Annotated in this window: 50 protein-coding genes (2 of these 50 only partly in view); 30 read left to right on the plus strand and 20 right to left on the minus strand. The window is 73.1% G+C overall.

The annotated features are described in order from the left end of the window. A protein-coding gene (locus ACFY61_RS01725) for a class I SAM-dependent methyltransferase (RefSeq protein ID WP_389465525.1) crosses the window boundary here: on the minus strand, positions 1-639 show its 5' portion. Its footprint begins 201 nt before the window's first position; only the first 639 of its 840 coding nucleotides appear in the window; the start codon lies at positions 637-639; its stop codon lies off the left edge, out of view. A 341-nt stretch (positions 640-980) separates the two neighbouring features. Between ACFY61_RS01725 and rpsA the strand changes: the two genes are divergently transcribed. The 4 genes from rpsA (at position 981) to ACFY61_RS01745 (ending at position 4,730) form a co-directional block, all read left to right on the plus strand. Beyond that, entirely contained in the window at positions 981-2,489 is a 1,509-nt protein-coding gene (rpsA, locus tag ACFY61_RS01730; protein WP_389465528.1) for a 30S ribosomal protein S1, read from the plus strand. 198 nt (positions 2,490-2,687) lie between these two features. Next, complete coding sequence (locus ACFY61_RS01735) at positions 2,688-3,626, plus strand: PAC2 family protein (protein WP_389465925.1); 939 nt, start codon at positions 2,688-2,690, stop codon at positions 3,624-3,626. Positions 3,627-3,647: 21 nt separating this feature from the next. Next, the gene (coaE, locus tag ACFY61_RS01740; RefSeq protein WP_389465529.1) at positions 3,648-4,262 is read left to right on the plus strand and encodes a dephospho-CoA kinase; all 615 of its coding nucleotides are present in this window, start codon (positions 3,648-3,650) and stop codon (positions 4,260-4,262) included. A gap of 48 nt (positions 4,263-4,310) precedes the next feature. Continuing rightward, on the plus strand, positions 4,311-4,730 hold the full coding sequence (locus ACFY61_RS01745; protein WP_389465532.1) for a tetratricopeptide repeat protein: 420 nt from the start codon (positions 4,311-4,313) through the stop codon (positions 4,728-4,730). Here the strand turns inward: ACFY61_RS01745 and ACFY61_RS01750 are convergent. Together ACFY61_RS01750 and ACFY61_RS01755 are read right to left on the minus strand one after the other, a co-directional pair. Next, positions 4,709-4,966 carry a DUF6343 family protein gene (locus tag ACFY61_RS01750; RefSeq protein ID WP_389465535.1) on the minus strand — a complete coding sequence of 86 codons (258 nt, stop codon included), beginning with the start codon at positions 4,964-4,966 and terminating at the stop codon, positions 4,709-4,711. The genes ACFY61_RS01745 and ACFY61_RS01750 overlap by 22 nt on opposite strands. A gap of 99 nt (positions 4,967-5,065) precedes the next feature. Beyond that, positions 5,066-5,695, minus strand: a complete 630-nt coding sequence (locus tag ACFY61_RS01755; protein WP_389465538.1) for a hypothetical protein — start codon at positions 5,693-5,695, stop codon at positions 5,066-5,068. 183 nt (positions 5,696-5,878) lie between these two features. On the opposite strand from ACFY61_RS01755, the gene ACFY61_RS01760 reads away from it, so the two are divergent. From ACFY61_RS01760 to ACFY61_RS01770, 3 genes are all read left to right on the plus strand, one after another. Continuing rightward, positions 5,879-7,249: a helix-turn-helix domain-containing protein gene (locus ACFY61_RS01760; protein ID WP_389465540.1), complete on the plus strand. Its 1,371-nt coding sequence runs from the start codon at positions 5,879-5,881 to the stop codon at positions 7,247-7,249. A 412-nt stretch (positions 7,250-7,661) separates the two neighbouring features. After that, the gene (locus ACFY61_RS01765; protein WP_389465543.1) at positions 7,662-10,520 is read left to right on the plus strand and encodes a DEAD/DEAH box helicase; all 2,859 of its coding nucleotides are present in this window, start codon (positions 7,662-7,664) and stop codon (positions 10,518-10,520) included. After that, positions 10,517-11,761, plus strand: coding sequence for an SWIM zinc finger family protein (locus tag ACFY61_RS01770; RefSeq protein WP_389465546.1), 1,245 nt, complete (start codon positions 10,517-10,519; stop codon positions 11,759-11,761). The genes ACFY61_RS01765 and ACFY61_RS01770 overlap by 4 nt, the downstream gene beginning before the upstream one ends. On the opposite strand, the gene ACFY61_RS01775 is transcribed toward ACFY61_RS01770, so the two are convergent. Further along, complete coding sequence (locus ACFY61_RS01775) at positions 11,736-12,269, minus strand: hypothetical protein (RefSeq protein WP_389465548.1); 534 nt, start codon at positions 12,267-12,269, stop codon at positions 11,736-11,738. The two genes, ACFY61_RS01770 and ACFY61_RS01775, sit on opposite strands and share 26 nt — an antisense overlap. A 153-nt stretch (positions 12,270-12,422) precedes the next feature. On the opposite strand from ACFY61_RS01775, the gene ACFY61_RS01780 reads away from it, so the two are divergent. Next, positions 12,423-13,106, plus strand: coding sequence for a chaplin (locus ACFY61_RS01780; RefSeq protein WP_389465551.1), 684 nt, complete (start codon positions 12,423-12,425; stop codon positions 13,104-13,106). On the opposite strand, the gene ACFY61_RS01785 is transcribed toward ACFY61_RS01780, so the two are convergent. After that, entirely contained in the window at positions 13,103-13,804 is a 702-nt protein-coding gene (locus ACFY61_RS01785; RefSeq protein WP_389465554.1) for a DUF2293 domain-containing protein, read from the minus strand. The genes ACFY61_RS01780 and ACFY61_RS01785 overlap by 4 nt on opposite strands. Before the next feature lie 106 nt (positions 13,805-13,910). Between ACFY61_RS01785 and ACFY61_RS01790 the strand changes: the two genes are divergently transcribed. After that, a complete protein-coding gene (locus ACFY61_RS01790; protein WP_389465556.1) occupies positions 13,911-14,288 on the plus strand; it encodes a cupin domain-containing protein in 378 nt (125 codons plus the stop codon). Here ACFY61_RS01790 and ACFY61_RS01795 read toward each other — a convergent pair. Beyond that, complete coding sequence (locus tag ACFY61_RS01795) at positions 14,252-15,697, minus strand: WGR domain-containing protein (RefSeq protein ID WP_389465559.1); 1,446 nt, start codon at positions 15,695-15,697, stop codon at positions 14,252-14,254. The genes ACFY61_RS01790 and ACFY61_RS01795 overlap by 37 nt on opposite strands. 92 nt (positions 15,698-15,789) lie before the next feature. On the opposite strand from ACFY61_RS01795, the gene ACFY61_RS01800 reads away from it, so the two are divergent. Then, a complete protein-coding gene (locus ACFY61_RS01800; RefSeq protein ID WP_389465561.1) occupies positions 15,790-16,452 on the plus strand; it encodes a uridine kinase in 663 nt (220 codons plus the stop codon). A gap of 130 nt (positions 16,453-16,582) precedes the next feature. On the opposite strand, the gene ACFY61_RS01805 is transcribed toward ACFY61_RS01800, so the two are convergent. Beyond that, positions 16,583-17,485, minus strand: a complete 903-nt coding sequence (locus tag ACFY61_RS01805) for a carbohydrate kinase family protein (protein WP_389465563.1) — start codon at positions 17,483-17,485, stop codon at positions 16,583-16,585. Then, positions 17,482-18,405, minus strand: coding sequence for a pseudouridine-5'-phosphate glycosidase (locus ACFY61_RS01810; RefSeq protein ID WP_389465566.1), 924 nt, complete (start codon positions 18,403-18,405; stop codon positions 17,482-17,484). Before ACFY61_RS01810 ends, ACFY61_RS01805 begins: the two co-directional genes overlap by 4 nt. A gap of 154 nt (positions 18,406-18,559) precedes the next feature. Here ACFY61_RS01810 and ACFY61_RS01815 point away from each other — a divergent pair, with 154 nt between their 5' ends. After that, positions 18,560-18,937, plus strand: a complete 378-nt coding sequence (locus ACFY61_RS01815) for a cupin domain-containing protein (protein ID WP_389465568.1) — start codon at positions 18,560-18,562, stop codon at positions 18,935-18,937. Here the strand turns inward: ACFY61_RS01815 and ACFY61_RS01820 are convergent. From ACFY61_RS01820 to ACFY61_RS01830, 3 genes are all read right to left on the minus strand, one after another. Continuing rightward, positions 18,927-20,222: an MFS transporter gene (locus ACFY61_RS01820; protein WP_389465571.1), complete on the minus strand. Its 1,296-nt coding sequence runs from the start codon at positions 20,220-20,222 to the stop codon at positions 18,927-18,929. The two genes, ACFY61_RS01815 and ACFY61_RS01820, sit on opposite strands and share 11 nt — an antisense overlap. A 113-nt stretch (positions 20,223-20,335) precedes the next feature. After that, the gene (locus tag ACFY61_RS01825; RefSeq protein ID WP_389465927.1) at positions 20,336-20,851 is read right to left on the minus strand and encodes a methylated-DNA--[protein]-cysteine S-methyltransferase; all 516 of its coding nucleotides are present in this window, start codon (positions 20,849-20,851) and stop codon (positions 20,336-20,338) included. A gap of 206 nt (positions 20,852-21,057) precedes the next feature. Then, a complete protein-coding gene (locus ACFY61_RS01830; RefSeq protein ID WP_389465574.1) occupies positions 21,058-21,993 on the minus strand; it encodes a glycerophosphodiester phosphodiesterase in 936 nt (311 codons plus the stop codon). 140 nt (positions 21,994-22,133) lie between these two features. On the opposite strand from ACFY61_RS01830, the gene uvrB reads away from it, so the two are divergent. The 4 genes from uvrB to ACFY61_RS01850 all read left to right on the plus strand — a co-directional run bounded on the left by uvrB (position 22,134) and on the right by ACFY61_RS01850 (position 28,134). After that, the gene (gene uvrB, locus ACFY61_RS01835; protein WP_389465577.1) at positions 22,134-24,284 is read left to right on the plus strand and encodes an excinuclease ABC subunit UvrB; all 2,151 of its coding nucleotides are present in this window, start codon (positions 22,134-22,136) and stop codon (positions 24,282-24,284) included. A 54-nt stretch (positions 24,285-24,338) separates the two neighbouring features. After that, positions 24,339-24,917: a TerD family protein gene (locus ACFY61_RS01840; protein WP_389465579.1), complete on the plus strand. Its 579-nt coding sequence runs from the start codon at positions 24,339-24,341 to the stop codon at positions 24,915-24,917. Between the two features lie 44 nt (positions 24,918-24,961). After that, on the plus strand, positions 24,962-26,878 hold the full coding sequence (locus ACFY61_RS01845; RefSeq protein ID WP_389465582.1) for a TerD family protein: 1,917 nt from the start codon (positions 24,962-24,964) through the stop codon (positions 26,876-26,878). A gap of 266 nt (positions 26,879-27,144) precedes the next feature. Next, positions 27,145-28,134, plus strand: a complete 990-nt coding sequence (locus ACFY61_RS01850; protein ID WP_389465584.1) for a TerC family protein — start codon at positions 27,145-27,147, stop codon at positions 28,132-28,134. Positions 28,135-28,160: 26 nt separating this feature from the next. On the opposite strand, the gene ACFY61_RS01855 is transcribed toward ACFY61_RS01850, so the two are convergent. From ACFY61_RS01855 to ACFY61_RS01865, 3 genes are all read right to left on the minus strand, one after another. Beyond that, positions 28,161-29,456 carry an MFS transporter gene (locus ACFY61_RS01855; RefSeq protein ID WP_389465930.1) on the minus strand — a complete coding sequence of 432 codons (1,296 nt, stop codon included), beginning with the start codon at positions 29,454-29,456 and terminating at the stop codon, positions 28,161-28,163. 217 nt (positions 29,457-29,673) lie between these two features. Next, positions 29,674-30,330, minus strand: a complete 657-nt coding sequence (locus ACFY61_RS01860; RefSeq protein ID WP_389465586.1) for an MBL fold metallo-hydrolase — start codon at positions 30,328-30,330, stop codon at positions 29,674-29,676. 18 nt (positions 30,331-30,348) lie between these two features. Next, positions 30,349-31,038 (minus strand): maleylpyruvate isomerase family mycothiol-dependent enzyme, encoded by a 690-nt coding sequence (locus ACFY61_RS01865; RefSeq protein ID WP_389465589.1) that lies wholly within the window; start codon positions 31,036-31,038, stop codon positions 30,349-30,351. A gap of 158 nt (positions 31,039-31,196) precedes the next feature. Here ACFY61_RS01865 and uvrA point away from each other — a divergent pair, with 158 nt between their 5' ends. After that, positions 31,197-34,172, plus strand: a complete 2,976-nt coding sequence (uvrA, locus tag ACFY61_RS01870; protein WP_389465591.1) for an excinuclease ABC subunit UvrA — start codon at positions 31,197-31,199, stop codon at positions 34,170-34,172. Here the strand turns inward: uvrA and ACFY61_RS01875 are convergent. Then, positions 34,169-35,104 carry a carbohydrate kinase gene (locus ACFY61_RS01875; RefSeq protein ID WP_389465594.1) on the minus strand — a complete coding sequence of 312 codons (936 nt, stop codon included), beginning with the start codon at positions 35,102-35,104 and terminating at the stop codon, positions 34,169-34,171. The two genes, uvrA and ACFY61_RS01875, sit on opposite strands and share 4 nt — an antisense overlap. A 121-nt stretch (positions 35,105-35,225) precedes the next feature. Here ACFY61_RS01875 and ACFY61_RS01880 point away from each other — a divergent pair, with 121 nt between their 5' ends. Beyond that, on the plus strand, positions 35,226-35,654 hold the full coding sequence (locus tag ACFY61_RS01880; RefSeq protein WP_389465595.1) for a Rieske (2Fe-2S) protein: 429 nt from the start codon (positions 35,226-35,228) through the stop codon (positions 35,652-35,654). Positions 35,655-35,700: 46 nt separating this feature from the next. On the opposite strand, the gene ACFY61_RS01885 is transcribed toward ACFY61_RS01880, so the two are convergent. After that, positions 35,701-36,630: a hypothetical protein gene (locus ACFY61_RS01885; RefSeq protein ID WP_389465598.1), complete on the minus strand. Its 930-nt coding sequence runs from the start codon at positions 36,628-36,630 to the stop codon at positions 35,701-35,703. Between the two features lie 251 nt (positions 36,631-36,881). On the opposite strand from ACFY61_RS01885, the gene ACFY61_RS01890 reads away from it, so the two are divergent. The 13 genes from ACFY61_RS01890 (at position 36,882) to pgi (ending at position 52,892) form a co-directional block, all read left to right on the plus strand. Then, entirely contained in the window at positions 36,882-37,472 is a 591-nt protein-coding gene (locus tag ACFY61_RS01890; RefSeq protein ID WP_389465601.1) for a papain-like cysteine protease family protein, read from the plus strand. A gap of 5 nt (positions 37,473-37,477) precedes the next feature. After that, positions 37,478-38,278, plus strand: coding sequence for a hypothetical protein (locus ACFY61_RS01895; protein WP_389465603.1), 801 nt, complete (start codon positions 37,478-37,480; stop codon positions 38,276-38,278). 466 nt (positions 38,279-38,744) lie between these two features. Then, entirely contained in the window at positions 38,745-40,754 is a 2,010-nt protein-coding gene (uvrC, locus tag ACFY61_RS01900; protein WP_389465605.1) for an excinuclease ABC subunit UvrC, read from the plus strand. Then, positions 40,751-41,686, plus strand: a complete 936-nt coding sequence (rapZ, locus tag ACFY61_RS01905; RefSeq protein ID WP_389465608.1) for an RNase adapter RapZ — start codon at positions 40,751-40,753, stop codon at positions 41,684-41,686. Before uvrC ends, rapZ begins: the two co-directional genes overlap by 4 nt. Beyond that, positions 41,683-42,732: a uridine diphosphate-N-acetylglucosamine-binding protein YvcK gene (gene yvcK / locus ACFY61_RS01910; RefSeq protein ID WP_389465611.1), complete on the plus strand. Its 1,050-nt coding sequence runs from the start codon at positions 41,683-41,685 to the stop codon at positions 42,730-42,732. Before rapZ ends, yvcK begins: the two co-directional genes overlap by 4 nt. Continuing rightward, a complete protein-coding gene (whiA, locus tag ACFY61_RS01915; RefSeq protein WP_389465613.1) occupies positions 42,723-43,712 on the plus strand; it encodes a DNA-binding protein WhiA in 990 nt (329 codons plus the stop codon). The genes yvcK and whiA overlap by 10 nt, the downstream gene beginning before the upstream one ends. A gap of 339 nt (positions 43,713-44,051) precedes the next feature. Further along, positions 44,052-47,012, plus strand: coding sequence for a M14 family zinc carboxypeptidase (locus tag ACFY61_RS01920; protein WP_389465615.1), 2,961 nt, complete (start codon positions 44,052-44,054; stop codon positions 47,010-47,012). A 187-nt stretch (positions 47,013-47,199) separates the two neighbouring features. Then, complete coding sequence (gap, locus tag ACFY61_RS01925) at positions 47,200-48,204, plus strand: type I glyceraldehyde-3-phosphate dehydrogenase (RefSeq protein WP_389465618.1); 1,005 nt, start codon at positions 47,200-47,202, stop codon at positions 48,202-48,204. Between the two features lie 121 nt (positions 48,205-48,325). Beyond that, on the plus strand, positions 48,326-49,537 hold the full coding sequence (locus ACFY61_RS01930; RefSeq protein ID WP_389465620.1) for a phosphoglycerate kinase: 1,212 nt from the start codon (positions 48,326-48,328) through the stop codon (positions 49,535-49,537). Between the two features lie 6 nt (positions 49,538-49,543). Continuing rightward, positions 49,544-50,320 (plus strand): triose-phosphate isomerase, encoded by a 777-nt coding sequence (gene tpiA / locus ACFY61_RS01935; protein ID WP_389465623.1) that lies wholly within the window; start codon positions 49,544-49,546, stop codon positions 50,318-50,320. Between the two features lie 115 nt (positions 50,321-50,435). Continuing rightward, positions 50,436-50,672 carry a preprotein translocase subunit SecG gene (secG, locus tag ACFY61_RS01940; protein ID WP_389465626.1) on the plus strand — a complete coding sequence of 79 codons (237 nt, stop codon included), beginning with the start codon at positions 50,436-50,438 and terminating at the stop codon, positions 50,670-50,672. A 65-nt stretch (positions 50,673-50,737) separates the two neighbouring features. Continuing rightward, positions 50,738-51,073, plus strand: a complete 336-nt coding sequence (locus tag ACFY61_RS01945; protein WP_007263454.1) for an RNA polymerase-binding protein RbpA — start codon at positions 50,738-50,740, stop codon at positions 51,071-51,073. A 163-nt stretch (positions 51,074-51,236) separates the two neighbouring features. Next, positions 51,237-52,892 carry a glucose-6-phosphate isomerase gene (gene pgi / locus ACFY61_RS01950; protein ID WP_389465932.1) on the plus strand — a complete coding sequence of 552 codons (1,656 nt, stop codon included), beginning with the start codon at positions 51,237-51,239 and terminating at the stop codon, positions 52,890-52,892. Between the two features lie 76 nt (positions 52,893-52,968). Here pgi and pgl read toward each other — a convergent pair whose 3' ends face one another. From pgl to tal, 4 genes are all read right to left on the minus strand, one after another. Further along, positions 52,969-53,751 (minus strand): 6-phosphogluconolactonase, encoded by a 783-nt coding sequence (gene pgl, locus ACFY61_RS01955; RefSeq protein ID WP_389465630.1) that lies wholly within the window; start codon positions 53,749-53,751, stop codon positions 52,969-52,971. A 277-nt stretch (positions 53,752-54,028) separates the two neighbouring features. Further along, entirely contained in the window at positions 54,029-55,075 is a 1,047-nt protein-coding gene (gene opcA, locus ACFY61_RS01960; protein ID WP_389465632.1) for a glucose-6-phosphate dehydrogenase assembly protein OpcA, read from the minus strand. Further along, complete coding sequence (zwf, locus tag ACFY61_RS01965; RefSeq protein ID WP_389465935.1) at positions 55,072-56,601, minus strand: glucose-6-phosphate dehydrogenase; 1,530 nt, start codon at positions 56,599-56,601, stop codon at positions 55,072-55,074. Before zwf ends, opcA begins: the two co-directional genes overlap by 4 nt. A gap of 2 nt (positions 56,602-56,603) precedes the next feature. Continuing rightward, positions 56,604-57,458: the 3' portion of a transaldolase gene (tal, locus tag ACFY61_RS01970; RefSeq protein ID WP_389465635.1), read on the minus strand. It continues 264 nt past the right edge of the window; 855 of the gene's 1,119 nt are visible here — the last part of the coding sequence; its start codon lies beyond the right edge, outside the window — the gene reads right to left on this strand; its stop codon occupies positions 56,604-56,606.

The raw sequence follows: 57,458 nt of genomic DNA on the forward strand, positions 1-57,458 counted from the left end.
GTCCTGCTCGACGTACGGGGTCCGGTCGAAGTAGGAGGCGGAGACCGACAGGCCCTCGGGCCCGGGCTCGTCGGGGAACGCCCAGCGGACGGGGTGGGTGACGGAGAAGACCCAGCGGCCGCCGGGCCGCAGCACCCGGTGCACCTCGCGCATCACGTTCACCGGGTCGGCGACGAACGGGACCGCCCCGTACGCCGAGCAGGCCAGGTCGAAGGAGCCGTCGCGGAACGGCAGCGCGGCCGCGTCGGCCTCCACCAGCGGGACCGCGCCGCCGTCGATGCGCAGCGCGTGCTGGAGCTGGCGGTGCGAGAGGTCGAGGGCGACCGGCCGGGCTCCCTGGGCCGCCAGCCAGCGGGCGCACTGGGCGGCGCCGGCGCCGATCTCCAGGACGTCCTTGCCGCGCAGCGACTCGCGGGGGCCGAGCAGTGCGGCGTCCGCCTCGTCCAGGCCCTCGGGGCCCCAGACGAAACGGTCGTCGCCGAGGAACGCCCCGTGCTCGCTCTGGTACTCGTCGGCGTTGCGGTCCCACCAGTGGCGGCTGGCCCGGCTGCTCTCCGCTTCCCCCGCGTCACGCCGGGTGGCCAGGGCGTCCTCGGCGTCCTCGTACGGGCTTTCGGGAGCGTAGTCCTCTTGGTTCATGGGGCCCATCGTCGTAGTCTGCGGAAAGGCTTCCGGCAGGGGGCAGGGGCGGTGAACCGCCCACGAGTTGTGCCGGGAATGCGGCGGTCCGCCCGCGGTGTGCGCCTTCGCGCATTGACCCTGTCCGGCTGCCCCCGTATGCTACAAGTTGCGCTGCGAGCCTGTGCTCCTCAGACCTAGCAGGCTGCGCTCGCATCTGTTGCAGTCCCCTCGGTTGTCGAGGCCCGGACCGTCCCCGGACGGAGTGGGTCTCCTTGGCTGTCCGGCGTATCAGAGGCGATAAGGGCTCCCGGCGTAGCAGTACCTACGACCTTCTGTCCGTAACCGGAGCCCTTTCCCACATGACGAGCAGCACCGAGACCACCGCCACCATTCCGCAGGTTGCGGTCAACGACATCGGTAACGAGGAAGCCTTCCTCGCCGCGATCGACGAGACGATCAAGTACTTCAACGACGGCGACATCGTCGACGGCGTCATCGTGAAGGTCGACCGGGACGAGGTCCTGCTCGACATCGGTTACAAGACCGAAGGCGTCATCCCGAGCCGTGAGCTCTCGATCAAGCACGACGTCGACCCGAACGAGGTCGTCAAGGTCGGCGACGAGATCGAGGCCCTCGTCCTCCAGAAGGAGGACAAGGAAGGCCGCCTGATCCTCTCGAAGAAGCGCGCCCAGTACGAGCGTGCCTGGGGCACCATCGAGAAGATCAAGGAAGAGGACGGCATCGTCACCGGTACCGTCATCGAGGTCGTCAAGGGTGGTCTCATCCTCGACATCGGCCTCCGCGGCTTCCTCCCGGCCTCCCTGGTCGAGATGCGCCGTGTCCGCGACCTCCAGCCCTACGTGGGCAAGGAGCTCGAGGCGAAGATCATCGAGCTGGACAAGAACCGCAACAACGTGGTCCTGTCCCGCCGTGCCTGGCTGGAGCAGACCCAGTCCGAGGTCCGCCAGACGTTCCTCACCACCCTGCAGAAGGGTCAGGTCCGCTCCGGCGTCGTGTCCTCGATCGTCAACTTCGGTGCCTTCGTGGACCTGGGTGGCGTCGACGGTCTGGTCCACGTCTCCGAGCTGTCCTGGAAGCACATCGACCACCCGTCCGAGGTCGTCGAGGTCGGTCAGGAAGTCACCGTCGAGGTCCTCGACGTGGACATGGACCGCGAGCGCGTCTCCCTGTCGCTGAAGGCGACCCAGGAGGACCCGTGGCAGCAGTTCGCCCGTACCCACCAGATCGGCCAGGTCGTCCCGGGTAAGGTCACGAAGCTGGTTCCGTTCGGTGCGTTCGTCCGCGTGGACGAGGGCATCGAGGGTCTGGTCCACATCTCCGAGCTGGCCGAGCGCCACGTGGAGATCCCGGAGCAGGTCGTCCAGGTCAACGACGAGATCTTCGTCAAGGTCATCGACATCGACCTCGAGCGTCGCCGGATCTCGCTGTCCCTGAAGCAGGCCAACGAGTCCTTCGGTGCCGACCCGGCGTCGGTCGAGTTCGACCCGACCCTGTACGGCATGGCCGCGTCCTACGACGACCAGGGCAACTACATCTACCCCGAGGGCTTCGACCCGGAGACCAACGACTGGCTGCCCGGCTTCGAGAAGCAGCGCGAGGAGTGGGAGCGCCAGTACGCCGAGGCGCAGGTCCGCTTCGAGCAGCACCAGGCCCAGGTCATCAAGAGCCGCGAGGCCGACGAGGCCGCCGCTGCCGAGGGCGAGGCCGCCCCGGCCGCCGGTGGCAACGCCGGTGCGGGCATCTCCGGTGGTTCGTACTCCTCGGAGTCGGACGACAACGCCGGCGCCCTGGCCTCGGACGAGGCCCTGGCCGCGCTCCGCGAGAAGCTGGCCGGCGGCCAGAGCTGATCACGGCGCAGCCACCTCACGCCTCGGCGTGAACCGAGCTGAAACGGTAAGGCCCGTCCCCTCCGGGGGGCGGGCCTTCCGCGTTCGACCGCCTCCGGCTTTCGTGACGCATTCATGTCCGGTGCGCCAACCGGGGAATGGTGGGCCGCCGTTGCTCGTTCCCCCTCATGGAACACGCGGCGAGGAGGAGCGGTGACAGTGCTTGATCCACAGGGTTTGTACGAATGGGACGCAAAGGGCCTGGCGGTGGTCGACCTGGCGCTCGCCCAGGACTCGGCCGGACTGGTCATGCTGTACCACTTCGAGGGCTACATCGACGCCGGGGACACCGGGGAGCAGATCGTCGAGCGGCTCCTCGACACCCTGCCCCACCAGGTGGTGGCCACCTTCGACGCGGACCGGCTGGTGGACTACCGGGCCCGCCGGCCGCTGCTGACCTTCGTACGGGACCACTGGACCGGGTTCGACGCCCCCAAGCTGGAGGTCCGGCTCGTCCAGGACGCCACGGGAGCGCCCTTCCTGCTCCTGTCCGGCCCCGAACCGGACGTGGAGTGGGAGCGGTTCGCGGCCGCCGTGCGGCAGATCGTGGAGCGGCTCGGCGTCCGGCTGTCCGTGAACTTCCACGGCATCCCGATGGGCGTCCCGCACACCCGCCCCGTCGGCATCACCCCGCACGGCAACCGCACCGACCTCATGCCCGGACACCGCAGCCCCTTCGAGGAGGCCCAGGTCCCCGGCAGCGCCGAGTCGCTGCTCGAGTTCCGGCTCGGCCAGGCCGGGCACGACGTGCTGGGCGTGGCGGCGCACGTCCCGCACTACGTGGCCCGCTCCCCGTACCCGGACGCCGCGCTGACCGCCCTGGAAGCCATCACCGCGGCCACCGGGCTGGTCCTGCCCGCCGTGGCGCACGCCCTGCGCACCGAGGCGCACCGCACCCAGACCGAGATCGACCGCCAGATCCGGGAGGGGGACGAGGAACTGGTCGCCCTGGTGCAGGGGCTCGAGCACCAGTACGACGCGGCCGCCGGGGCCGAGACGCGCGGCAACATGATCGCCGAGCCGGCGGAGATCCCGTCGGCGGACGAGATCGGGCGGGAGTTCGAGCGCTTCCTGGCGGAGCGCGAGGGCGAGGCGTAGCGGACCGTTAAGCTGCGGCCCATGCTGAAAGTGGGCCTGACGGGCGGAATCGGAGCCGGCAAGAGCGAGGTCTCGCGGCTGCTGGCGGGGTACGGGGCGGTCGTCGTCGACGCGGACCGCATCGCGCGCGAGGTGGTCGAACCGGGCACTCCCGGCCTGGCGGCCGTGGTCGAGGCCTTCGGGGAGCGGGTGCTGACCCCCTCCGGCGAACTGGACCGGCCCGGGCTGGGCGCGATCGTCTTCGCCGACCCGGCGAAGCTCGCGGTGCTCAACGCCATCGTGCACCCGCTGGTAGGAGCCCGTTCGGCCGAGCTGGAGGCCGCCGCGGGACCCGACGCGATCGTCGTGCACGACGTACCGCTGCTGACGGAGAACGGCCTCGCGCCCCTGTACGACCTGGTGGTCGTCGTGGACGCCGCACCGGAGACCCAGCTGTCCCGGCTGACCGCGCTGCGCGGGATGGCCGAGGACGAGGCGCGGGCCCGGATGGCGGCCCAGGCGACCCGCGAGCAGCGGCTGGCCGTGGCCACCCTGGTGATCGACAACGACGGGCCGCTGGAGGCACTGGAGCCCCAGGTCCGCAAGGTGTGGGAGCAGCTCACCGAACGGGCGCGCGCCGCCCGGAACACCCCCTAGGCGCGGGGCCGGGGAGTGGAGCACCTCCCCGGAGGGAAGAGGAACACCGTGGCCGGAAGCAGTGGGAACAGCCCCGAGACGCACGTGATCGGCTACCGCGCGGCCGAGCAGCTGCTCGCGGCGCGAGACCCGCGCGGTGCGGTGCGGCTGCTCGACCCGGTGATAGCCGCCCACCCGGAGAACACCGCGGCCCGGCTGCTGCGCGCCCGGGCGTTCTTCGCCGCCGCCCAACTGCGCCCGGCGCAGCTCGAGTTCGAGCTCGTGCTGGAACGCGAGCCGGACAACGCGTTCGCGCACTTCGCGCTGGCCCGCACGCACCAGCGCGCGGGACGCCCCGGCCCCGCCCGCAGGCACTTCCGGCTCGCCGCCGCCCTGGACCCGAACCCGGAGTACCTGCGGGCCGCACGGTTCGACGAGGGGTCGGCCGGGGAGCCCCCTGCCGGACCTCAGGGCCGGGGCGGCTCGTAGGGCGGGACGTCACGGCCCGGCTGGTAGTGCGGCCCCTGCCGCATGTGCCGCACCACCATGACCAGGTCCACCACCACGATCACGGCGAGCACCGCGCAGGCGGCCGCCCAGCCCGAGCGGCCCGCCAGCGAGAACACGACCGCCCCGCCGACGGCCCAGATCAGCCCCCACACACCGAGCCAGAACCGCAGCCGCAGCGGGCTGCGGGCGGTCACCGGCTCGTTACCGGAACGCATGGACCTCGCCTCGCCTCGCTCGCCCCGCCCCGCCTTCCCGACCTCGCTCGGCCCCCCTCTCCTCCCATGCTCCCACCGTGCGGCCGGGAAGCCGCGCCGTTACGGGGCGAGCCGGTTCACGGCGATGGTGGTGGTCCGCTTGAAGGCGGGCACCGGGGCGTCGCCGAGGTGGCCCATCTGGCCCCACCGCACGACGGTCACCGTCCGCCCGTCCCGGCCCACGCCGAACAGGTGCACGCCGGGCTCCGACTCCGGGAGCGAGGTGTGCACCCCGTACACGTGGGCGCCCTCCTCGACCTTGATCCGGCCGTAGTCCTGCCAGGACGCCGTGCCGCCGGGGTGCGCGCGCAGCCAGTCCGCCGCGCAGCCGGCCAGCCTGCGCTCCAGGGCGGCGGCGAGCTTCGCGGCCGCCGCGTCGGAGGAGGCGCGCACCGAGATCTGGTCGGCGCCGGTGTCGTACTCGGTACCGAAGGACCGGTGCCACGCGCCGGCGGCGGGCAGCGCGCCGCCCTCCAGGCACAGCCCCGGGAACTCCGGCAGGCCCTTGGTGACCGGACCCGCGAACCAGGGCGAGGTGGGGTGGGGCGGCAGGTCGCGGGCGTTGAGGAACCCGGGTGCGGCGGCTGCGGTGGCGGCCGGTGCGGCCGGTGCGGCCGCCGAGGCGGTCAGCGTGAGCGCGGCGGTGGCCGCGAGCGCGGCGGCCAGGGTGGCGCCGATGTGCTTGAGCATGTGGATCTCCCCGTTCGTTGCGTGTGACGTCTTCCGTGAAGAGCATGTCCCGGAGCGGGTCGCCGGACGACGGATCCCGGCGGATCCGGGACACTGGAACGGCCGTACCAGCCCCCACCTGGGGGAACGCCTCGTGCCTGGAACGGCGGTACGGGACACCGGAGTCGGGGACGGGGAGGGGCCGTGGGCGAGACGGAGACGTTCGCGCGGCTGATGCGGGAACTGAAGGACCGGTCCGGTCTGAGCTACGGGGCGCTGGCGCGCAAGCTGCACACCAGCACGTCGACGCTGCACCGGTACTGCAACGGGACGGCGGTGCCCGCGGAGTTCGCGGCGGTGGAGCGGTTCGCCCGGGCCTGCGGGGCCTCGCCGGCGGAGGCGGTGGAACTGCATCGGGCCTGGCTCCTCGCGGACGCGCGACGCCGCGGACCGGCAGCCGCGGGGCCCGGGCCCCGGCGGGAGCCGGAGCCTGAGCCCCAGGCCGAGCCGGGGCCTCAGCCGGAGCCGGGGCCGGAGCCTCAGCCGGAGCCGGAGCCGGAGCCGGGGCCCGAGCCCCAGCCGCACGCGGGGCCGGGGCCCGTGCCCCAGCCGGACCCGGAGCCGGGGCTTCAGCCGGGGCCGGGGCCGGAGCCGGACTCGGGGCCGGGGGTTCCGGTGGCCTGGTACCGGGGTCGGCGCGGTCTGGTCGCCGCGGCCGTGGCCGTCGCCGCGACGCTGGCCGCGATCACGGCCACGGCCGCCGTGACCCTGACCGACCCGCCACCCCGCCCCGCCGCCACCGCCACCACCCCGCCCCCGGGCGGCACACCCCCGGGCCACGCGGGCCCCACCACGAGCCCGCCCCCACCGACGCCGACCCCCAACACGTCGCCATCGCCCTCTTCCTCGCCCCCGACGCCGTCGTCCTCGTCCCCGCCCTCCCCCACACCCTCACCGAGGCCGGTGCCGCTCCGTGCCGCCGTACGCACACACGTATGGGCACACGGCTGCGAGCACGCCTACCTGTCCCCGAGGGCTCCGGGCACGGTGCCGCCGCCCCCCGTCGAGGCGGACGCGCCGGGGTGGGCCGCGGCGCAGCAGGCGGTGCACGCGGGGCGGCAGATCGTGGAGGTGACGGTGCACGGGACCGGAGCGGGAGCGGTGGTCCTCCAGGACCTGGAGGTGCGGGTCACGGCCCGGCGGGCGCCGTTGCGGTGGAACGTCTACCAGATGTCGCAGGGCTGCGGCGGCGCGATCACCCCGGCGGCGTTCGCGGTGAACCTCGACGCCCCGCGGCCGGTGGCGCGGCCGGTGCCGGGCCACGACGGGGAGCGGAAGGTACCGGCCGCGGTGTTCCCCCTGCGGGCCTCCGCGGACGACCCGGTGGTCCTGCGGATCGACGCGACCACGACGGGGTGCGCGTGCGACTGGTACGCCGAGCTGCACTGGACCGGCCCGGCGGGGCCGGGCGTGACCCGCATCGACGACCAGGGCCGCGCCCTGCGCACGGCCCCGACCGGCGGCCGCCCCGAGTACGGCTACGCCCCGGAACGCAACCGCTGGTCCACGGACTGACCCGGGCGGTGACGCCGCGCCCCCCCGGAGCTCCGGTCGGGCCCGCTCAATCGCCGCTCGGGCTTGAGATGCCGCCCCGCGCCTTCCCGCCCGGCGGGTGCTCCGCCCGGCAGGCCCGTGTCGGGCGGGAGACCCAGCCCCGCCGGCGCTTGAGGCGTGGGCGTCCCCCCGGACGGAGTCCGGGGGAGGGTGTGGGGCGGAGCCCCGCGTGTTTGGGCGGAGCTCCGGCTGGGCCCGCTCAAGCGTCCCCCAGCTACCGCTGGGAGGTGCCCCCAGCTCGGGCTTGGCCGTGCGGCCCCGTTTCGGGCGGTGGCCCGGCACTTTCGGCCTCGCCGGGCGGCGCCCAGGCGCGTGGGCGGGGCTCCGGGCCGGCCGGGCCGGGGTGTCAGTCGGCGTGTCTAGACTCGGCGGCATGGCTACGGCACCACCGGCGGACGCCGCCCCCCTGCGGCGCCACGCCGCGATGTTCCTGCCCGGCCCCGCGCCGCGCCAGGGCCAGGTGGTGTTCTGGGCCCCCGACGGCCACCCCCTCCCCGAGGGCACCGGCACCCCCGGCAGCGTGACCGTGGTCCGCCCGCACGGTGCCGGCGCCGTCCGCAGCCGGGTCGTGCCCACCGTCGCCCTGACCCTCGCCGAGGCGCTGCCCGTCCTCGCCGCGGCCCCCGCCGACCCCGCCGCGCACCCCGCCACCCGCTGCTGGGGGACCGCCGCCCGGCAAGCGCTCGGGCTGGTCGCGCGCGGCCGACTGCTGCCCGGCGTCACCCCCGACGGCACCGACGCCTGGCGGGCCGGCCCGCTGGACGCCGAGGACGTGGCGCGGCTCCGCGCCGTCGCGGCCGCCCTGCCGTACGAGGGGCACGCCGTCCCGCTGCCGGGCCGCCGCCCGCTGTCCCTGCCGCGCCCCGAGGCCCTGGTGCAGGCCTTCTTCGACGCGGTCGCGGACACCCTCCCGCGCACCCCGGCCGCACCGGTCGCCGCCGGCCGGCCCTTCGCGGCGGCGGGGCCGCAGCACGTACCCGCCCTGCGGGACTGGGCCGCCGAGGTCGCCGCCGGCTCCGACACCGGGGTCGGCCTGTCGCTGCGGCTCGACCTGTCCGCGTACCGGCTGTTCGACCGCGGAACGGAACCCGGCGAACCGGAGGAGGGGGACGCGCGGAACGCCGGCGCCGCCGTCGTCCAGCTCCACAGCCTCGCCGACCCCACCCTCGTCACCGACGCCGCCGACCTGTGGGCGGGCGCCGCCTCCTCCGGCTTCGGGCCCCGCGCCCGCGTGCAGGCCGTACTCGCGCTGCGCCGCGCCGCCCGGGTCTGGCCGCCGCTGAACCGGCTGCTGGACCAGCCGGTGCCGGACGTACTGGCGCTGTCCGATCCCGAACTGGAGGACCTCCTCGGCAGCGCCGCGCCCCGGCTCGCCGCCGCCGGCGTCGTGGTCCACTGGCCGCGCGAGCTCGCCCGCACGCTCACCGCGACGGCCGTCGTGCGGTCGGCCGCCCCCGGCTCCGCCACCGACGGCACGCCCTTCTTCGACGCGGCCGGACTGTTCTCCTTCTCCTGGGAGATCGCCCTCGGCGGGGACCGCCTCACCCCGGGGGAGATGGACGCCCTCGCCCAGGCCCACCGCCCGGTGGTGCGGCTGCGCGACCAGTGGGTGCGGGTCGACCCCGCCCTCGTGCGCAAGGCCCGCCGCCGCGAGCTCGGGCTGCTCGACCCGGTGGACGCGCTGGCCGCCGCGCTCACCGGCACCGTCGAGACCCCCGGCGAACCGGAACCCGTACCCGTGGTCCCCGCCGGCGCACTGGCCGCGCTCCGCGACCGGCTCGCCGGCGAACTCCGGCCGCTGCCCGCGCCCCCCGGCCTCCAGGCCGTCCTGCGCGACTACCAGGCGCGCGGCCTGGCCTGGCTCGACCGCATGACCTCCCTCGGGCTCGGCGGCTGCCTCGCCGATGACATGGGCCTGGGCAAGACCGTCCAGCTGATCGCCCTCCACCTGCACCGCGACCACCCCGCCCCCACCCTCGTGGTGTGTCCGGCCTCGCTGCTGGGCAACTGGCAGCGGGAGGTCGAACGCTTCGCCCCCGGCGTCCCCGTCCGCCGGTTCCACGGCCCCGGCCGCTCCCTGGACGGCGTCACCGGCGGCTTCGTGCTCACCACGTACGGGACCATGCGCGCGGGAGCCGACCGCCTGGCCGGACAGCCGTGGGGGATGGTCGTCGCGGACGAGGCCCAGCACGTCAAGAACCCGCACTCGGCGACCGCCCGCGCCCTGCGCGCCATCCCCGCGCCCGCCCGTGTCGCCCTGACCGGCACACCGGTGGAGAACAACCTCTCCGAGCTGTGGGCGATCCTCGACTGGACCACGCCCGGCCTGCTCGGCCCGCTGCCCGCCTTCCGCGCCCGGCACGCCCGCGCCGTGGAACAGCAGCAGCAGGAACCCGAGGCGGGCAACGAGGAGGCGGTGGCCCGGCTGGCCGCGCTGGTGCGGCCCTTCCTGCTCCGGCGGAAGAAGTCCGACCCGGGTATCGCGCCGGAACTGCCGCCGAAGACGGAGACGGACCACCCGGTCTCCCTGACGCGGGAACAGGCCTCCCTCTACCAGGCGGCCGTGGACGAGGCCCTGGCGGTGATCGAGGGCAGCGAGGGCATCGCCCGCCGCGGCATGATCATGAAACTGCTGGGCTCCCTCAAGCAGATCTGCAACCACCCCGCCCAGTACCTGCGGGAGGAGCAGCCGCGCATCCCGCACCGCTCCGGAAAGCTCGCCCTGCTCGACGAGCTGCTCGACACGATCCTCGCGGAGGGCGGGGCGGCGCTGGTCTTCACCCAGTACGTGACGATGGCCAGGATCCTGGAGCGGCACCTCGCCGGCCGGGGCGTCCCCGTGCAGCTGCTGCACGGCGGCACCCCGGTGGACCGCCGGGAGGACATGGTCCGGCGGTTCCAGGACGGCCGGGTGCCCGTGTTCCTGCTGTCCCTCAAGGCGGCGGGCACCGGACTCAACCTGACCCGGGCCGACCACGTCGTCCACTTCGACCGCTGGTGGAACCCGGCCGTGGAGGCGCAGGCCACCGACCGGGCGTACCGGATCGGCCAGACCCGGCCGGTGCAGGTCCACCGGATCGTCACCGAGGGCACCGTCGAGGACCGCATCGCGGAGATGCTCCGGACCAAGCAGGCCCTCGCCGACGCCGTCCTCGGCTCCGGGGAGGCCGCGCTGACCGAACTCACCGACCGGGAACTGGCCGACCTCGTCTCGCTGCGGAGGACCGCATGATCACCGCGCGGGACGACCGCCGCCGCACCTTCGCCGAACCGCCGGCGGGCGCCGGCCCCACCACCTGGTGGGGCCGCGCCTGGACCACCGCGCTGGAGGAACTCGCCCCGGACAGCGCCCGGCTCGACCGCGGCCGCGCGTACGCCGAATCGGGGAGGGTCGACTCGATCACCGTCACCCCCGGCCGGATCGTCGCCTACGTCCGGGGCAGCCGGCCCCGCCCGTACCGCACCGAACTGACCCTGGGCACCTTCGCCGACCCCGAGTGGACCGACCTGCTCGGCTCCCTCGCGGCCGACCCGGCGGCGCTCGCCGCGCTGGTCGAGCGGGAGGTCCCGCGCAGCCTGGCGGACCGGATCCTGCCCGGCCCGGGCGAACTCCTCCCGCACTGCTCCTGCCCCGACTCCGGGCGGCCGCCCTGCAAGCACGCGGCCGCGCTCTGCTATCGCGCGGCCCGGCTCCTCGACGAGGACCCGTTCGTGCTCCTGCTGCTGCGCGGTCGTGGCGAGCGGGAGCTGACCGAAGAGCTCACCCGGCGGAACGCCGCCCTGGCCGCCCGCGAACAGCCCGCCGTGGCCCCCGGGTTCCCCGGCGAGCCGGCCCGTACGGCGGTCTTCCGCAGCCCCGGGCCGCTGCCCGCGCCGCCGGAGGTGCCCGCCGGGCCCGGCGCGCCCCCGCCGTACCCGGGCGGCGCCGGCGCACCCGATCCGCTGGCCCTGGACCAGCTCGCCTCGGACGCCGCCGCCCGGGCGTACGCCCTGCTGACCACCGGCGAGGACCCGTTCGCCGGGCTCACCCCGTGGCAGGACGCGGTCCGGCTCGCCGCCGCCCACCCCACCTCGGGGCTCACGGCGACCGCCCGGCGGCTCTACCGCGAGCTGGCTGCCGCGACCGGCCGCAACACCACCGACCTGGCCCGCGCGGCCGCCGCCTGGCGCCAGGGCGGCCGGGCGGGCCTCGCGACGCTGGAAGAGCCCTGGGACCCGCCGGCCGGACCGTTCGACCGGGCCCGGCCCCTCCTGCTCACGGCCGGACTCGGCACCTTCCGGCCCGACCGCAACCGGATGACGGCGGTCGCCCTGCAGCTCCGGCTGGGCCGCGACGGCCTCTGGTACGCGTACGAGTCCCGGCCCGGCGAATCCGACTGGTGGCCCACCGGCCGCCCGTCCCCGGACCCCCTCGCGGCCCTCGGCCGGCCGGCCGCGGGCGCGGGCCCTACAGCCGCCGGGCCCAGTCGGTGAGGGTGGCGAAGTCCCTTGCCCGCAGGCCGTGCCGGGGGTGGACGCGCAGCAGCAGCGCCGGAGCGGGGTGACGCTCGCGGACCCAGGCGGCGTCCCGGTCGGTGATCAGGTCGTCGACCCAGGCGAAGGGCCGGCCCGCGGCCCAGTCGAGGAGGGGCCGGGTCTTCCAGTACAGGCCGTCCGGATCGCGGGCGAAGAGTTCCGGCCACTCGATGACCGGCAGGTCGGTGGGCAGCCCGACATGCGGCGCGATCAGGGCGTTGGCCTGGTGCATCCACGTGGTGGCCCAGGCCAGTTCGTAGGGCAGGGCCCTCAACAGCGGCCCGTGCGACGGGTGGAGGGCGACCCTTACACCACGGCGGGCGCGGCGGGACCCGGGACGCTGGCGGGACGTCCAGGCGTCGGGGTGCATGCGGTGGGAGCGGTATCCGCGCAGACCGGGCAGACGGGAACGGAAGGGGTTGAGCGGTCCGTCCACGTCGAGCAGGAGCAGCGGGCGATCAGTCATGAAGTACGCAGTACCCAGCACACGATGGAGTGAAATGCCTACCGCTTCTATAACCCGTATGGGTTTACCGCGTTGTTTCCGGTGCGGGTGGAACGCCCGTCGAACTCCTCCGGAAGGCAGGGTAGTCCAATGCGTCAAGGTCGTCGGAATGGCTTGATCGCGGCGATGGTGGTGGGAGGTGCGGCCTCCGTCGGAGCGGGCGGGTTCGCGTTCGCCGACGCGGAGGCGGGCGGGACGGCCGAGCGGTCGCCGGGCCTGCTGTCCGGGAACCTGGTGCAGCTCCCGGTGCACACCCCGGTCAACGTCTGCGGGAACACCGTGAGCGTGATCGGACTGCTCAACCCCGCGGCGGGCAACAGCTGCGCGAACGCCGACAGCAAGGGGCCGTCCGCGAACCCGTCGAAACCAGCGGGCGGTCAGGGCGGTGGTGCCGTCGCCGGAGGCCAGGTGAAGGACTCGCCCGGAGTGCTCTCCGGCAACGGGATCCAACTGCCGGTCAAGCTCCCGGTCAACCTCAGCGGGAACTCGGTCAACGTGGTCGGCGTCGGCAACCCGGCGCAGGGCAACCAGTCGGTGAACGGGCCGGCGCCGGTCGCACCGCAGCCGGTGCGCCCGCCCGCCACCGTACGGCCGGTGACCCCGCCCGCACCGCCCGCACCGCCCGCCCCTCCGGCCCCTCCCGCCCCTCTGGCCCCGCTCGCGCCGCCCGCCCCGTCCCTCCCGGACACCTCGGAACTGGCCCACACCGGCGCGGACGCGATGGGCTGGATGCTGCCCGGCGGTGGCGCCCTGCTCCTCGGCGGCGCGTTCCTCTACCGGCGGTTCCGGCTGAACTAGGCCGCCTCCGAGGGCTCGCCGGCGCCGGCCGCGCCGGGTGCCGCGGACGGGGGGCGTCGCCAGGCGTCCAGGATCGCGTCGATCCGCGGAGCCAGCCGGGCCCGGGCCGCGAACCGGGGCACCCCGGCCGCCAGGAGCGCGTCGTACTCGGTGTCGTCGTGCCGGACTGCGGCCCGCACGGCCACCGAGACGGCCAGCTCGTCCAACGCCCGGCCGGCAGCGGTACGCCCCACCCGGCCGCTGCCGCGCACCGACGCGTGGCCCGCGATCGCTTGCGCCCTCCCGGCCGGACAGCCGGGGAACAGCCGGAGTACCTCCGCCGCGAACGCGGCCGTGAACCGGACGTCCTCGGCGGCCCGCCGGGCCCGGGCACGGTCCCGGTGGCGGGCCCGCGCCTCGGCGTCGGCGAGGCAGGACCGCTCGGCCCGGGCCAGCGCCCCCTCCTCGACCAGCAGGCCCTGGCGTTCGTAGCGCCGGCGCCGCTTGTTGAAGCGCACCACCACGGCGGACACGGAACTGCCGGCGCGGGCCCGCCTGGTGAGGGCGGCATGGCCGCGCGGAAGGTAGACGAGGTGCCCGAGACCGGCGCAGTCCAGGCACCGGGGCACACCGGACTCCCGCACCAGGTGCGCGAGCGGCCCCCTCCGGCACCGCGCGCAGTGGATCGGCTTCAGCGGCTCGAACACCACGAGTTCCATGAGGAGTTGATACCGCTGCAGGGCCCCTTTATCACCTCGCGCTGAGCGCTGGAGGAGTTTTGGCGAACTCCGCCAAGACTGCCGGGATTCTTCCTACGGTATGAGCATGCTCAGAACGCAGTGGCCGGTGGACGTGGTGCTGGACGAGTTCACGATCCCGCCGGGCGAGTCCACCGGATGGCACTACCACCCGGTCCCCATCCTGGCCGTCGTCCGTTCCGGCACGCTGACCAGGACGCTGCACGACGGAACCGTCGAAGTCAGCCCGCCCGGCACGCTGTTCGTCGAGGCGGCGGGCCGCGACCGCGTCCACAACGGGCACAACCACGGCCCCGTGCCCGTCGTCCTGGAGGTCGCCTACGCCCGCCCCGCGGACGGCACGCTGACCGTCCCCGCCGAGCCCCCCTGCTGCGCCCGGACTCCCGCCCGGCCCGGACCGCCCCGGACTCACACCAGCCGGCGTATCTCCCCGCGCACCCGGTAGAACCCGCCCGAGGCCGCGTGCAGCCCGTCCACCACGTACCGCGCCCCGGCCTCCCGGATGCCGCGCGGGAACTGCACGTTCCAGCCCGGCTCGTAGCCGTCCGAGACCACCTGCACCCGCAGCCGGCCGCCCTGCTGGAAGCACTCCACCACCACACCGCCGGCCGGGACCGCGGCCACCGCCACGGTGGCCACCGCGGCCGCCGACCGCGCCGGGGTGTAGACCGGCAGCGCCGCCGCGGACTTCACGTCCACCGCGGTCGGGACGTCGCCCTGCTGGGCCGCGGCGATCGCCGTCCCGCTCGCGTCCACGCACACCAGCGACCCGTCGGTGGTGACCAGGTACAGCCGCTCGTCCAGGTACTGCATGGACAGCGCGGAACCCCCGCCGGTGCCCAGCTTCCACAGCCGCCGCCCGTCCGCGTCGAAGCAGTACACCGAGGAGCTGGAGTCTCCGGCGAAGACGTGCCGCCCGTCCGGGGAGGTCGCGCACGAGTACACCGCCGCGTCACAGCGGAACGAGGCCTCGACCGCGCCCGTCGCCTTCGACAGCCGCTGCACCACGTTGCGTCCGGTCCCCGCGAACACGGCGTCCTGCTCCTGCCAGCCGAACAGCACCCCGCCGTTGGTCGGCGTGTGCCACAGCTCGCGGCCGCCGTCGGCCGCGTACGCCGTCACCCCGCCCGTGTGCCCGTGGTACACGGCACGCTCGTCCGCCCGCACCATCCAGGCGTTGCTGCCGGCGGACTTCCGGGACCACTGGAACTCCTCCTCGTGGTCGATGACGGTCAGCCCGCCCTGCGCGTCCGAGACGCTCAGCACGCCCTCGTGGATGTCCAGCCAGAAGATGTCCACGTCGGGGGCGATGTCGTAGGCCCCGAACGGGACCTTCGCCGAGAGGTCGTACACCGTGCCGTCGTCACAGCCCGCGTATATCCAGAACTCGTCCGCGACCAGGCACTTCACCCCGTCCGGCAGGGAGTAGCGGGCCAGCACCTCACCGCCGTGGCTCAGCGTGTACACGTCTCCCGCCTGGTTGCCGACCCAGCAGCGGTCCTCGTCCACGTGGATGCCGAACGCCGACGCGCCGGTACGGAACCTCCACAGGACCGGGGCCGTCGCCCGCGCCGTCGACGGGGCCGAGGCCACCTGGCGACGGGTCACCGCACGCGCCGCCCGCTGCCCCGGCACCGCCGGCGCGTACCCCTTGCGGACCTTCTCGCCGATCTTCTTCGCGGCCGCGGCCCGCGCCTTCTCCGCCGTCGGGAACGAGGAGTTCTGCAGCTGCCCGGAGGCGCCGATGCGGCCGTACCGCACCGCGACCTCGGTACCGTCCACGGTGACCTCGTAGAACTTGTGGGCGCCCCCGCCGTCCTGCGACAGCTCCAGATACGTCGTCTCGCGTGCCATGACAGACCCCTCCCCAGGCCGGAACCCGACGGCTCTTTCCCGCCGGTGATCCCTCGTGGAAAACGCTAGGACCCGCCACTGACAATGGGCCCGTGCGGCAACTCGAAGCGATCACCTGGGAACGGCTGGCCGAACGTCTCGCCGACCGGCTCGACGGCCTCCCGGACGGCCCGGACGGCGGACCCGCCGCCCCCGGCGGCCGCTTGCGGGCCGCGGTGGACGGCGCCCCCGCCGCCGGCACCGGGGCACTGGCCGGGCTCCTCGCCGAAGCCCTGCGGCTGCGCGGGCGTTCGGTCCTCACCGTCGCCGCCGAGGGGTTCCTCCGGCCGGCCTCGCTCCGCTACGAACACGGCCGGGAGGACGTCGACGGCTACCTCCACGGCTGGTACGACACGGCCGCGCTCTGGCGCGAGGTGTTCGGGCCGCTCGAACCCGGCGGCACCGGCCTGGTCCTGCCCGACCTGTGGGACCCGGCCACCGACCGCGCCACCCGCAGCCCCTACGTGCCCCTCCCGCCCGGCGGCGTGCTGGTCCTGCACGGCCCCCTGCTGCTGGGCCACTGGTTCCCCTTCGACCTCGGCGTGCACATCCGGCTCTCACCCGCCGCCCTGGCCCGCCGCACGGCCCGGGAGCAGCACTGGACCCTCCCCGCCTTCGCGCGTTACGAGGCGGAGACCGACCCGGCCGGCGTGGCCGACACCGTGGTCCGGGCCGACGACCCGCGCCGCCCCGCCTGGACCGGCTTCCGCGACTGACGCCGGCCCCACCCCGGCCGCCCGCCACGCCGGCCGCCCGCCGCCCCGCCGACGCCCCGTCCGCTCTCCGTCCGCCCCGCCGCCGCTCACCATCCGCCCCGCCGCCGCTCCCCGTCCGCGCCGCCGCCGTTCACACCGGCCGCCCGCCCAGCCGGGTGACCGCGAGCGCCCCCGCCCGGCAGCCGGCCCGCGCCGCGTCCGCCGCCCCGGCACCCGCCAGCCGGGCCGCCAGGAAGCCGCCGGTGAAGGCGTCCCCCGCACCCGTGGTGTCCACCGCCCGGGCGGGCTCCGCCGGGACCTCCGCCGTCACCGCCCCGCCCTCCGCGACCAGCGCCCCGGCCGGCCCGCGGGTCACCACCACCAGCGGCACCCGGCGGCTGAGCCGTGCGGCCGCCCGGCCCACCGGCGCGCTGCCGGGCAGCCCGCCCAGCAGCCGGGCCTCGTCCTCGTTCGGCAACAGCACGTCGGCCCCGGCCACACAGTCGAGGAAACGTTCCACCCCGAGCCGCCGCAGGAAGCCCGCCGAAGCCGGGTCCACGCTCACCGGCACCCCCCGCGCCCGCGCCTCCCGCAGGGCCACCCCGGCCAGCTCCCGGCTGCTCCGGGCGAAGAACAGGTAGCCGGACAGGTGCAGGTGGTCCACCCCGTCCAGCAGGGCGGGGCTCCAGTCGGCCGGCGAGAGCCGCAGCGCGGCGCCGCTGTCGGTCAGGAAGGTCCGCTCGGCGTCCCCGCCGACCAGGGCCACCACCGTCCCGGTCGGCTCGTCAGGGTCGACCACCAGCCGGGGCGACACCCCCGCCGCCCGCAGCGCCCGCTCGTGCCAGTCCGCCGACTCCGCGCCCACCCGGGCCAGCAGGCCGACCCGCGCCCGGCCCGAGTGCGCGGCCCAGCAGGCCGCGTTGGCTCCCGCCCCTCCCGGCAGGGTGCGGATCCGGGCCGCCGTGTCGGTCGCCGGGGCCAGCGGCTCCGGATGCACCGCCACCACGTCCGTGACCACGTCCCCGACGACCAGCAGGCCGCCGGCCGGGGTCACCGGGCCGCCCAGGCCGCCGCGATCGCCGCCCCCAGCCGTACGTTGCCCCGGACCGCCGCCAGGTTCGCCTCCAGCGAGGCCCCGCCGGTCGCCCGTACCAGGTGGTCCAGCAGGAACGGGGTCACCCCCTGGCCGGTCACGCCCCGCTCCCGGCAGGCGGCGAGGGCCTCGGACAGCACCCGGTCGTGCAGCTCCGGATCCAGCTGTTCCGCCTCGGGCACCGGGTTGGCCACCACCAGCGCCGAAGGGTCCCCGCCGAGCGCGTCCGCGGCGGCCATCACCTCGGCGACCTCCTCGGGCCGGTGCACCGTCCAGTCCACGGGCAGTCCGGAGTCCGACAGGTAGAACCCGGGGAAACGTTCCGTCCCGTAGCCCAGCACGGTCACCCCCAGCGTCTCCAGCCGCTGCAACGTGGCAGGCACGTCCAGGATCGACTTCACCCCCGCGCACACCACCGTGATCCGGGTCCGCGCCAGCAGGCCCAGATCCGCCGACTCGTCCTGCGCCCGCAGCCAGTCCCGGTGCACACCGCCCAGCCCGCCCGTGGCGAACACCCGCAGGCCCGCCCGCGCGGCCAGGACGGCCGTCCCCGACACCGTGGTCGCCCCCGTCGCGCCCGCGGCGACCGCCGGCGCCAGATCCCGCGCGCCGAGCTTCCGTACGCCCTCCCCGGTGGCGATCCGCTCCAACTGCTCCTTGTCGAGACCGACCCGGGGCACGCCGTCGAGGACGGCCACGGTGGCCGGGACGGCGCCGGCCGCGCGGACCAGAGCCTCCAGCTCCCGGCCCACCTCCACGTTCCGCGGCCGGGGCAGGCCGTGGGAGATGATCGTCGATTCGAGGGCCACCACGGGCCCCCGCCTGGCGAGGGCCTCGCGCACCTCTTCGGACAGGACCGGAACCACCGAGTGCTGTGACATGTCCCCATCCCTGGCACGGCGGTGACGCCCTCAAACCCGGACCCGCCCGCACCGGCGGACAACGGCCGGATCGACAGGGTGCCGGGCGCGGCACGCCGATCGTGGACGGTGTGCCCGGCCTGCCCCGGCCCGCCGCGGACTAGGGTGGCCCGCCATGAGCACCAGTGATCACAGCCAGGCCCCCGCCTCCTTCGCCGTCTCCGTGCCCGGGTTCGCCGACTCCGACCTGGAGGTGGAGGACCTCGACCCCGGCCAGGTCGTCTCCGGCAGCCCCGTCGTGAGCGGCAAGGTGCTGTGGGAGTCCCCGGACGGCCGGCAGCTGCGCGGCATCTGGCAGATCACCCCCGGCGTGGTCACCGACACGGAGGCGAACGAGCTGTTCGTCGTGATCAGCGGAAGGGCCACCATCGAGGTCGAGGGCGGGCCCACCCTCGAAGTCGGACCGGGCACGGCCTGTGTGCTGCGCGAGGGCGACCGGACGACCTGGACCGTCCACGAGACGCTGCGGAAGGCCTACCACATCAGTCTGTGAGCCCGCCGGAACGCTCCGCGGGATGCCGCCGGGCGGTGAACAGCGCCAGACCCGCCAAGGGCAGCAGCAGCGCGGCCCCGGCGGCGTTCAGCCAGCCGTAGCCGGCCTGGGCGACGACCAGACCGGACAGGGCGCCACCCAGCCCCGCGGCCGTGTTCATGCTCAGGTCGGAGAGTCCCTGCGCGGCGGCACGCGCCGACTGCGGGACGGAGTCGGTGAGCAGGGCCGAGCCGGACACCAGGGCGGCCGACCAGCCCAGGCCGAGCAGGAACAGTCCGGCCGCGGTCTGCCCGTGGCTGGGGCCGGCCGTACCGGCCAGCAGCGCGGCCGTGCTGAGCAGGGCGGCCGCCATGCCGATCACCGACAGGCGGCCCAGCCGGTCGGCGAGCCAGCCCATCAGCGGGGAGAACGCGAACATCCCCGCGATGTGGCCGCTGATCACCAGTCCGATCAGCTCCAGGGAGGCCCCGTGGTGGCCGAGGTCGAGCGGGGTCATCACCATGATCGACACCATGGCGGTGTGTGCGACGGTCACCGTGACCAGCGCCAGCCGGGCCCGGGGCGAGGCCTTCACGGCGGCCAGACCGGCCCGCAGCGACCTCCCCCCGGCCTCCTGCTCCTCCGGCCCGGCCAGCGCCCGGGCGGTGAGCAGCGGGTCCGGGCGCAGCAGTACGGCGACCAGGGTTCCGGTGATCAGGAAGATGCCGGCGGCCCACAGGAACGGGCCCGCCAGAGGGGGTATGGAGGTCCCGGCGAAGCTGCGGCTGGCCGGCGCCGACAGGTTGGGCCCGAGCACCGCGCCCAGGGTGGTGGCCCACACCACCGTGGAGATCGCCCTGGCCCGGTGGTCCGGCGCGGCCAGGTCGGCGGCGGCGAACCGGGCCTGCAGGTTGGCCGAGGAGGCGGCTCCGAACGAGGCCATGCCGAGCAGCAGCAGCGGGAAGCTGCCCAGTACGGCGGACAGCACCACCAGGCCCGAGCCCAGCGCGCCGATGGCGTAGGCCAGCACCAGGCCGGGGCGGCGGCCGCGCCGGGCCATCAGGGCGGCGAGCGGCAGGGACAGCAGGGCCGTACCGGCCACCGACGCGCTGGACGCCAGGCCTGACAGCGCTTCGGTGCCGCTGACCTCGGTGGCCAGCGCGGGTGCCAGGGCGATGCTGATCGGCACGCCCAGACCGCCGATGACCTGGCTGGCGATCAGTACCGCCTGGGTGCGGCGGCGGAGTCCCGGTAGGTCCTCGGGGGTCACGGGCACGATCCGGCCGGCGGCTGCGCTAGTAGTCACCGCCGCAGTTTCGCACCCCTTACCCTGCCGCGTAAGCCCGGTTTCGCCGGGTACGCCGGGGGGCCGCTTCCCGCGCCCCCCGTCACGCCCCGGCCGCTCCACCGCACGCCCCCTCAGAACAGCGGCTGCGGCAGTACGCCTTCCAGGGCGAGCAGGGCCCGCTTGGTCTCCACCCCGCCGCCGAAGCCGCCGATCCCGCCGTCGTTCTCCACCACGCGGTGGCAGGGCACCACCAGGGGCAGCGGATTGGAGCCCATGGCCGCGCCCACCGCCTGGGCCGCGCCGGGCTGGCCGACCCGCGCCGCCAGCTCGCCGTACCCGACCACGGACCCGTACGGCACCGACTCGGCCAGCTTGCGCAGGACCAGCCGGTTGAAGCCGGCCGAGAGCCGCCAGTCCAGCGGCAGGGCGAAGCGGCGCAGGCCGCCCTCGAAGTAGGCGCGCAGCTGGCGCACCGGCTCGGCGAGCAGCACCTCGCGTCCCGCCTGGGGTCGCCAGGCGTCGGCGCCGAGCCGGGAGACCAGTGGGTCGGCGGCGTCCGGCCGGTCCGGGTCGGCGTGGAACTCCACCCGGACCAGTCCCACCTCGGTGGCGGCCAGGAACAGGGGGCCGACGTCGCTGGCGGCCACGGTCCATTCGAGGCGCGGGCCGCGCGGCCGGCCGTCGCCCGACGCGTCCGTGGCGGTGCGGCTGCCGGTGCCGGTGCCGGTGTCCGTTCCGGGGCCGGTCGCGGTGCCGGTGAGGGTGCCCGCGTCCGGGCCGGTGCTCGTGGTGTCCACCCGTCCACCGTAAGGCCGCCCGCCGACGGTCCGGCCGGTGGTCCGGCCGCCCCGCGTCAGACCCCGCCGGCCACCGCCTGCCGGATCACGTCGGGGGCGTTGGTGATGATCCCGTCCACGCCCATCGCCTGTACCTTCCTGGCCAGCGCCGCGTCGTCCACGATCCAGGTGTCCACCTGCATGGGCCTGCCGTGGACGCCGGTCACCGCGTGCACCGCCGCGACCCACTCGGCCGAGATGGTGGCGTGCCACGGGTTGATCCGGTCGGCGAACGCGGAGTACTTGGGCAGGTCGGCCACCGGCGGCGTGCCCAGGAACGCGGTGACCAGCTCGGGCCGCTCGGCGTGCACGATCCGCACGCAGTCCGCGCTGAAGCTCTGCACCACCAGCCGGTCGCGCACCTCCTCCTCGCCCAGCCAGCCCGCCTCCTCCAGCACCTCCAGGGTGTCCCGCTCGATCCCCGGGTACAGCTCCGGCTTCTTGATCTCCAGCAGCAGCTTCTGGTCGTTGGACCGCACCCGGTCGAGGTACTGGCGCAGGGTCGGCACGCGCGCCCCGGCGAACTCCACCCCGAACCAGCTGCCCGCGTCCAGCCTGGCGATCTCGTCCGCGGTGAAGTCCCTGACCCGCCACGGGCCGCGGTCCGGGAACAGCGTCCGGACGTTCGTCGTCCGGGTGAGCGTCTCGTCGTGGACGACCACCAGCTCCCCGTCCTTGGTGCGCTGGACGTCGTTCTCCACCCAGTCGAAGCCCAGCTCCTCCGCCAGGTCCACCGCCAGGAGGGTGTTCTCGGGCGCGTAGGCGGAGGCCCCGCGGTGGGCGTAGACCTCGGGGACGCCCGCCGCCCGCACCGGGTCGCGGCCGGTGGCGGGGACCGGGGCGGAGGCGCCGCGCGCGGGTGCGGCCGAGGCGGGGGCGGCGGATCCGCCCGCCAGGACGAGGGCGAAGCCCAGGAAGGCGGCGGCTGCCGCGGCCACGGGTCGTACGTACATGCGCGTGCCCCTCCGGTGTGACTGGTGTACCTGATCGCGATCATCGGGTTGGTGATCAACTAACCGCCACCGAACTACGACAAACGGCCCACGCCGCCGCACCGCGCCGCGTTGTCGGCGGGCCGTCGTACCGTGGACCCATGCGGCCCGTATCGAAGATCGAACGCACGGTGGCCCCCTTCCAGGTGGTCAGTCCCTACCAGCCCAGCGGTGACCAGCCCACGGCCATCGACGAGCTGGAGAAGCGCCTGCGCGCAGGGGCGAAGGACGTGGTGCTGCTCGGTGCGACCGGCACCGGCAAGTCGGCCACCACGGCCTGGATGATCGAGCGGCTCCAGCGCCCGACCCTCGTCATGGCGCCGAACAAGACGCTCGCGGCCCAGCTGGCGAACGAGTTCCGGGAGCTGCTGCCCAACAACGCCGTCGAGTACTTCGTCTCGTACTACGACTACTACCAGCCCGAGGCGTACGTCCCGCAGTCGGACACGTACATCGAGAAGGACTCCTCCATCAACGAGGAGGTCGAGCGGCTGCGGCACTCGGCCACCAACTCGCTGCTCACCCGGCGGGACGTGATCGTGGTCGCCTCCGTCTCCTGCATCTACGGCCTCGGCACCCCGCAGGAGTACGTGGACCGGATGGTCCCGCTCAAGGTGGGCGAGGAGATCGACCGGGACCAGCTGCTGCGCCGGTTCGTCGACATCCAGTACACCCGCAACGACCTCGCCTTCACCCGGGGCACCTTCCGGGTCCGCGGCGACACGATCGAGATCTTCCCGGTCTACGAGGAACTCGCCGTCCGCATCGAGATGTTCGGCGACGAGATCGAGGCGCTGTCCACCCTGCACCCGCTGACCGGCGAGGTGATCAGCGAGGACGAGATCCTCTACATCTTCCCCGCCAGCCACTACATCGCCGGCCCCGAGCGGATGCAGAACGCCATCCGCGGCATCGAGACCGAACTCGCCCAGCGGCTGGAGGAGCTGGAGAAGCAGGGCAAGCTGCTGGAGGCCCAGCGGCTGCGCATGCGCACCACGTACGACCTGGAGATGATGCAGCAGATCGGCTCCTGCTCCGGCATCGAGAACTACTCGCTGCACATGGACGGCCGCGAGCGCGGCTCCGCACCCCACACCCTCATCGACTACTTCCCGGAGGACTTCCTCCTCGTCATCGACGAGTCGCACGTCACCGTGCCGCAGATCGGCGCCATGTACGAGGGCGACGCCTCCCGCAAGCGGACCCTGGTCGACCACGGCTTCCGGCTGCCCTCCGCGCTCGACAACCGGCCGCTGAAGTGGGAGGAGTTCCTGGAGCGGATCGGCCAGACCGTCTACCTCTCGGCCACCCCGGGAGCGTACGAACTCTCCCGCTCCGACGGCTTCGTGGAGCAGATCATCCGCCCCACCGGCCTCGTCGACCCCGAGGTGGTCGTCAAGCCCACCGAGGGCCAGATCGACGACCTGGTCCACGAGATCCGGCAGCGGGTCGAGAAGGACGAACGGGTCCTGGTCACCACCCTCACGAAGAAGATGGCCGAGGACCTCACCGACTACTTCCTGGAGCTCGGCATCCAGGTCCGCTACCTGCACAGCGACGTGGACACCCTGCGCCGCATCGAGCTGCTGCGCGAGCTGCGCGCCGGCGAGTACGACGTCCTCGTCGGCATCAACCTGCTGCGCGAGGGCCTCGACCTGCCCGAGGTGTCGCTGGTGGCCATCCTCGACGCCGACAAGGAGGGCTTCCTGCGCTCGGGCACCTCGCTGATCCAGACGATCGGCCGCGCGGCCCGCAACGTCTCCGGCCAGGTCCACATGTACGCGGACCGGATGACGCCCGCGATGGAGAAGGCCATCGAGGAGACCAACCGGCGCCGCGAGAAGCAGATCGCGTACAACACGGCCAACGGCATCGACCCGCAGCCGCTGCGCAAGAAGATCAACGACATCGTCGCCACCATCGCCCGCGAGGAGGTCGACACCGAGCAGCTGCTCGGCACCGGCTACCGGCAGGGCAAGGACGGCAAGGGCGCCAAGGCCCCCGTGCCCTCGCTCGCCGCGCACGCCCCGAAGGCGGGCGCGGGCGGCAAGGCCGCGGCCAGGGGCGCGAAGGCCGGCGCCGTCCCCACCGACCGGCCCGCGGCCGAACTCGCCGGGATCATCGAGGAGATGACCGAGCGGATGCGGGCGGCGGCCGCCGACCTCCAGTTCGAGGTCGCGGCCCGGATCCGGGACGAGGTGAGCGAGCTGAAGAAGGAGCTCAGGCAGATGAGGGAAGCGGGCCTCGCCTGAGGCCGCGCCTTGTCAGTAGGGTTGGCGGCACAGGCGAAGGAGAGGGGACAGCGCGTGACGGTCAACATGACCAAGGGTCAGGCCATCAGCCTTGAGAAGTCCGACGGGGGGACCCTGACCGCGGTGCGGATGGGGCTCGGCTGGCAGGCGGCGAAGCGGCGCGGGCTGTTCGGCTCCCGCACCCGGGAGATCGACCTGGACGCCTCCGCGGTGCTGTTCGCGGGCAAGGAGCCCCAGGACGTGGTCTTCTTCCAGCACCTCGTCAGCAACGACGGCTCCATCCGGCACACCGGCGACAACCTGGTCGGCGGTGTCGGACAGGGCGGCGACGACGAGGCGATCCTGGTGGACCTGGCCCGCGTGCCGGTGCACATCGACCAGATCGTCTTCACCGTGAACTCGTTCACCGGACAGACCTTCCAGGAGGTGCAGAACGCCTTCTGCCGGATCGTCGACGAGACCAACGGCCAGGAGCTGGCCCGCTACACCCTCGACGGCGGCGGCGACTACACCGCCCAGATCATGGCGAAGGTCCACCGCGTCGGTTCCGGCTGGAAGATGACGGCCCTGGGCAACCCGGCCAACGGTCGGACCTTCCAGGACCTGCTGCCGGCCATCATCACGCACCTGTAGCGAGCACGCACGGACTCGGGGAACGACGGGGGAGGGGCCGGACGATGACGGCCGAACTGGTCCGGGGGCAGAACCACCCCCTGTCACGGACCCGAGTGGAGATCAGGGTCTCGGCGGGCACTCCGGTGCTCGCCCTGGCCGCCTTCGGCGACGGGGCGGGCCGGCTCTCCGGCCCGGGGGCGCTGGCCCACCCCGGCGCCCCGGCGCCGGCCGGCCTGGAGGCACCGGCGGCCGCCGCCGCGGAACACGCCTTCGCGGTGGAACTCGACGCCGTCCCGGCCGGCGCCGAGCGCGTCATGGTGTTCCTGGCGCTGCCCCGGGGCGGCCCGGCCCGGTTCGGGGCCGTCTCCTCCCCGCACGTCAGCCTGGCCGAGCCCGGCGGTCCCGCAATCGCCGAGTACACCGTCACCGGCCTCGACACCGAGTCCGCCGTGGTGGCCGTCGAGCTGTACCGCCGCCAGGACGCCTGGAAGGTCCGCGCCGTCGGCCAGGGCTACGCCGACGGACTCCCCGCCCTGCTCGCCGACCACGGCCTCGGCGGCCCGGCGGCGGCCGAGCTGGCCGCCCTGGCGCTCGCCGCGGCCGGGATCCCGGCCGCGGCGGACCCCGTCCCGGTCTCCGGGGTCCCGCACGCCGGTACGCCCGGCCCCGGGCCGGCCGCGTCGCCGGCCGCCCCCGACGCCCCGTCCGGCGCCGACGCCCCGGCCGCCCCGGCCGCCGTCGGCGGCCCGCACACCATCGACTACGTGCACCCGCGCCGCTCCCGCACCGAGCCGCCCCCGCCGGCCCCCCGGGTGCCCGAGGCCCGGCCCGGCGAACCGCCCCGGCCGGTGGCCGGCGACGCCACCGGGTGGTCCATGGACGAGCGGCTCTACAACCAGGTCTGGGGCATGTTCGAGGACCTGGCCCGGGCCGTCGCCGCCTACCGCGGGGCCGTAGAGTTCGCCGACTCCCGGCTCGACCGCGAGCTCGACCAGGTCCTGTCCGATCCCCGGCACCGCCTCGGCGGCTCCGGGAACGCCGCCCGCGACGCCGCCCTCGCCCGCCGCGCCGAGCTCGCCGACCAGGCCCGCGCCGTACTGGACCGCGACCTCGGCCAGCTCACCGCCGAGATCGAGGTGGTCGAGCCGGCCCTGCCGGGCGCCTACGCCCGGTGGGACAACCCCGTCTGGCAGGCCCACCGCGTGCCCGCCCCGCGCGACGGCCGCCCGATGGCCATGCGCCTCGGCGACCTGCACCTCCCGGAGCGGCCCGACCTGCGCATCCCGATGCTGGTCCGGCTCCCGCTGGAGCGGGGCCTGTGGATCGACAACGGGCGGACCGGTTCCGAGGCCGCGATGGCCATGGACACCGACCGGCTCCGCCGGGCCGCCATGGACATGGCCGTCGCACACGCCGCCCGGATGCTCGCCGTCCACCCCGGCGGCGGCCTCGCGGTGCACGTCATCGACGCCGCCGGAGCGGCCTCGGCCGCCCTGGAGCCACTGGTCCGGGCCGGCGTCCTGGCCGGCCCGCCGGCCGCCGGAGCCGCCGGGGTCTCGCGTATCCTCGCCGAGCTCACCCGCCGGGTGGACCTCGTACAGATGGCGCTGCGCGCCGGCGCCCCCGAGGAGCTGCCGCCCGACCTGGACACCGCCGACCAGCTGCTGATCGTGCACGACTTCCCGCACGGCTTCGACGACCGCGCCGTCACCCAGCTGCGCTACCTGGCGGACGAGGGTCCCAGGACCGGGGTGCACCTGCTGATGGTCGCGGACCGTGACGAGGCCTCGGCCTACGGGCCGCTGCTGGATCCGCTGTGGCGGTCCCTGATGCGGCTCTCCCCCGTGCCCGACGACCACCTCGCGGACCCCTGGGTCGGGCACGCCTGGACCTTCGAGCCCTCCCTCCCGCCGGCCGGCAGCGCCGTGCTGGACGAGGTGCTGGCCCGGGTTTCGGAGGCCCGGAAGCCGAGGCCCTGACCCCGGACCACACCACGGATCGACCGCGGACCTGACCAATGAGTGACCAGTCTTTGGTCTTTCCTTTACCTTCACTGCTCCGTGCGGGTAGTCTGTTGGGCGCGGAGGGGAGTATTCCCGCTGTTCCTGCGCGGCGTGCCCGTCAGTACGGACCGTGACCGGTCCCGGGGCGCCGGCCCGAGGTCCCTGCGGCCCGGGTGGAAGAGACCTCCGGCAGCGATGACGCTGACCAAGTGCTGGAGCCATCTGCCGGAGGCGTGGAAGTAGTGGATGTTTCGTTGAACCTGTGGGTGCTGACCGTCGCCGGTCTGTGCCTGCTCATCGGTGCCGATTTCCTCATCGGCCGCAAGCCCCATGACGTGTCGATCAAGGAAGCCGGCATCTGGACGGTCGTCTGGATCGTCCTCGCCGCCCTGTTCGGCCTCGGACTGCTGTTCTTCGGCAACGCCCAGGCCTCCGGCGAGTTCTTCGCCGGCTTCATCACCGAGAAGTCGCTGAGCGTCGACAACCTCTTCGTCTTCGTCCTCATCATGGCGAAGTTCTCGGTGCCCTCCCACCTCCAGCAGCGCGTGCTGCTGATCGGCGTGCTGATCGCCCTGGTGCTGAGGGCCGTGTTCATCGCGGCCGGCGCCGCGATCATCTCCACCTTCGCCTGGGTCTTCTACATCTTCGGCGCGTTCCTGATCTACACCGCCTGGAAGCTCATCCAGGAGGCGCGCAAGGACGAGGAGGAGGACGAGTTCGAGGAGAACCGCCTGCTCAAGTCCATCGAGAAGAAGTTCGGCGTCGCCGACCGCTACCACGGCACCAAGCTGTTCATCCAGCAGAACGGCAAGCGCGTGCTGACCCCGCTGATGGTGGTCATGCTCGCCATCGGCACCACGGACGTGCTGTTCGCCCTGGACTCGATCCCCGCGATCTTCGGCCTCACCCAGGACCCGTACATCGTCTTCACCGCCAACGCCTTCGCCCTGATGGGCCTGCGCCAGCTGTACTTCCTCATCGGCGGCCTGCTCAAGAAGCTGGTCCACCTCAGCTACGGCCTGTCCGTCATCCTCGGCTTCATCGGCGTGAAGCTGGTGCTGCACGCACTGCACGAGTCCGGCGTGCACGTCCCGGAGATCTCCATCCCGGTCTCCCTGGGCGTCATCTGCGGCGTGCTGGTGATCACCACGATCACCAGCCTGATGGCCTCGAAGAAGCAGGAGCGGCAGGAGGCCGAGGAGGCCGCCGGCCGGGAGAGCGTCGAAGCCTGACGTACTGCCCGTCCGCCGGGACGGGACTACGCGGGGGCGGCCGCTTCGGCCGCCCCCGTCCGCGTACCCGCCACCCGCGCCGGGCTGGTCTCCGGCAGCAGCGCGAAACAGCCCAGGCTGAGCAGCGCGACCCCGGCCAGGTACGCCGCCACCCCCCACGGCGGCCCCGACCCGCCGGACAGCGCGGTCGCCACGATCGGGGTCAGCGCCCCGCCCAGCACCCCGCCCAGGTTGTAGCCGACCGCCGCGCCCGTGCACCGGATCCGCGGCTCGTACAGCTCGGGGAGGTACGCCCCGACCACCGCGAACATGGTCACCATCCCGAACAGCGCGCCGGTGAAACCGAGCGTCATCAGCAGCGGATCGCCCGTCCCCAACAGCGCGACCAGCGGGAACATCCACAGCGCGGAGGCGGCGCAGCCGGCCAGGCACAGCGGCCGCCGGCCGTGGCGGTCGCCGAGGACGGCGATCAGCGGAGTGACCAGTCCCTTCAGGGCCACCGCTACCATCACGCAGGCCAGCATCACCGTCCGGTCCACTCGCAGGTGCTCGGCCGCGTACGCCAGCGACCAGGTGGTCACGGCGTAGAACACGGCGTACCCCACCGACAGCGCGCCGCCGGTGAGCAGCAGCAGCCGCCAGTGCCCCCGGAACACCTCGGCCAGCGGCGCGCTCGCCGTCTCCCGGCGCTCGGCGAGCTCCCGGAACTGCGGGGTCTCCTCCACCGCGTGCCGCAGCCACAGGCCCGCCAGGGCCAGCAGGCCGGCCGCCCAGAACGGCACCCGCCAGCCCCAGGAGGAGAACTGCGCGTCGGTCAGGCCCGCCGACAGTCCGAGGGTGATGCCGTTGGCCAGGAGGAAGCCGACGGCCGGGCCGATCTGCGGGAAGCTCGCCCACAGCCCGCGCTGCCCCTCCGGGGCGTGTTCCGCCGTGACCAGCACCGCCCCGCCCCATTCGCCGCCCAGGCCCAGGCCCTGCAGGAAGCGGAGCAGGAGCAGCAGGAGCGGGGCGGCCACGCCGATGGAGCCGTACGTCGGCACGCAGCCGACGGCCACGGTCGCCAGGCCGGTCAGCAGCAGCGAGACGAGCAGGACCGGCCGCCGCCCGTAGCGGTCGCCGACGTGTCCGAAGAGGGCCGAGCCGAGGGGGCGGGCGACGAAGCCGACGGCGAAGGTGGCGAAGGCGGCGAGGGTGCCGGCGAGGGGCGAGAACGTCGGGAAGAACAGCGGGCCGAGGACCAGCGCGGCGGCCGTCCCGTAGACGAAGAAGTCGTAGAACTCGATCGCGGTGCCGGCCAGCGAGGCCGAGGCGATGCGGAGCATGGAGGGGCCGGGCGGGGAGCCGGGCGGGGTGGTGGGCGGGGTGGTGGGACCGGCCGGGGAGTGATCATCGTGCATGGAGCTCCAACTACTCCTTCCACGCCCGCCCGGGAGGCGGGAACGGTCGTCTTCGACCGGAAGGAGTGGACCGTATCCCAGGGTTGACCGGTGACCGCGCGGATCTCGCCACCGCGAGCCGGGGCCACCGGTCGCCCCCCGGTCACCAGCCGCGTTCGCGCCACTCCGGAAGGTGCGGGCGCTCGGCACCCAGAGTGGTGTCGTCGCCGTGGCCCGGGTAGACCCAGGTCTCGTCGGGGAGCCGCCCGAAGATCTTCTCCTCCACGTCGGCGATCAGGCTCGCGAAGGCCTTCTCGTCGCCCCAGGTGTTGCCGACGCCGCCCGGGAAGAGGCAGTCGCCGGTGAACACGTGCGGGTGCCCGTGCGGGTCGTCGTAGACGAGGGCGATGGAGCCGGGGGTGTGGCCGACCAGGTGGCGGGCGGTCAGCTCGACCCGCCCCACCCTGATGGTGTCCCCGTCCTCCACCAGGACGTCGGTGGGCACCGGGATGCCCTCGGCGTCGTACCGGCCGGCGTACGTGCGCGCGCCGGTCGCGGCCACGACCTCGGCGAGGGCGCCCCAGTGGTCGCCGTGCCGGTGGGTCGTGACGACCGAGGCGATGCCGTCGTCACCGATCAGGCTCAGCAGCGTCGCCGGCTCCGCCGCCGCGTCGATCAGCAGCTGCTCGTCGGTGGCCCGGCAGCGCAGGAGGTACGCGTTGTTGTTCATGGAACCGACCGCGACCTTGGAGACCATCAGGTCCGTGAGTTCGTGTACGTCGGCGGGACCGCCGACCTTGACCGCTCCGCTGTACGTCATGTCCGCATCCTAGGTCCGCTACAGCGGGGGCAGGGCCGGCAGCGGGCCGCCGGACGTGGTGAGGGAGGCGCCCTTGTCCGCCCGGCCGGAGAGCCAGGCCAGCAGCTGGGCGGCGGTGCCGGTGACGGTGACCTGCGGCTCGCCGGCGGAGCCGGTGCGCCAGGTGCCGCCGTCGGACGCGACCAGGGCGGTGGGCGGCACCTCGGGCAGGCCGGCCCAGCGGTCGGCGAGGAACTCGACCTCCCGCGCGGTGAACGCGGCCGGCAGGTCCTCCAGCTCGTAGCCGATGCCCAGGTCGACGTGGTGCAGCTCCACCTCCACCAGACGCCGGAAGGGGATCCGGGCCGCGGAGTCCTTGACCCCGTTGCGCAGCTCGACGGTGCGGGACCAGTCGGCGGGGCGCTCGCAGACGGCGTCGAAGGCGGCGGCGGAATGCCTCAGGTCCGCCAGCTGTTCTTGCAACGGACGGCCGGAGTCGCGCTCGATGTCCGACTCGCGCGCGGCGGCGCTCTCGTACATCGGCCGGCCTTCGAATACGTTGACGAGCGCGTCGGCGTTGCGGGCCAGGTGGGCCAGGACATGGCCGCGGGACCAGCCCGGCAGCCGTGACGGCTCCGCGAGGGCACCGTTGTCCAGGGCGGCGACAGCGGTGAGCAGTCGGTCGGTGGCTTCCCGCAGGGAGGCCAGGTCACGTACGTGATCGATCATGGGGCCGACGATAGCGCCGCCACTCCTTCGGGTGAAGGAGACAAGGGATGGCCGTTAATCGAATGCACGTGCTATACGCTCGATAGTCGAAAGGCCAGAAACGACTCCGTGGCGCCCCCCTACGCTGGGACGCTCTCTCTAGAAAGGTGCGGACCGGCGTGACCGACCGTCTCATCGTCCGTGGCGCTCGCGAGCACAACCTGAAGAACGTCTCGCTCGACCTGCCCCGCGACTCCCTCATCGTCTTCACCGGCCTCTCCGGTTCGGGCAAGTCCTCCCTGGCCTTCGACACGATCTTCGCCGAGGGCCAGCGGCGCTACGTGGAGTCCCTGTCCTCCTACGCCCGCCAGTTCCTCGGCCAGATGGACAAGCCGGACGTCGACTTCATCGAGGGCCTGTCCCCGGCCGTGTCGATCGACCAGAAGTCGACCTCGCGCAACCCGCGCTCCACCGTCGGCACCATCACCGAGGTCTACGACTACCTCCGCCTGCTCTTCGCCCGCATCGGCAAGCCGCACTGCCCCGAGTGCCGGCGCCCGATCTCCCGGCAGTCGCCGCAGGCGATCGTCGACAAGGTCCTCGCCCTGCCCGAGGGCAGCCGCTTCCAGGTGCTCTCGCCGCTGGTGCGCGAGCGCAAGGGCGAGTTCGTCGACCTGTTCGCCGACCTCCAGACCAAGGGCTACAGCCGCGCCCGGGTGGACGGCCAGACCGTGCAGCTCTCCGAGCCCCCCGTCCTGAAGAAGCAGGAGAAGCACACCATCGAGGTGGTCGTCGACCGCCTCACGGTGAAGGAGAGCGCCAAGCGCCGGCTCACCGACTCCGTCGAGACCGCCCTGGGCCTCTCCGGCGGCATGGTCATCCTGGACTTCGTCGACCTGGCCGCGGACGACCCCGAGCGTGAGCGGATGTACTCCGAGCACCTCTACTGCCCGTACGACGACCTGTCCTTCGAGGAGCTGGAGCCGCGCTCCTTCTCCTTCAACTCGCCCTTCGGTGCCTGCCCCGACTGCACCGGCATCGGCACCCGCATGGAGGTCGACCCGGAGCTGATCGTCCCCGACCCGGACAAGTCCCTCGACGAGGGCGCGGTCTCCCCGTGGTCGCTGGGCCACACCAAGGACTACTTCCAGCGGCTGATCGGGGCGCTCGCCGGAGAGCTCGGCTTCCGCACCGACATCCCCTGGGCCGGGCTGCCGCAGCGGGCCAAGAAGGCGCTGCTCCACGGCCACAAGACGCAGATCGAGGTGCGCTACCGCAACCGGTACGGCCGCGAGCGGGCCTACACCACCGCCTTCGAGGGCGCCGTGCCCTTCGTCAAGCGGCGGCACTCGGAGGCGGAGAGCGACTCCAGCCGCGAGCGCTTCGAGGGCTACATGCGCGAGGTGCCGTGCCCGACCTGTGAGGGCACCCGGCTCAAGCCGATCGTGCTCGCGGTGACCGTGATGGAGCGGTCCATCGCCGAGGTCTCGGCCATGTCGATCAGCGAGTGCGCGGAGTTCCTCGGCAAGCTCCGGCTGGACGCCCGCGACAAGAAGATCGCCGAGCGGGTCCTCAAGGAGGTCAACGAACGGCTGCGGTTCCTGGTCGACGTGGGCCTGGACTACCTGTCGCTGAACCGCGCGGCCGGCACCCTGTCCGGCGGCGAGGCCCAGCGGATCCGGCTGGCCACGCAGATCGGCTCGGGTCTGGTCGGCGTGCTGTACGTGCTGGACGAGCCCTCGATCGGCCTGCACCAGCGCGACAACCACCGGCTCATCGAGACCCTCGTCCGGCTGCGGGACATGGGCAACACGCTGATCGTGGTCGAGCACGACGAGGACACCATCAAGGTGGCCGACTGGGTCGTCGACATCGGCCCCGGTGCCGGCGAGCACGGCGGCAAGATCGTTCACAGCGGTTCGCTGGAGGAGCTGCTGGACAACACCGAGTCCATGACCGGCCAGTACCTGGCGGGCAGGAAGTCGATCGCCATCCCGGACGTCCGGCGGCCGGTGAACGGCGGGCGGAAGCTGGTCGTGCGCGGTGCGAAGGAGAACAACCTCCGGGACATCGACGTGGCGTTCCCGCTGGGCGTGTTCACGGCGGTGACCGGCGTCTCCGGCTCCGGCAAGTCCACCCTGGTCAACGACATCCTGTACACGCACCTGGCGCGGGAGCTGAACGGCGCCCGCTCGGTGCCCGGCCGGCACACCCGGGTGGACGGCGACGACCTGGTCGACAAGGTGGTGCACGTCGACCAGTCGCCGATCGGCCGCACCCCGCGGTCCAACCCGGCCACGTACACGGGCGTCTTCGACCACGTCCGCAAGCTGTTCGCGGAGACGATGGAGGCGAAGGTCCGGGGTTACCTGCCCGGCCGCTTCTCCTTCAACGTCAAGGGCGGCCGGTGCGAGAACTGCTCCGGCGACGGCACGATCAAGATCGAGATGAACTTCCTCCCGGACGTGTACGTCCCCTGCGAGGTCTGCCACGGGGCCCGCTACAACCGGGAGACCCTGGAGGTCCACTACAAGGGCAAGTCCATCGCCGAGGTCCTGGACATGCCCATCGAGGAGGCCCTCGCCTTCTTCGAGGCCGTCCCCACCATCGCCCGCCACCTGCGGACCCTCACCGAGGTCGGCCTGGGGTACGTCCGCCTCGGCCAGTCCGCGCCGACCCTGTCGGGTGGTGAGGCGCAGCGCGTGAAGCTGGCCTCCGAGCTCCAGAAGCGGTCCACGGGCCGTACGGTCTACGTCCTGGACGAGCCCACCACCGGTCTGCACTTCGAGGACATCTCGAAGCTGATCAAGGTGCTGTCGGGCCTGGTGGACAAGGGCAACTCGGTGATCGTCATCGAGCACAACCTGGACGTCATCAAGACCGCGGACTGGGTCATCGACATGGGCCCGGAAGGCGGTTACGGCGGCGGTCTGGTGGTGGCCGAGGGCACCCCCGAGGAGGTGGCCGCGGTCGGCGCCAGCCACACCGGCAAGTTCCTGAGGGACATCCTCGGCGCGGACCGGGTCTCGGACGCGGCCCCGGCCCGCACGGCCCCCGCGAAGAAGAAGGCGGCGGTCAAGGCCCCGGCCAAGGCGCCGTCGAAGGTCGCGGCGAAGGCCCCGGCCAAGAAGACGACCCGGGCCCGGAAGGCCTAGGCGGCCGGCTCCCCGGTGACGTCGCCGGCCCGCGACAGCACCGGGGAGCCTGCCGGGCCTGCCGGGGCGAGCTCGGCCGCGAACGGCGGCTGGGCCCCCGGACGGGTACAGGTGAGCGCGGCAGCGCGGGCCGCGTACGCCAGGGCGTCGGGCCAGTCCACCGGGCCCGGGCGGCACAGCCGGTGCAGCAGCGCGGCGTTCACCGTGTCGCCCGCCCCGATCGTGTCCGCCACCGGCACCCGCACCGCCGGCACCGTGTGCTCGGCGCCCTCGCGGGTCCGGACGGCCAGCCCGTCCGCCCCACGGGTCAGCACCACCGCCCCGGCCCCGGCGGCCAGCCAGTCCTCCGGCCGCCCGCCCAGCCACTCCGCGTCCTCCTCGGACAGCTTCAGCACCGAAACGGACGGCAGCCAGGACCGGAAACGGGACCGGTACGCCCGCGGATCCCCGATCAGCGCCGGGCGGATGTTCGGGTCCAGCAGGGTGATCATCCCGCGCCCCGCCTCCCGGTGCAGCAGCGCCTCGTACGCGGTGGCACCCGGCTCCAGCACCAGCGAGCACGTGCCCAGGGCCAGCGCCCGCGCCGCGGGCGGCAGCGCCCCGGGCAGCGAGAACAGCCGGTCGGCGGTGCCCTCGACGTAGAAGCCGTACACCGCCGAGCCGTCCGGACGCAGCGAGGGCACGGCCAGCGCGGTCGGCTCCGGCCCCCGCCGCACCAGCGACAGGTCCACCCCCGCGGCCCGCAGCCCCGCCAGCAGCGCGTCACCGAAACCGTCGGTGGACATTCTGGAACAGAACGCCACCTCGGCACCGAGCCGGCCCAGCGCCAGCGCCGTGTTGTACGGACCGCCGCCCGGCCTGGGCAGCAACGCGCCCGGTGGCTCCGCCACCGGCACCAGGTCCATCAGGGCTTCTCCAGCGACCACGATCACACGCGGAACGTATCCCACCGCCCCGGGCCTGCGGTACCGCTCGCCGCCCGCCTCCGGGCCGCCGGTATCGTCGTAGACCGCTCACACACCGCCCGAACCGCCCGCCCCGGGGAGAACCACCATGTCCGCGCAGCCCGCAGCCCGCCGTACCGTGCTCAAGGGCGCCGCCGCCCTGGCCGGGGCCGCCGGTGCCGGCGCCGCCCTCACCGCCTGCTCCACCGCGACGAACAGCGGCGGCAACACCCCTGCCACCCCCACCGCCCCGGTGGAGCTGGGCGCGGCGGCCGAGGTTCCGGTGGGCGGGGCCAAGCTCTACCGGGAGCGGAAACTGCTGGTCAGCTGCCCTGCGGAGGGCCAGTACAAGGCCTTCAGCGCCCAGTGCACCCACGCCGGCTGCGTCCTCGACAAGATCGTCGAGAACGAGGGCAACTGCCCCTGCCACGGCAGCCGCTTCGACGTCACCACCGGCAAGGCCCTGCGCGGGCCCGCCACCGATCCGCTGCCGGCCGTCCCCGTCCGCGCCGAGGGCGGCAAGCTGATCGCCGGCTAGCCGGACCGCCCCCGGCCGGCACGACCGCTGCGGCCCGGCGCGCGGGTCACTCCCAGTCCCACCCGATGCCGAGGATGCCCCTGCGGACGCCCTGCTCCACCAGGTGCACGCTGCGGTGCAGGCCGTTCGGGGTCAGGTCCGCCACCCCGGCCCGCGGGGCCTGCGGCCCGGTCCGGCTGAACCGGACGCAGCGCACCGGCATGGCCGCGCCGTCGAACCGCACCTGGAGCATGTACTGGCCGCCCGCGTAGCTGAAGCCGCGCAGGTACTCGCGGCTGGGTCCCGCCGTCCCGTCCTCGAACCCGTAGCCGAAGACGTACGTGTCCCCGGTGCGCAGCCGCGTGTCGAAGAGCAGCTCGGCGACCACGATGCCGGCCTCCCGGTGCCGGCGCACCCGGCCGGTGCGGCAGTTCTCCCCGGCCCGCACCCGGACCCGCGCCGGGTCGCAGCCCGGGTCCCCGTGGTGGATCGCGAGGTAGCGGTCCACCCCGTCGCGGTGGGCCCGTACGACGTGCTCGGAATCCCGCACCAGCAGCTCGCGGCGGGCGCCGACGCGGACGCGCTCGTGGTGGCCGAGGGTGTGCAGCCCGCCGTCCGCCGGCAGCCCCATCCCGGCCAGCAGCTCCTCCATCAGCGCGCCGACGCCGACCAGGGAGCGGTACGGGCGGGCGGTCGGGCGCGGCGGCTCGGTGGCCGTGCCGCCGGGCGGGGCCAGCAGCCGCCCCAGCGAGCCGTCCGGCACCCGGAGGATGCGCTCCAGTTCCCGTACGGCCTTCAGGGACTCGGCGCGTTGCGGGCGCCGGGCACCCTGCTGCCAGTAACTGAGGCTGGTGACGCCGACCTTGATGCCGCGCGCGGCCAGCCGGTGCTGCACCCGGTGCAGGGGCAGCCCGCGGGCGGCGAGCGCCGCGCGCAGCGCCGAGTGGAAGGGGCCGGTCCGCAGTAACCGGGAGAGTTCGTCGCGGTCGTCGGACACGGGCGGCTCCTTGTGAACGTTCACGCCGGGCGGTGCGGGGGAGTGCGCCGGTGGCCACCGGGACCCAGGTGGCGGGACGGCCGGCGTTCACACCACAGCCTCAGCGTTCACACTGCAATGTCACCGCGTATTGAAGCGTGTTGACCTGATCGCGACAACACCCTGATGCTCCTGGACAGCGTCCGGACGCGCTCCTCCGATCCCCACTCGCCCCCCGCCCCACCGGGGGGTCCCCACACGGGAGGAACGCGATGCGCAACAGGAAGGGGCGGCTCCCCCTCGCCGCCCTCGCCACCACCCTGCTCCTCGTGCTGCCCACCGGCCCGGCCACCGCCGCCGACGCCGGCGCGGACGGCACGCTGGCCTCGAAGCGCCTGAACATCACGATGCAGGCCCAGCAGAAGTCCAACTGGTGCTGGGCCGCCGGCGGCAACACCATCGCGGCCTGGTTCGGCCGCAACCACACCCAGAACCAGTTCTGCAACGCCGCCTTCAACCGGCAGCAGGGCACCGAGTGCCCCAACAACCAGGCCACCCTCGGCAACGTCCAGAACGGCCTGGACTGGGCCGGGATCAACCCCGGCTCGTACGTGACCGGATGGCTGCGGTACTCCACCGTGCAGACCGAGATCAACGCGAACCGGCCGGTCGAGACGCGGATCCAGTGGTCCGGCGGTGGCGGCCACATGCACGTGGTCTACGGCTACGACACGGCGAACAGCTGGGTGTACTGGGGCGATCCGTGGCCGTCCAGCGACCGGTACAACTGGGCGTCGCACGCCTGGTACGTGGACAACGGCACGTTCTCCTGGACCCACTCGCTCTACCGGATCGGGGCGTGACCGCCATGAGCCTCCGCGCAGCCGCCGTCACCGGCGCCCTCACCGCGGCCACCGCCCTGCTCGTCGCCGCCCCGGCCGCCGCGGCGCCCGTCCCGCAACCGGAGCCGCGGCCGCAGGCGCCGGCGCAGGCCGTCACGGCGGAGGCCACCGCGGCCGCCGGGCGGGCCGCCGCGGCCCCCGACACCATCGCCACCCTGTCCCGGTTCTTCGCCCGGGAGGGCCGGGTCGCGGCCTCCGCCGCCGCGCCGCGGATCGAGGGGGAGGCCGTACCCGTGCACTACCTCTCCCCGGAGTTCGTCGCCGGCCGGGCGGGCGCACCGGTGGCCCGGCTGGAGTTCCTCGCCAGCAGGGCGGTGTCCGCCGACGGGCAGCAGGCCGCGCTGTGGACGGCGAAGACCGGCGGCGGCTGGCAGGTCGTGAACATCGCCACCGGCGACGACGAGTTCCGGTACGCCCGGCTGGGCGCCGAGCGGCTGCCAGGCGGGACGGTGTTCCGGGAACCGCAGATCGACGCGTGGTGGGTGGCCGGGGGCGAGCGGGTGCTGCCGCTGGACGAGGACGCCGTGCGCGCGGTGGGCGGCGGCGGTACCACGCTCGCGGCGTACCGGGCCCGGGTGGCCCGGGCCTACGCCGACAAGCTGCCGGGCTCCGCGTACGCCCGCTCCGGCAAGGCCGGCGGCTACACCGCCCCGCCACCACCGCCCTCGTCGACCCCGGCGGTAGCCGCGACCACCACCGCCACCGCCGCCGCCGCCCTCGCCACCGCCGCCCTGACCCTCACCGTCCACCGCCGCCGCCGAACCTGACCCCCACCGGGCCCCGCCCGCGCGCCGCTCGGGCTTGATCGGCCCTGCGGCCCGCTACCGGGCGGGGCCCAACCAGCCCCTCCGGCGTACGGGCGGAGCGTTGGCTGCGCGGCTTTGGCTGCGCCGGGTCCCGCTCAATCGCCGCTCGGGCTGGATGGTGCGGCTCGGCTCCGCCACGTGCCCCCGGGGCTCCGGTCTGGCCCGCTCAATCGCCGCTCGGGCTGGGTGTGGCGCGGCGTGGTGTGGTCCTGCGGGCCGGTTCCGGGGGCACTTCCAGCCCCTCCGGCGTTTGAGGAGCGGGGTATGGGGCGGAGCCCCGTGTGCTCGGGCGGAGCGTTGGCTGCGCGGCTGTGGCTGCGCCGGGTCCCGCTCAATCGCCGCTCGGGCTGGATGGTGCGGCCCGGCCGGAGCCCGGGCGGGGCGGGGGTGGGGTTGGTTGTCGGTGGGCGACAGTAGGGTGGGCGGCATGGCCGACCCTTCCAGCTACCGTCCTCAGCCGGGCCAGGTCCCCGACTCCCCGGGCGTCTACCGCTTCCGCGACGAACACCGCCGGGTGATCTACGTCGGGAAGGCCAAGAGCCTGCGCCAGCGCCTGGCCAACTACTTCCAGGACGTGGCCGGACTCCACCCCCGCACCGCCACCATGGTCACCACCGCCGCCTCCGTCGAGTGGACCGTCGTCTCCACCGAGGTCGAGGCGCTCCAGCTGGAGTACTCCTGGATCAAGGAGTACGACCCCCGCTTCAACGTGAAGTACCGGGACGACAAGAGCTATCCGTCCCTCGCCGTGACGCTGGGCGAGGAGTACCCCCGGGTCCAGGTCATGCGCGGTCCCAAGAAGAAGGGCGTCCGGTACTTCGGGCCGTACGCCCACGCCTGGGCCATCCGCGAGACCGTCGACCTGATGCTCCGCGTGTTCCCGGTCCGGACCTGCTCCGCCGGGGTGTTCAAGCGGTCCGCCCAGATCGGGCGCCCCTGCCTGCTCGGCTACATCGGCAAGTGCTCGGCCCCCTGCGTGGGCCGGGTCACCCCCGAGGAACACCGCGAACTCGCCGAGGAGTTCTGCGACTTCATGGCCGGCCGGACCGGGGCGTACCTCTCCCGACTGGAGAAGCGCATGCACGAGGCGGCCGAGGAGATGGAGTACGAGAAGGCCGCCCGGCTGCGCGACGACATAGGGGCGCTGCGCCGCGCCATGGAGAAGAACGCGGTGGTCCTCGCGGACGCCACCGACGCCGACCTCATCGCCGTCGCCGAGGACGAGCTGGAAGCCGCCGTGCAGATCTTCCACGTCCGCGGCGGCCGGGTCCGCGGCCAGCGCGGCTGGGTCACCGACAAGGTCGAGGCCGTCGACACCGCCGGCCTGGTCGAGCACGCCCTCCAGCAGCTGTACGGCGAGGAGAGCGGCGAGAGCGTACCCAAGGAAGTGCTCGTACCGGCCCTGCCCGAGGACGCGCCGGCCCTCTCCGACTGGCTCGCCGCGCGCCGCGGCTCCCAGGTCAGCCTCCGCATCCCGCAGCGCGGCGACAAGAAGGCGCTGATGGAGACCGTCCACCGGAACGCCCAGCAGTCCCTCGTCCTGCACAAGACCAGACGCGCCAGCGACCTCACCACCCGCTCCCGCGCCCTGGAGGAGATCGCCGAGGCGCTCGGCCTCGACGGCGCCCCGCTGCGCATCGAGTGCTTCGACATCTCCCACCTCCAGGGTGACGACGTCGTCGCGTCGATGGTCGTCTTCGAGGACGGGCTGGCGCGCAAGAGCGAGTACCGCCGCTTCCAGATCAAGTCCTTCGCCGGCCAGGACGACGTGCGGTCCATGCACGAGGTGGTCTCCCGCCGGTTCCGGCGCTACCTCCAGGAGAAGCTGAAGACGGGCGAGTGGAGCCCGGAGGACGGGGAGGAGGCCCTCGCCGAGGACGACGGCCGCCCCAAGCGGTTCGCGTACCCGCCCCAGCTCGTCGTGGTCGACGGCGGCCGGCCGCAGGTCGCCGCCGCCCAGCGGGCCCTGACCGAGCTCGGCATCGACGACGTCGCCGTGTGCGGTCTCGCCAAGCGGCTGGAGGAGGTCTGGCTGCCCGAGGAGGACGACCCCGTGGTGCTGCCCCGCACCAGCGAGGGGCTGTACCTGCTCCAGCGCGTCCGTGACGAAGCGCACAGGTTCGCCATCCAGTACCAGCGCAACAAGCGCGGCAAGCGCCTGAGGACCGGCCCGCTGGACGAGGTGCCGGGCCTCGGCGAGACCCGCAGACAGGCCCTGATCAAGCACTTCGGTTCGGTGAAGAAGCTGAGACAGGCCACAATCGACCAGATCTGCGAGGTGCCGGGGATAGGCCGGAAGACGGCCGAGACCGTGGCCGCGGCCCTCGCCGCCGCCACTCCCGCGGGTCCTGCCGTCAACACGGCGACAGGAGAGATCATTGAGGACGAGAGCCCCGCGCCCGCGGGGACCTCGTCCGAACGGGGAGCCGAGACATGACCACGCACGACGGAGACGGAGCAAAGGTGAGTACGGGCACGACAGTGGAGCCCGGCGAGGCCGCCGAGGCGGCCATTCCCGAGCTGGTGATCATCTCCGGGATGTCCGGAGCGGGCCGCAGTACGGCAGCGAAGTGCCTGGAGGACCTCGGCTGGTTCGTCGTGGACAACCTGCCGCCGGCCCTCATCCCGACCATGGTCGAGCTGGGCGCCCGCTCGCAGGGCAACGTGGCCCGCATCGCCGTCGTCGTCGACGTCCGCGGCCGCCAGTTCTTCGACGCCCTGCGCGAGTCCCTCGCCGACCTCGACAGCCGCGGCGTCACCCGGCGCACCGTCTTCCTGGAGTCCTCCGACGACGCCCTGGTCCGCCGCTTCGAGTCCGTCCGCCGCCCGCACCCGCTGCAGGGCGACGGCCGGATCACCGACGGCATCGCCGCCGAGCGGGACCTGCTGCGCGAGCTGCGCGGCGACGCCGACCTGGTGATCGACACGTCCAGCCTGAACGTGCACGAGCTGCGCGCCAAGATGGACGCCCAGTTCGCCGGCGACGAGGAGCCCGAGCTGCGGGCCACCGTCATGTCCTTCGGCTACAAGTACGGCCTCCCCGTCGACGCCGACCTGGTCGTGGACTGCCGCTTCATCCCCAACCCGCACTGGGTGCCGGAGCTGCGCCCCTACACCGGCCTCAACGCCGAGGTGTCGGAGTACGTCTTCAACCAGCCCGGCTCCAAGGAGTTCCTGGACCGCTACGCCGAGCTGCTCCAGCTGATCGCCACCGGCTACCGCCGCGAGGGCAAGCGGTACGTGACCATCGCCGTCGGCTGCACCGGCGGCAAGCACCGCAGCGTGGCCATGTCCGAGAAGCTCGCCGCCCGCCTCGCCTCCGAGGGAGTCGAGACCGTCGTCGTCCACCGGGACATGGGGCGCGAGTGACCGGACGGAGCCTGAGGCTGCGCCGCCTGCGCCGGGTGACCACGGGCCGTGACGACACGGCCCGTGGCGCCTGGCGCCGCGGCGCCCAGCCCAAGGTGGTCGCCCTCGGCGGCGGCATGGGCCTGTCGGCCTCGCTGGCCGCGCTGCGGCGGATCACCGGCGATCTGACGGCCGTGGTCACCGTCGCCGACGACGGCGGCTCCAGCGGCCGCCTCCGCGAGGAGCTCGGCGTACTGCCCCCCGGCGACCTCCGCAAGGCGCTCGCCGCCCTGTGCGGGGACGACGACTGGGGGCAGACCTGGGCCCGGGTCATCCGGCACCGCTTCGAGTCCCACGGCGACCTGCACGGCCACGCCGTCGGCAACCTGCTGATCGTCGCGCTGTGGGAACAGCTCGGCGACCCCGTCCAGGCCCTGGACCTGGTCGGCAGGCTGCTCGGCGCGCACGGACGGGTCCTGCCGATGTCGGCGGTCCCGCTGGAGCTCCAGGCTCTGGTTCGCGGCCACGACCCGGCGCGCCCGGACGACGTGGACACCGTGCGCGGGCAGGCGACCGTGGCCCTGACCCCCGGCGAGGTGCAGTCGGTGCACGTGGTGCCCGCCGACCCGCCGGCCGTGCCGGAGGCCGTGGAGGCGGTGCTGGACGCCGACTGGGTGGTGCTCGGCCCCGGCTCCTGGTTCTCCTCGGTGATCCCGCACCTGCTCGTGCCGGAGCTCCTCGACGCGCTGACGCAGACCAAGGCCCGGCGGGTGCTCTCGCTGAACCTCGCGCCGCAGCCCGGTGAAACAGAGGGCTTCTCTCCGCAGCGTCATTTGGAGGTTTTGGCCCGACACGCCCCTAAACTCGCCCTGGACGTGGTGCTGGCCGACGAGGCCGCCGTGCCCGACCGCGAGTCCCTCGCCGATGCCGCAAAACGCTTCGGTGCCGCGGTCGAGCTGGCGCCGGTGGCCAGGGAAGACGGCTCTCCGAAGCACGACCCGGAGCTGTTGGCCGCCGCGTACGACCGTATTTTTCGGATGCATGGAAGGATCGGCCCATGGCGATGACGCCTGCGGTGAAGGATGAGATCTCCCGGCTCCCCGTCACCAGGACCTGCTGCAGGAAGGCGGAGGTCTCGGCGATTCTTCGGTTCGCTGGGGGGCTCCACCTGGTGAGCGGGCGGATCGTCATCGAGGCGGAGCTGGACACCGGGATCGCGGCCCGGCGGCTGCGCAAGGACATCCTGGAGATCTTCGGCCACTCCTCGGACCTCGTGGTGATGGCGCCCGGCGGTCTGCGGCGCGGCAGCCGCTACGTCGTGCGGGTCGTCGCCGGCGGTGACCAGCTGGCCCGCCAGACCGGCCTCGTGGACGGCCGCGGCCGTCCGATCCGGGGCCTTCCCCCGCAGGTCGTCTCAGGGGCCACCTGTGACGCCGAGGCGGCCTGGCGCGGTGCCTTCCTGGCCCACGGCTCGCTCACGGAGCCCGGCAGGTCCTCCTCGCTGGAGGTCACCTGCCCGGGCCCCGAGGCAGCCCTGGCCCTGGTGGGTGCCGCCCGCAGGCTGTCCATCGCGGCGAAGGCGCGGGAGGTCCGCGGGGTCGACCGGGTGGTCGTGCGCGACGGCGACGCCATCGGCGCGCTGCTGACCCGGCTCGGCGCGCACGAGTCGGTGCTGGCCTGGGAGGAGCGGCGGATGCGGCGCGAGGTCCGCGCCACCGCCAACCGCCTGGCCAACTTCGACGACGCCAACCTGCGCCGCTCGGCCCGGGCCGCGGTGGCCGCCGGGGCCCGGGTCCAGCGCGCCCTGGAGATCCTCGGCGAGGAGGTCCCCGAGCACCTCGCCGCGGCGGGCCGGCTGCGGATGGAGCACAAGCAGGCCTCCCTGGAGGAGCTGGGGGCGCTGGCGGACCCGCCGCTGACCAAGGACGCGGTGGCCGGGCGGATCCGGCGGCTGCTGGCGATGGCGGACAAGCGGGCGCAGGACCTCGGGATCCCGGGGACGGAGTCCAACCTCACGGAAGAGCTGGCCGACAACCTGGCCGGCTGACCGCGCCGCCGCCCCACCCCGGTGTGGGCAGTCGTTCCGCTGGGGCGGATGGGGGTCCTCCCGGACGGAGTCCGGGGGAGGGTGGGCACACCGGAACGACGGCCCGCAGCGGCCGCGAAGCGTCCCCCAACGGCCACCGCCGCCAGGCGGTGGCCGTTGGCACGACTGCCCACACGGGGGGCGTCGGGCGGCCGCGGAGGCGGGGGAGTGCTTGAGGGGGGCTACAGCCGGACGGGGGGAACACGGGCGTGGGGCGGCACGCCCCATTGACATGCGCATGGACGGTCGTGAGCCTGTCGTCCGATTGCTTTTCGCGACAGACGACGCCCAGGGGGGCACATGAGGCACCGCGCGAGATCGATCCTCGCCGCCACCGCACTCGTCCTCGGCACACTCGCCGCCGTACCCGTGACCGCACAGGCCCGCCCCGGCACCGGCCCCGGCCCCGCCGGCGACGAGGTACGGGTCTACGACGCCGACATCACCAAGGAGCAAGTCCCGCTCGTCCTGGCCGCCGGCCAGGACGGCCACGAGCTCTCCGAGCGCGCCCCCGAGAAGGGCACCGCCCGGGTCGAGCTCTTCCTCACCGGGACCCAGGCCAAGGCCCTCGGCGCCCAGGGCGTCAAGCTCGCCGAGCGGAAGGTCCCGGACCGGGCCGCCGCCCGCGGCAAGGCCGCCGGCGACGGCGTCTTCCGCCCGTACAGCGGCAAGGGCGGCATCGCCGAGGAGATCGTCCGGACCGGCCAGGCCAAACCCGGCCTCGCCAAGGTGGTCTCCATCGGCAAGACCGTGCAGGGCAAGGACATCCTCGCCGTCAAGGTCACCAAGGACGCCCGCCGCGCCAAGGACGGCTCCCGGCCGGCCGTGCTGTACATGTCCAACCAGCACGCCCGCGAGTGGATCACCCCGGAGATGACCCGCCGGCTGCTCCACCACTACCTGGACGGCTACGGCAAGGACCAGCGGATCACGAAGCTCGTCGACACCACCGAGCTGTGGTTCCTGATCTCCGCCAACCCCGACGGGTACGACTACACCCACGCCCCCGACGGCGAGCGGCTCTGGCGCAAGAACATGCGCGACAACGACGGGGACGGCAAGCACACCGCCGTCGACGGCGTCGACCTCAACCGGAACTTCGCCTACAAGTGGGGCTACGACAACGAGGGTTCCTCGCCGAACCAGGCCAGCGAGACCTACCGCGGCAGCGGCCCGAACTCCGAGCCGGAGACCGTCGCCCTGGACCGCTTCCAGAAGCGGATCGGCTTCGAGTACGGCATCAACTACCACTCCGCCGCCGAACTGATCCTTTACGGCGTCGGCTGGCAGGTCGCCACCCCGACCCCCGACGACGTGCTCTACAAGGCGCTCGCCGGCACCCCGGAGAACCCGGCCGTGCCCGGCTACCACCCGCAGGTCTCCTCCGAGCTGTACACCACCAACGGCGAGGCCGACGGCCACGCCGCCAACGTCAACGGCATGATGATGTTCACGCCGGAGATGACCACCTGCCAGACCGCCTCCGGCCTGGACCCGAACGACGCCTGGAAGCCCGAGGACTGCGCCTCCGGCTTCAACTTCCCCGACGACGAGAAGCTGATCCAGGACGAGTTCGCCAAGAACATCCCCTTCGCGCTCTCCGTCGCCGAGACCGCCGGCCACCCGGACCGGCCCAGCTCCGCCGTGGGCCTGACCGCCTCCGACTTCACCCCCGACGCGTTCGCCACCTCCTGGGCCGCCCGCGGCCAGGACCAGGAGATCGCCGTCACCGCACGCAAGTCGCTGCGCGACAAGGAACTCAACTACCGGATCAACGGCGGCCGCACGCACGACGAGGACCTGAAGCCCTGGAAGGGCGGCGAGCGCTACGGCGGCAAGGACAACCTCTGGTTCGACGAGTACCGCGCCGAGGTCGAGGGCGCCCGTCCCGGTGACACGGTCGAGGTCTGGTTCACCGGGCGCGACCGCGCCACCGGCAAGAAGGTCTCCAGCGAGCACTTCACCTACACCGTCGCACCGCGCCCCCGCGCCGACGTCCTGGTGATCGCCGAGGAGGGCGCCAAGGCCCGGCACGCCCAGGCGTACGTCGACGCCCTGCGCGCCAACGGCAGGTCCGCCGCCGTCTGGGACGTCGCCGTACAGGGCGCCCCGCACCGGCTCGGAGTGCTCTCGCACTTCCGCACCGCCGTCCACTACACGGGCGCCCAGGCACCCGGCGGGCCGACCCAGCTCGCCGTCCGCGACTACCTCAACGAGGGCGGCAAGCTGATCGAGGCCGGCGAACTGGCCGGCGGCAGCGCCCAGGTCGGCCCCGCCGTCACCAACGACTTCAGCCAGTACTGGCTGGGCGCGTACGGCCGTACCGGCGTCCGCGGCGCCACCGGGTTCACCGGCGCCGGAGCCCTCGCCGGGGCCGGCGGCGGCCTCGGCGACGCGGCCGACAACCCGCTGAACGCCCCGGGTTCCTACACGGTGACCTCCGACAGCCTGCCCGCGGACCGCTTCCCGCAGTTCAAGAGCGCGCAGGCGGGCCAGTACGCCGGGGTCGTCAACCCCTACGCCCCCGTCGCGGGCGCGTGGATGGCCTCGGCCACCCATGACGACGACGACTGGAAGCGGCTCGTCCGCGAGGTCGACCTCACCGGCGTCACCGCCGCCGACCGGCCCGCCCTGAAGATGGCGCTGCACTGGAACACCGAACCGGGCTACGACCACGCCGTACTGGAGGCCCGCACCGCGGGCGGCGACGACTGGACCACCCTCCCCGAGGCCGGCGGACAGAGCTCCACCACGGTGCCGGAGGAGTGCGGGGCCGGGTTCTTCGTCAACGGCCACCCCTTCCTGCGCCGCTACCTGACCCTGGAGGCCGGCGGCTGCACTCCGGCCGGCACCAGCGGGACCTGGAACAGCTTCACCGGCTCCTCCGGCGGATGGAAGCAGGTCTCGTTCGACCTGAGCGCCTACGCCGGCAAGAAGGTCGAACTGTCCCTGGCCTACATCACCGACCCCGGATCCGGCGGCCGCGGCGTCTTCATGGACGAGGCGCGGCTGTCCACCGGGGGCACCGACCAGCCGGCGGAGGGCTTCGAGACCTCCCTCGGCGCCTGGACCGCACAGGGCGCACCGGCCGGAAGTCCCGAAGTTCCGGGGGATTGGTCTCGTACCGGCGAGCTCTTCAAGTCGTTCGCCGCGGTCACAACGCGTGACACGGTCCTCCTCGGATTCGGGCTGGAACACCTGCCTGCCCCGGCAGACCGAGCGGTACTGATCGGTAAGGCGTTGCGGTCCCTTTCACGCTGACTCTCAGTGACCGGGACCCAGGTCCCCGGTGGCCCGTACCGCTCGAATTGGTATGGGCCACCGGCGCGTGTCCCTCCGCAGACGATGTCACTCCAAGGCCCGCAGAGAGGTAGGGTCGTAAGCGGTCGGGGACATCCCATACAGATCGCCGGCGGACAGGCCGGCGCACATACGAGGAGATCGGTTCGTGACGATCCGCGTAGGCATCAACGGCTTCGGCCGTATCGGGCGCAACTACTTCCGTGCTCTCCTGGAGCAGGGGGCGGACATCCAGGTCGTGGGTGTCAACGACCTGACGGACAACGCCACCCTGGTGCACCTGCTCAAGTACGACAGCATCCTCGGCCGCCTCAAGGCGGAGGTCAGCCACACCGACGACACGATCACCGTCGGTGGCAACACCTTCAAGACCTTCGCCGAGCGCGACCCCGCGAACCTGCCCTGGGGCGAGCTGGGCGCCGACATCGTCATCGAGTCGACCGGCATCTTCACGAAGAAGGCCGACGCCGCCAAGCACATCGCGGCCGGCGCGAAGAAGGTCCTCATCTCGGCCCCGGCCAAGGACGAGGACATCACCATCGTGATGGGTGTCAACCAGGACAAGTACGACGCCGCCAACCACCACGTCGTCTCCAACGCCTCCTGCACCACCAACTGCGTGGCGCCCATGGCCAAGGTCCTCGACGAGAACTTCGGCATCGTCAAGGGCATGATGACCACGGTCCACGCCTACACCAACGACCAGCGGATCCTGGACTTCCCGCACTCGGACCTGCGCCGCGCCCGCGCCGCCGCCGAGAACATCATCCCGACCTCCACCGGTGCCGCGAAGGCCACCGCGCTGGTCCTGCCGCAGCTCAAGGGCAAGCTGGACGGCATCGCGATGCGCGTCCCGGTCCCGACCGGCTCGGTCACCGACCTCGTCCTCGAACTCGACCGCGAGGTCACCAAGGACGAGATCAACGCGGCGTTCCAGAAGGCCGCCGAGGGTCAGCTGAAGGGCATCCTCGACTACACCGAGGACCCGATCGTCTCCTCCGACATCGTGAACTGGCCGGCCTCCTGCACCTTCGACTCCTCCCTGACCATGGTCCAGGGCAAGCAGGTCAAGGTCGTCGGCTGGTACGACAACGAGTGGGGCTACTCCAACCGCCTCGTCGACCTCACCGTCTACGTCGGCGGCCAGCTCTGAGGCACGGGGTAGGCAACACGATGTGAAGCACAGGGCCCGCACAGCGCAGACCGCGCTGTCCGGGCCCTGTCGCTTGCCTCGTACACTCCGTCCCGACGCAGATCTAAGGAGTCAGAACCACATGAAGACGATCGACGAACTTCTCTCCGAGGGCGTCGCCGGCAAGCGGGTCTTCGTCCGCGCCGACCTGAACGTGCCGCTGTCCGGCGGTGAGATCACCGACGACGGTCGCATCCGCGCCGTGCACCCGACCATCGCGAAGCTCGCCGCCGCCGGCGCCCGCGTGGTCGTCGCCTCGCACCTCGGCCGCCCCAAGGGTGCTCCGGACCCGGCCTTCTCGCTGGCCCCGGCCGCCAAGCGGCTCGGCGAACTGCTGGGCGCGGACGTGGCGTTCGCCACCGACACCGTCGGTTCCTCGGCCAAGGAGACCGTCGCCGCCCTCGCCGACGGACAGGTCGCCGTCATCGAGAACCTGCGCTTCAACGCCGGCGAGACCTCCAAGGACGACGCCGAGCGCGGCGCCTTCGCGGACCAGCTCGCCCAGCTCGCCGACCTCTACGTCGGCGACGGCTTCGGCGCCGTGCACCGCAAGCACGCCTCGGTCTTCGACCTCCCCGCGCGACTCCCGCACGCGGTGGGCGACCTCATCGCCACCGAGGTCGGCGTCCTGAAGAAGCTCACCGACGACGTCAAGCGCCCCTACGTGGTCGTCCTCGGCGGCGCCAAGGTCTCGGACAAGCTCGCCGTCATCGACGAGCTGCTCGGCAAGGCCGACCGCCTCCTCATCGGCGGCGGCATGGCCTACACCTTCCTCAAGGCCAAGGGCCACGAGGTCGGCATCTCCCTCCTGCAGGAGGACCAGCTGCCGAAGGTCACGGAGTACATGCGCCGCGCCGAGGAGACCGGCGTCGAGCTGGTCCTGCCCGTCGACGTCCTGGTGTCCGCCGACTTCCCCGACCTCAAGGGGAAGACCCCGGCCGACTACGAGACGGTCGACGCGGACAAGATCCCGGCGACCAAGGAGGGGCTGGACATCGGCCCCAAGACCCGCGAGCTGTACGCCTCGAAGATCGCCGACGCCGAGACCGTCTTCTGGAACGGACCGGTGGGCGTCTTCGAGCACCCGGACTACGCGGACGGCACCCGTGCCATCGCCCAGGCCCTGGTGGCCAGTGGCGGCTTCACCGTCGTCGGAGGCGGCGACTCGGCCGCCGCCGTGCGCACCCTGGGCTTCGACGAGAACGCCTTCGGCCACATCTCGACCGGCGGGGGCGCCAGCCTGGAATACCTGGAGGGCAAGACCCTCCCCGGCCTCGCCGCACTGGAGGACTGAAACACCGTGACTGACCGTACCCCGCTGATGGCGGGCAACTGGAAGATGAACCTCAACCACCTGGAGGCCATCGCCCACGTCCAGAAGCTCGCCTTCGCCCTCGCCGACAAGGACCACGAGGCCGTCGAGGTCGCGGTGCTGCCGCCCTTCGTCGACCTGCGCTCCGTCCAGACCCTGGTCGACGGCGACAAGCTGAAGATCAAGTACGGCGCCCAGGACATCTCGGCGCACGACTCCGGTGCCTACACCGGCGAGATCTCCGGCGCCATGCTGTCCAAGCTGAAGTGCGCGTACGTGGCCGTCGGCCACAGCGAGCGCCGCCAGTACCACGGCGAGGACGACGAGACCTGCAACGCCAAGGTCAAGGCCGCCTACCGGCACGGGATCACCCCGATCCTCTGCGTCGGCGAGGGCCTGGAGATCCGCAAGGCCGGCCAGCAGGTCCAGTACACGCTGAACCAGGTCGACGGCGCCCTCAAGGACGTCCCGGCCGAGCAGGTCGAGTCCATCGTCATCGCCTACGAGCCGGTCTGGGCGATCGGCACCGGCGAGGTGGCCACCCCCGAGGACGCCCAGGAGGTCTGCGGGGCGATCCGCCGCCGCCTGGCCGAGCTGTACTCCCAGGAGCTGGCCGACAGGGTCCGCATCCAGTACGGCGGCTCCGTGAAGTCCGGTAACATCGCGGCGATCATGGCGCAGCCGGACGTCGACGGCGCCCTGGTCGGCGGCGCGGCGCTGGACGCGGACGAGTTCGTCAAGATCGTCCGCTTCCGTGACCAGTGACGATCGCTGAGAGTATGCGGTAGGGCGGATCCGTCGTACCCTTGCGGGGGCCGGGAGGGCTGAATCACGAGCCGCCGGCCCCCGCATCATCGAATCCAGGAAGTAGGGTCCAGCCGTGGTTATGGGGTTCTCGATCGCCCTGATCGTCTTCAGCCTGCTGCTGATGCTGCTCGTGCTGATGCACAAGGGCAAGGGCGGCGGCCTCTCCGACATGTTCGGTGGCGGCATGCAGTCCTCCGTCGGCGGTTCCTCGGTAGCCGAGCGCAACCTCGACCGCATCACCGTCGTCGTCGGTCTGCTGTGGTTCGCCAGCATCGTCGCCCTCGGGCTTCTGATGAAGTCCAACGGCTGACCCCAACTCGGGTACGGCGCGGTACACTCACGCTTCGCGGCACCATCACGCAGGGAGTTACGACCGTGGCAAGTGGCAACGCGATCCGTGGAAGCAGGGTCGGGGCGGGGCCGATGGGCGAGGCCGAGCGCGGCGAGTCCGCGCCGCGTCTGCGCATCTCCTTCTGGTGCTCCAACGGGCACGAGACGCAGCCGAGCTTCGCCAGCGACGCGCAGGTACCCGACACCTGGGACTGCCCCCGGTGCGGTTTCCCCGCCGGACAGGACCGGGACAACCCGCCGGCGCCGCCGCGCACCGAGCCGTACAAGACGCACCTCGCGTACGTACGGGAGCGGCGGACCGACGCCGACGGGGAGGCGATCCTCGCCGAGGCGCTCGCCAAGCTGCGCGGCGAGATCTAGAACGACACAGGTGCAGGGCCCGGCCCGCTGGAGACGCTCCGGCGGGCCGGGCCTTTTCTCGTCCCTTTCTTGTCCGTTGTCATGTGCGTTGTAGCCCTTTGGATCCTTTAGGTTGGTCACTGGCGGGGCACGACAGGACGGAAGAAGTGGGTTGATGTCCGAGATGAACGCAGACGGCCGGGTGAGGCTCAACCGGACCCCCGAGTGGCTTGCCCTCGGCAAGCACCGGGAGGAGTTCGGCCAGACGCACCTGCGGGAGCTGTTCGAGGCCGATCCGGACCGCGGCACCGGCTACACCCTGCAGGTCGGCGACCTGCACATCGACTACTCCAAGCACCTCGTGACCGGGGAGACGCTGGAACTCCTCCGCGATCTCGCGGCCGCGACCGGGGTCACCCGTCTGCGCGACGCCATGTTCCGCGGGGAGAAGATCAACACCACCGAGGACCGGGCGGTGCTGCACACAGCGCTGCGCGCCCCGGCCGGCGCCGTCGTCGAGGTCGACGGCGAGAACGTGGTCCCGGCCGTGCACGCGGTCCTGGACAAGATGGCCGCCTTCGCCGGCCGCGTCCGCTCCGGCGACTGGACCGGACACACCGGCAAGCGGATCCGCAACGTGGTCAACGTCGGCATCGGCGGCTCCGACCTGGGCCCGGCCATGGCGTACGAGGCGCTGCGCGCCTTCACCGACCGCGACCTGACCGTGCGCTTCGTCTCCAACGTGGACGGCGCCGACATGCACGAGGCCGTCCGCGACCTCGACCCGGCCGAGACGCTTTTCATCATCGCCTCGAAGACCTTCACCACCATCGAGACCATCACCAACGCCACCTCCGCCCGGGACTGGCTGCTGGCCGGACTCGGCGGCGACCAGGCGGCGGTGGCCCGGCACTTCGTCGCGCTGTCCACCAACGCGGAGAAGGTCTCCGAGTTCGGCATCGACACGGCCAACATGTTCGAGTTCTGGGACTGGGTCGGCGGCCGCTACTCCTTCGACTCGGCCATCGGGCTCTCCCTGATGATCGCCATCGGCCCGGACGCGTTCCGCGAGCTGCTGGACGGCTTCCACCTGGTCGACGAGCACTTCCGCACCGCCGCGCCCGAGGACAACGCCCCGTTGCTGCTGGGCCTGTTGGGCATCTGGTACGGGGCATTCTTCGACGCCCAGTCGCACGCGGTGCTCCCGTACAGCCACTACCTCTCCCGTTTCACCGCGTACTTGCAGCAGCTGGACATGGAGTCCAACGGCAAGTCCGTGGACCGGGACGGCGATCCGGTGGACTGGCAGACCGGCCCGGTGGTCTGGGGCACCCCCGGCACCAACGGCCAGCACGCCTACTACCAGCTGATCCACCAGGGCACCAAGCTGATCCCGGCGGACTTCATCGGCTTCGCCCGGCCGGTCGCCGAGCTCCCGCCCGGCCTCGCCGCCCAGCACGACCTGCTGATGGCCAACTTCTTCGCGCAGACCCAGGCGCTGGCCTTCGGCAAGACCCCGGAGGAGGTGCGGGCGGAGGGAGTGCCCGAGGAGCTGGTGCCGCACAAGACCTTCCGCGGCAACCACCCCACCACCACGGTCCTCGCCACCGAACTGACCCCGTCCGTGCTGGGCCAGCTGATCGCCCTCTACGAGCACAAGGTGTTCGTCCAGGGCGCGGTGTGGAACATCGACTCCTTCGACCAGTGGGGCGTGGAGCTCGGCAAGGTCCTCGCCAAGCGGGTGGAGCCGGCCCTGACCGAAGGCGCGGACGTGCCCGGGCTGGACCGGTCCACCGCGGCGCTGGTCGCGAAGTACCGCGAGCTGCGCGGCCGCGGCTGACCGACCGTACGACGGAGCGCCCCGTACCCCCGGCCCGGGGTGCGGGGCGCTCCGTCGTTCCGCTTCCGGTACGCCGTCAGGACAGCGCCGGCGGGTACAGGCCCGGGGGCAGCTTGGCCGCGGCCGTACGGTCCAGGAGCCACAGGGTGCGGCTCCGGCCGTGCACGGCGGCCGCGGGGGCCTGGAGTTCGCCCGCCCCGCCCAGGGCGATGGCGACGGCCCCGGCCTTGTCCTCGCCGGCGGCCAGCAACCACACCTCGCGGGCGGCGTTGATGGCGGGCAGGGTGAGGGAGATCCGGGTCGGCGGCGGCTTGGGCGCGCCGTGCACGCCGACCACCGTCCGGTCGGTCTCCCGGGTCGCCGGGTGCTCGGGGAACAGCGACGCCACGTGGGTGTCGGGGCCGACCCCGAGCATCAGCACGTCGAACCGGGGCACCGGGCCGTGGTCCTCGGGCGTGGCGGCCCGGCGCAGCTCCTCGGCGTAGGCGGCGGCCGCGGCGTCCACGTCGGGGCCGTACGGGCCGTCGGAGGCGGGCATCACGTGGACGCGGGCCGGGTCCAGCGGGACGGCGTCCAGCAGCGCCTCGCGGGCCTGGGCGTGGTTGCGCTCGGGGTCGTCGAACGGCACGTAGCGCTCGTCGCCCCACCAGAGGTCGAGCCGGGACCAGTCGACGGCGTCCCGTGCGGGCGCCGCCGCGAGGGCCGCGAGCAGCCCGTTGCCGTTGCGGCCGCCGGTCAGCACGACGGAGGCGCTGCCGCGGGCGGCCTGCGCGTCGACGATCCGGGTGATGAGGCGAGCCGCGGTGGCCTGGGCCATCAGCTCCTTGTCGCGGTGGACGACGACCTGAGGTGTCGTCATGCCCATGGTGGTGCCGCCGTTCTGTAGTGCGGGTGCGGGTGCGGGTGCGGGTGTCTTGGGTGAGGGTGGGCCGCTGCGCGGAGCTGTTCCCCTACCCGCCCCTTCCCGAAACCGGGGCTCCGCCCCCGGACACCGGACCCCGGACCCCGGTCGAGGGCCGAGCGGCCGATCCGGGTCCGCGGCGCCTTCGCGGCTGGTCGCGCAGTTCCCCGCGCCCCTGAGGGGGCGCGGTCAGCAGCCCGGTAGGGCCCGCCGCGGGGTGCGGCGGGCCCTACGGTCACTTCGCCGCGGCCTTCTTGGCCGCCTTGGCCGGAGCCGGCTTCGCCGGGGGCTCCTGGGCCGCCGGGGCTTCCGGCTCGGCCGGGGCAGGTGCCTGGGCCGGAGCCTTCGCGCCGCGACCGGCGCCCAGCTTGGACACGCCGAACTTCAGGGAAGCCGCGTACGTGTTGTCCGGGTCGAGCCGCCGCAGCTCCTCCGCCAGCAGCTCCGCCGTCTCCCGCCGCTTCAGCGCCACCGCGCGGTCCGGCTGCCCCGGCATGCACAGCGTCGCCAGGGAGCCGTCCGCCCGGTCCAGGACGATCTCGCCGTCCTTGGTCTCCAGGCGGACCGAGGTCAGGCCGGGGCCCTCCGACGCCGTGCGCTTGACGGGGACCTGGAGGCGGTCCGCCAGCCACATGGCCAGCAGCTCGCAGCTCGGGTTCTCGTCCTCGCCCTCGACGGTCGCCGAGATCACCGAGACCCGCTGCTGGTCCAGCGCCGCCGCGAGCATGGAGCGCCACGGCGTGATGCGGGTCCAGGACAGGTCGGTGTCGCCCGGCGCGTACGCCGCGGCCCGGCCGGCCAGCGTCCCGATGGGGTCCTCGCAGGAGTACGTGTCGGTGATCCGGCGCTGGCCCAGCGAGCCCAGCGGGTCGCCCGCCAGGTCCTCGGGAGCGCCCTCCGGCCACCAGACCACCACGGGGGCGTCGGGCAGCAACAGCGGCAGCACCACGGACTGGGCGTGGTTGACCAGTTCGCCGTGCAGTCGCAGGATGACCGTTTCTCCGGTGCCCGAGTCGGTGCCGACCCGGACCTCGGCGTCCAGCCGCGCGTCCCGCCGCGAGCGCGGCGAACGGCTCACCCGCTTGATCACCACGATGATCCGCGAGGGGTGCTCGTGCGAGGCGTCGTTCGCCGACTTGAGCGCGTCGTACGCGTTCTCCTCGTCGGTGACGATCACCAGGGTGAGGACCATGCCGATGGCAGGCGTGCCGATGTCCCGGCGCGCCTGCACCAGCGCGGCGTTGATCTTGCTGGAGGTGGTCTCCGTGAGATCGATCTTCATGGCCGGCGCCAGCTCCGTCCGTCTCGTGCGAGCATCTCGTCCGCCTCGACCGGCCCCCAGGTACCCGCCGGGTACTGCGCGGGCTTGCCGTGCTTGTCCCAGTACTCCTCGATCGGGTCGAGGATGTTCCAGGAGAGCTCGACCTCCTGGTGGCGCGGGAACAGGTTCGCGTCGCCCAGCAGGACGTCGAGGATGAGGCGCTCGTACGCCTCGGGGCTCGACTCGGTGAAGGACTCGCCGTAGGCGAAGTCCATCGTCACGTCCCGGACCTCCATAGAGGTGCCCGGAACCTTGGAGCCGAACCGCACGGTCACGCCCTCGTCCGGCTGGACCCGGATGACCAGGGCGTTCTGCCCCAGCTCCTCCGTCGCGCCGGATTCGAACGGCAGGTACGGGGCCCGCTTGAAGACCACCGCGATCTCCGTGACCCGGCGGCCCAGGCGCTTGCCCGTCCGCAGGTAGAACGGCACGCCCGCCCAGCGGCGGTTGTTGATCTCCAGGCGGATGGCCGCGTAGGTGTCGGTCTTGGAGGCGGGGTTGATCCCGTCCTCCTCCAGGTAACCGACGACCTTCTCGCCGCCCTGCCAGGCGGAGGTGTACTGGCCGCGCACCGTGTGCTTGCCCAGGTCCTCCGGGATCTGCACGGCGCTGAGCACCTTCAGCTTCTCCGCGACCAGCGCCTTGGGGTGGAAGGAGCCCGGCTCCTCCATCGCGGTCAGCGCGAGCAGCTGGAGCAGGTGGTTCTGGATGACGTCGCGCGCGGCGCCGATGCCGTCGTAGTAGCCGGCCCGGCCGCCGATCCCGATGTCCTCGGCCATGGTGATCTGCACGTGGTCGACGTACGACCGGTTCCAGATCGGCTCGAACATGGTGTTGGCGAAGCGGAGCGCCAGGATGTTCTGGACGGTCTCCTTGCCGAGGTAGTGGTCGATCCGGAAGACCTCGTCACGGGGGAAGACCTCGTGGACGATCTTGTTGAGTTCCTCGGCGCTGGCCAGGTCGTGGCCGAAGGGCTTCTCGATGACGGCACGCCGCCAGGAGCCCTCCTTCTGCGCCAGCCCGTGGTTCTTGAGCTGCTGGACCACCTTGGGGAAGAACTTCGGCGGCACGGACAGGTAGAAGGCGAAGTTGCCGCCCGTTCCCTGCTGCTTGTCGAGCTCCTCGATCGTCGCCTTCAGCGTCTCGAACGCGGCGTCGTCGTCGAAGTCGCCCTGCACGAACCGGCAGCCCTGGACCAGCTGCTGCCAGACCTCCTCGCGGAAGGGGGTGCGGGAGTGCTCCTTGACGGCCTCGTACACCTCGTGCGCGAAGTCCTCGTGCTCCCACTCGCGGCGGGCGAAGCCGATCAGCGAGAAGCCCGGCGGAAGCAGTCCCCGGTTCGCCAGGTCGTAGACGGCGGGCATCAGCTTCTTGCGCGACAGGTCACCCGTAACGCCGAAAATGACCAGGCCGGACGGCCCCGCGATCCGCGGGAGCCGCCGGTCCTGTGCGTCACGAAGCGGGTTCGCTCCGTTAACAGACAAAATGCTCAGTCCTCCGCAGGGGCGAGGCGCTGGAGCTCCGCCTCGGTCGACTTCAGCAGGTCGTTCCAGGACGCCTCGAACTTCTCGACGCCCTCGTCCTCGAGCAGCTGGACCACATCGTCGTACGAAATGCCCAGCTTCGCGACCGCTTCGAGCTCGGCGCGCGACTGCTCGTACGTCCCGCGGACGGTGTCGCCGGCGACCACGCCGTGGTCGGCGGTGGCCTCCAGGGTGGCCTCCGGCATGGTGTTGACGGTGCCCGGGGCGACCAGGTCCACCACGTACAGGGTGTCCTTGTACGCCGGGTCCTTGACGCCGGTCGAGGCCCACAGCGGGCGCTGCTTGTTGGCCTGGGCCTTGTCCAGGGCGGCCCAGCGGTCGGAGGAGAAGACCTCCTCGAACGCCTCGTAGGCCAGGCGGGCGTTGGCGAGGGCCGCCTTGCCCTTGAGCTGCTTGGCCTCGTCCGTGCCGATGCCGTCCAGGCGCTTGTCGATCTCGGAGTCCACGCGGGACACGAAGAAGGAGGCGACCGAGTGGATCTTGGACAGGTCCAGGCCGGCGGCCTTCGCCTTCTCCAGGCCCGCCAGGTACGCGTCCATGACCTCGCGGTAGCGCTCCAGCGAGAAGATCAGCGTGACGTTGACGCTGATGCCCTTGCCGATGACCTCGGTGATCGCCGGCAGGCCGGCCTTGGTCGCCGGGATCTTGATCAGCGTGTTCGGGCGGTCCACCAGCCAGGCCAGCTGCTTGGCCTCGGCGACGGTCGCGGCCGTGTCGTGCGCCAGACGGGGGTCGACCTCGATGGAGACCCGGCCGTCCTGGCCCTCGGTCGCGTCGAACACCGGGCGCAGGATGTCGGC

Origin of the sequence: Streptomyces sp. NPDC012888 (assembly GCF_042900645.1) — a bacterium.
Taxonomy (GTDB): Bacteria; Actinomycetota; Actinomycetes; order Streptomycetales; family Streptomycetaceae; genus Streptomyces.

What these genes read in the sequence shown, in the direction of transcription:
- rpsA (WP_389465528.1), top strand. Translation starts at nt 981, where the DNA reads ATGACGAGCAGCACCGAGACCACCGCCACCATTCCGCAGGTTGCGGTC.
- coaE (WP_389465529.1), top strand. Translation starts at nt 3,648, where the DNA reads ATGCTGAAAGTGGGCCTGACGGGCGGAATCGGAGCCGGCAAGAGCGAG.
- ACFY61_RS01750 (WP_389465535.1), bottom strand. Translation starts at nt 4,966, where the DNA reads ATGCGTTCCGGTAACGAGCCGGTGACCGCCCGCAGCCCGCTGCGGCTG.
- ACFY61_RS01755 (WP_389465538.1), bottom strand. Translation starts at nt 5,695, where the DNA reads ATGCTCAAGCACATCGGCGCCACCCTGGCCGCCGCGCTCGCGGCCACC.
- ACFY61_RS01765 (WP_389465543.1), top strand. Translation starts at nt 7,662, where the DNA reads ATGGCTACGGCACCACCGGCGGACGCCGCCCCCCTGCGGCGCCACGCC.
- ACFY61_RS01770 (WP_389465546.1), top strand. Translation starts at nt 10,517, where the DNA reads ATGATCACCGCGCGGGACGACCGCCGCCGCACCTTCGCCGAACCGCCG.
- ACFY61_RS01775 (WP_389465548.1), bottom strand. Translation starts at nt 12,269, where the DNA reads ATGACTGATCGCCCGCTGCTCCTGCTCGACGTGGACGGACCGCTCAAC.
- ACFY61_RS01785 (WP_389465554.1), bottom strand. Translation starts at nt 13,804, where the DNA reads ATGGAACTCGTGGTGTTCGAGCCGCTGAAGCCGATCCACTGCGCGCGG.
- ACFY61_RS01790 (WP_389465556.1), top strand. Translation starts at nt 13,911, where the DNA reads ATGCTCAGAACGCAGTGGCCGGTGGACGTGGTGCTGGACGAGTTCACG.
- ACFY61_RS01795 (WP_389465559.1), bottom strand. Translation starts at nt 15,697, where the DNA reads ATGGCACGCGAGACGACGTATCTGGAGCTGTCGCAGGACGGCGGGGGC.
- ACFY61_RS01810 (WP_389465566.1), bottom strand. Translation starts at nt 18,405, where the DNA reads ATGTCACAGCACTCGGTGGTTCCGGTCCTGTCCGAAGAGGTGCGCGAG.
- ACFY61_RS01815 (WP_389465568.1), top strand. Translation starts at nt 18,560, where the DNA reads ATGAGCACCAGTGATCACAGCCAGGCCCCCGCCTCCTTCGCCGTCTCC.
- ACFY61_RS01830 (WP_389465574.1), bottom strand. Translation starts at nt 21,993, where the DNA reads ATGTACGTACGACCCGTGGCCGCGGCAGCCGCCGCCTTCCTGGGCTTC.
- uvrB (WP_389465577.1), top strand. Translation starts at nt 22,134, where the DNA reads ATGCGGCCCGTATCGAAGATCGAACGCACGGTGGCCCCCTTCCAGGTG.
- ACFY61_RS01845 (WP_389465582.1), top strand. Translation starts at nt 24,962, where the DNA reads ATGACGGCCGAACTGGTCCGGGGGCAGAACCACCCCCTGTCACGGACC.
- ACFY61_RS01855 (WP_389465930.1), bottom strand. Translation starts at nt 29,456, where the DNA reads ATGCTCCGCATCGCCTCGGCCTCGCTGGCCGGCACCGCGATCGAGTTC.
- ACFY61_RS01860 (WP_389465586.1), bottom strand. Translation starts at nt 30,330, where the DNA reads ATGACGTACAGCGGAGCGGTCAAGGTCGGCGGTCCCGCCGACGTACAC.
- ACFY61_RS01865 (WP_389465589.1), bottom strand. Translation starts at nt 31,038, where the DNA reads ATGATCGATCACGTACGTGACCTGGCCTCCCTGCGGGAAGCCACCGAC.
- ACFY61_RS01880 (WP_389465595.1), top strand. Translation starts at nt 35,226, where the DNA reads ATGTCCGCGCAGCCCGCAGCCCGCCGTACCGTGCTCAAGGGCGCCGCC.
- ACFY61_RS01890 (WP_389465601.1), top strand. Translation starts at nt 36,882, where the DNA reads ATGCGCAACAGGAAGGGGCGGCTCCCCCTCGCCGCCCTCGCCACCACC.
- ACFY61_RS01895 (WP_389465603.1), top strand. Translation starts at nt 37,478, where the DNA reads ATGAGCCTCCGCGCAGCCGCCGTCACCGGCGCCCTCACCGCGGCCACC.
- uvrC (WP_389465605.1), top strand. Translation starts at nt 38,745, where the DNA reads ATGGCCGACCCTTCCAGCTACCGTCCTCAGCCGGGCCAGGTCCCCGAC.
- rapZ (WP_389465608.1), top strand. Translation starts at nt 40,751, where the DNA reads ATGACCACGCACGACGGAGACGGAGCAAAGGTGAGTACGGGCACGACA.
- whiA (WP_389465613.1), top strand. Translation starts at nt 42,723, where the DNA reads ATGGCGATGACGCCTGCGGTGAAGGATGAGATCTCCCGGCTCCCCGTC.
- ACFY61_RS01920 (WP_389465615.1), top strand. Translation starts at nt 44,052, where the DNA reads ATGAGGCACCGCGCGAGATCGATCCTCGCCGCCACCGCACTCGTCCTC.
- ACFY61_RS01930 (WP_389465620.1), top strand. Translation starts at nt 48,326, where the DNA reads ATGAAGACGATCGACGAACTTCTCTCCGAGGGCGTCGCCGGCAAGCGG.
- pgi (WP_389465932.1), top strand. Translation starts at nt 51,237, where the DNA reads ATGAACGCAGACGGCCGGGTGAGGCTCAACCGGACCCCCGAGTGGCTT.
- pgl (WP_389465630.1), bottom strand. Translation starts at nt 53,751, where the DNA reads ATGACGACACCTCAGGTCGTCGTCCACCGCGACAAGGAGCTGATGGCC.
- opcA (WP_389465632.1), bottom strand. Translation starts at nt 55,075, where the DNA reads ATGAAGATCGATCTCACGGAGACCACCTCCAGCAAGATCAACGCCGCG.